Here is a 57,671-nt window from a genome sequence, read left to right as displayed (position 1 = left end):
CAGCAGCGAGAGGCAAACATAAAAATGCCCACATCATGTTGGGGCCTTGATAGATATTTCGACTAGTATGCCCAAGTGAAACGCGAGAAATCATTGATAAACATAATGATGCGATGCCGCCAATAGCAAATAAATGCAATAAGGTACGATAGGCATATTCGTTATCAATGTTGATTGCCATTAATAACAATGTGATTGGCAACGATAGATACGAAATATGCAATGACCACAGCATCGGCTCTTTTAGGGTTTTATGTGCTTGCCAACGAGCAAAACGGACTAAATGCAATATGCCTGCTACTGCTAAAAGTGCTTGTTCAACTCCTTTTGGAAACCAGTGACTTATTGCTTGAATAAACAGTAAACCCATCGCTAATAATAATGCATTTTCTAACACATTAATGGGATCAGGCTTGGGTTGTTGAATTTTCATTGCGGTAAAAAATGGGATCACTCGACCGCCAACAATGGTAATAACCATGGCTAGCCACCAAATCATTCCTTGCCATAATTGGGTTGATAATGAAAAGTTACGTTCGGACAAGGCGTAATAACTGGCTAAATTAACCAACAATGCGACCACCAGCATGATAGGAAAACCTATATTGCGCCATTGTTTAACCGGATAAATACAACGCCACAATGCTAACGCACTTAACCCTAAAAATAAGCTGTCAAATATTGCAGGTAGTATCAAAGGGATGTTCATTGGTAATAGCAACATTAAGCGGGCAATGAGCCAACAACCAAAGGTGACCATTAACGCGCGTCCCGTAATGGTGGGTTGATTGGTCCACGCTTGTACTGCTGTGAGTAAAAAACCGCACACAATAGCCATAGCGAAACCAAATAACATTTCGTGAGGATGCCACCATAGCGGCACAACATTGGCCCAAAATTCGCTGTTAAATAAGCTATATTGCGGAGTAAACCAGCCCATTAACCACAACGGAATGTATAACGCTGCGACACTCGCCCCACCCAAAAAAAACGGTCTAAAACCCAAACGCCATATTGCAGGAGTTTTATCAATTTCAGCAGGATCATCAATATTCAGCATAAGCAGTGCACTCACTTAGTGGATTAACATCAACAAGATTTAAACATGTATAATATATAAATCTTTAATATAGCCATTCTATGCTGTTAATTGATGTGCTTCAATCAATACTCATCAATCCACTAGCCAGCCAAGCTCATAGTGTGATCTAACGCAAAAAAAGCCGCTATTATCATAAGAGATAATAGCGGCTTAATTGTGTTGTTGCTGATTTCTCTAATTAAGATCGACTCAGTGGCCTGAGTTCAGGATAACAAACGGCTCTCAAACAGCCTTTTGTCTTGCTAACTGCATTGAATGTTAATCGAAACAATTAACCACGCTTTAATGCACTTAGTACCTCTATCGCCCGCAGGCGTGCCATCTTGTGTTCGACAATAGGTTGTGGGTATCGGTCATCCTGGCGTTGTGCAAATAAGTCATTAACATTGATGGTTTTGGGTTGATGAATATCGGCCAAAGACCATGCTGATAACTCAGGAACATACCGCTTTATGAAACTTGCATCTGGATCAAACTTACTGCTTTGGGTCATTGGATTAAACACGCGGAAATAAGGTTGCGCATCGCAGCCTGTTCCGGCTGACCATTGCCAACCACCATTATTGGCGGCTAAGTCACCATCAATTAGTTTTTGCCTAAAATATCGCTCGCCCCAACGCCAATCAACCAATAGGTGTTTAGTTAAAAAGCTGGCTACCACCATGCGTAATCGATTGTGCATCCAACCGGTTTGATTTAATTGGCGCATAGCAGCATCAATAATTGGATAGCCTGTTTGGCCATCACACCAGGCGGTAAACTCAGCAAGATTATTGCGCCACACAATGCCGTCGCCTAACTCATTAAAGTTATGGTTCATGGATAAGCGTGGAAACGCCACCAATAAATGGCGATAAAACTCACGCCAAATTAATTCATTTAACCACGTTTTTGCGGGGCAAGTGTCATCGACTAAAGCTTGAGGATAACGCGCTAATATGGCTGCGACACATTGACGGGAACTAATGACCCCAATAGCTAAAAATGGCGATAACCGACTGGTTCCTTCAAGGGCAGGAAAATCCCTTTCGGCTTGATAATCTTCAACTTGGTTAGCCAGAAATTGATCGAGTATTCGCTTTGCAGCCCCTTCTCCAGCAGACCATTGCTCACTAGATATTTTATCGCAGTTAAATACGATTTCGCTAGGGGCTGGAAGTACAGCAGCGATTGGCGCTGGCACCGCGACGGGAACTATCGCGCGCTGGCCAGCAATACTTTTCCACTTTTTAGCAAAAGGGCTGAATACCTTGTACATATCACCAGCCAAGTTTTTCACTTGCCCAGCTGCTAATACGCAATCTTGGTCGATTAACGTTAGGGGTACACCGCTATCAATTAATGCGCGGTCTCGACGACGTTCATTTATTTCAGGCTCATTGGCAGCATACACAGCGGCAATATCATGCTGTGCGATATAAGCGGCTAACAGGGTTTGTACTTCATCAAAGTCTTGTGCGTGCAACACATCTAGATGAATACCTAACACCGCCAATGCCTGCGCTAACAAATTGACATGTCGCTGGATAAAATCAATTTGTATCGGTGCAACATCATGCTGCGCCCATTGTGCTGGCGTGACAAAATACACAGCTCTAACATGACCATGATTATTGCTAGCAAACTCACACGCCGCCACTAAAGCCGGATTATCTGCCACCCGTAAATCTTGCCTAAACCACATAAAACTATTCATAGAAGTCATTCACAATCGACCTAATAAGCATAACGAAGCTTAAGCGCTTCTGGATGTGGATTTAAATACACTTGTTCTTGAATGTACGGGGTATGAAACTCACGTACATAATGGTTAATCAAGGTAATTGGTACCAGCAAAGGCAATAACCCTTGGCGATATTTTAAAATTGACTCACTCAACTCTTCTTTCTGTTCAGCAGTCAATTGCTTCTTAAAATAGCCTTGAATATGCTGCAAAGTACTGGTGTGATTTTTACGGGTGGCAATAATTTTAAGTGCCGTCATAAAGCCTTCAAAATATTGTTGCGCAGTTTGCTCAACATCTTGAATATCAGCCAATATAGGGCCTAAATCGCGATACCACTGCGGGCTGTGGGCCATTAATAGATACTTATAACGCGAATGGAACTGCATTAGCTTATGTTTAGTGAGACCCGATTGAGTCATTTGCTTCCAATCGTTATAAGCAAATACACGGGTAAAAAAGTTTTCTCTTAATGGCAAGTCATGTAAACGGCCTTCTTCTTCTACAGGCAGAAGTGGGTAGCGCTCCATTAATTTCTTTGCAAAAACACCTACGCCAGTTTTGCTACCATTATTGGTACCAATTTTGTACTCGGTGACTCTTTCCATGCCACAGGTTGGTGATTTAGCACATAAAATATAACCGCCAAGGTAATCAAGTTCTTCCACTTTGGCTTGAGAATACTCATTAAGCTTGTCTGTCACATCGAGCGTTCCATCAGCACTGCGAATATGCACTACATCGCCATCCCGTATTTGACGAATACTTTTACGTGGTGTGCCCATGCCGATCGCCATTTCAGGGCAAACAGTGGTGTATTCAAAAAATGGTTCTATTTCTTGTCTACAGTAATAAGAGTTTTTGTGTCCGCCATCAAAGCGAACTTGGTTACCCAACAAGCAACTGCTGATCCCAATTTGGATTTTTTCTGGCACAAATGTATCGATATTTGGCATATTATGCACTCCTGTGGCAACCGTAATATTCCCAAAGTGGGATAAAAAAGGTGTCATGCTAACAACGCATGCGATTAATTAAATATACGAGTAAAACACTCATTAAGTTCATTATTTATAGAGGTATTTATCACTTTTGCAAAATGAGTCTTCATATTAGCCAAATAACGCACACAAAAAAGCAGAACCTAAGTTCTGCTTTATCATTTAGCTTCAACTCAACCTTCAGTCAATTTGCCCAGATTAAGCTTAAACAGGATTAACTATTCGCTTTATTTCCGACGCGTTCTAATCCCCACACCAAACCAATTCCCACCAGCAGACATACTATGGCAATGATCATTTGTGACGACTCACCAGTGATTTGTTCAAACTGAAACGGAGATAAATTTTGCTCAACCAAAGGCACTAATTCACCCTTAGAATTCTCGCGCCAACTGATAACTTGTTTCCAAGGCCAAATTTTACCTAGCGTACCGAGCATCAATCCCGTTAAAAATAATAACGTCATATCATGAAATTTACGTAACAAAGCCGATAACACATGACTAAAACTTAACAATCCGACTACTGCACCAATCGCAAAACAGGCTAAATAAACAATATCAAAGCCTTTAGCTGCCGCTAATACCGCAGGGTACATCCCTAAAAGCAGTAAAATGAAGCTACCTGAAATACCGGGTAATATCATGGCGCAAATAGCAATAGCACCACAAAAGAAGAAGTTAAGATAACTCACCTGCATTTCGATAGGATGTAACACTGTAATGGCCCACGCAAAGGCGACACCAACAATAAACATGGCAATCCGAATTGCATTGAATTTGTTCACTTGCTTAAGCATATGAACCACGGAAAATAAAATTAATCCAAAAAAGAACGACCACACAGGAATGGGATGCGTCACCAATAGCCAAGAAATCAATTTAGCTAAGGTAAAAATACTGGTGAGGATCCCACCAAACACGCACACGAGAAAAGGACCATTAATGTGTAAAAAGGCGGCTTTAATGCCTTTTTGCTTGATAATACCCACTAACGACCAGTTAATTTTGCGAATGCCATCCAATAACGGATCTAAAATACCGGTAATAAACGCAATAGTGCCACCCGACACTCCCGGCACAACATCTGCTGCGCCCATGGCCATACCTTTGAAATAATTCAATAACAGTGAGTCAGTTTTCAAAATTCATCCTTAATGTGTCTAATCACGTAAATTATACCTGTGCCCTTTGCAATGAGCGATGGAAAATATTCAACGGGGCTTTTCCGCAGGTTACAACAATGTTAATCTCGTCCGACCAGATAATAATTAGAGTTCATTTATGACCCCAACTAAACCCAATAAAGTCATGTCGCTGTATAAGAAAGTCACTGCTTATCCATTTGGGAAACAGATTTTCTCTAAAATGGTGTCTCGAATGGCGCCCTATTTTGGCACAGTACACCCTTACATAAGTGATTTACGCGTTAACCGCTGCGAATGTTTAATCAAAAAGCGCAAGAAAGTCCAAAATCATATTGGAACCGTGCATGTGATTGCTATTTGTAATGGCCTGGAAATGGCCATGGGCACGATGGCAGAAGCATCAATCCCGGCTCATTTACGCTGGATCCCTAAAGGCATGAGCGTTGATTACACAGCAAAAGCTGGCAGCGACATTTTATGTGTGGCAGAGGTAAAACCAGAACAATGGCAAGTGGGTGATATGTTAGTCGACGTAAAAGCCTATGACACTAACGGTGTTGTGGTGGTCCAAGGGCATATTAAGCTATGGATTTCAGAGAAACCTCAAAAATAACCAGGTAAATTAATCACCTTTATTCACTTTGCTAGGGAAGCATAATGTTAAAAAATGGTCTGGCGCAAGCTAACACAAATCATCTCGGTAAAATCATTCCAGTCGCAGTTTTACTGCTAATGATGATCAGTTTATATGGTAGCTGGTATACCATTGATCAGGGCGAACGTGGGGTATTGCTGCGTAACGGTAAAATTATTGATACTGCAGAACCCGGTCTTGGATTTAAAATTCCACTAATGGATACCGTAGTTAAAATATCAACCCAAACTCACACCGCAAACTACCAAGGTTTACAGGCGTATAGCCGCGATCAACAACCTGCAACATTACGCGCATCAGTCACATTTAGCATACCGCCAGATCGTGTTGAAGAAGTGTATGCTAATTTCAAAAGTATCGACTTAATGGTGTCGCGCTTACTCGACCGCCAAGTACCTACGCAGATTGAGAATATTTTTGGTAAGTATACGGCTATTTCAGCCGTTCAAGAGCGTATCAAGTTTGGTATTGATGTGACTGACGCCATTACTAAATCGATTAAAGGCCCGGTGACCATTAATTCGGTACAGATTGAAAATATCGACTTTAGCAACGCATACGAGAAATCAGTAGAAGACCGAATGCGTGCAGAAGTAGAAGTACAGACACAATTACAGAATCTTGAAAAAGAGCGTGTTAGTGCCCAAATTGCCGTGACTCAAGCACAAGCTGAAGCAGACTCACAATTGGCCCGAGCAATTGCCGAAGCTGAAAGTATCCGTATTAAAGGTAACGCAGAAGCATCAGCCATTAAAATTCGTGCTGAAGCACTAGCGCAAAATCAAAATTTAGTTGAATTAACTAAAGCGGAACGTTGGGATGGGCGCTTACCAACAACTATGCTACCTACTGGTACTATCCCGTTCCTTGAAGTACAAACAACCAAATAAGCCTGCAAACTTACTTCACAAAATACTTAACAAACCAAGCGTGCGGCATTACGCTGATCGCTTGGTTTTTTTTATAATCGTTCCCCCCTTCCCTAAACGCATTATCTAGTTGCATTACCGTATTTGGCTGGTAATCTCTAACAGCGCCTCCTTAATGAATAAAGAGGGTTTATAAACAGCTAAAAGTAAAAGGAATTAAGCGATTAACACTGCAACGAACATGGATGAGCATAATGCTCCAATCAAACAAGCACGTTTGGCTAATCTTGACGCTATCAGAGGGCTTGGCGTATTAGGTATTTTCTTCCTTAATATCTATTTTATGGGCAATAGTTTTTTCGGTTACGCTCCTCATGAGGTTCAACCCACCAGCGACATTATCCTACTCATTTTTAGCAATTTCTTCTTAGAAGGTCGTTTCTTTAGTCTATTTGCGATGATTTTTGGGGTGGGAATGTTAATCCAATACCAACGCCAGCAAATGGGAATGGACACTGCCACCACTAGCCAGCTAAATAAACGCATAAAATGCCGTCTGTATTGGTTAATTGCCTTTGGCGTAATGCACGCTGTTTTCATATTTCCTGGCGATATATTATTGTCTTATGGTGTCAGCGGATTATTGGCCTTTCGCTACATTAACCTCAGTGCTGATGAGTTAATCCGTAAAGCTAAATGGTTTATCTTTTTATCATTTATACCCATAGCACTTATTTCGCTCATGCCTGACGATCAAGTTTATTCACGAGATTCAGCATTTTTCATCGAGCAACTTGCAGCTTGGACAGGTAGCTACCAACAACAACTGACCCTGCACCTAACCATGTTTGCATACATGCTAGCGGTTATTCCATTAACGTTAATGTGGTATATCACCGGCCTAATGCTTTTAGGGATGGCGTTATATAAACGCAATATCTTTGTTGATGGATTGGATAATAAAACCCTGTGGCAATGTGTATTTTGGGCCATCACATTAGCATCATTAGATTCAATTTTAAGTCTAAGCGGCAATCAGATGTTGGAGTCGATGTCAGATCTTTTATTGTGGTTCAGCGCTATTGCGATGGCTTTGATTTACATCCACATTATCGTCAAATTTTGCCAAAATACGCCACATAGACTGAAACGACTGCAAAACGTCGGGCGGATGGCATTTAGTTTGTACATTCTCCAGTCAATAGTCGGTATTTTACTGTTACGTTATATCGCACCAGACTGGCTGTATTCACTAGACAGGGTAGGTTACGTCTCAATTGCGATTATCTACAGTGTATTTCAACTGTTGTTAGCAGATGTCTATTTACGCAAATTCAACCAAGGCCCATTAGAAAAGCTTTGGCGTGTGTTAGTCTCCCGCACAAGCTAGTGAAACATATACACTTAAAAGAAGAATCTATGCAACTACCATTGTGTGCAATGCTGATTGATCTCATCAGTATGACGAAATCAATATGATAAAATTAATCTCACAGAGCAGGCACTAAAATGAATAAGTTTGCTTGGTTAATGTTGCTGCTCATTGGCGCTATTTTTGCCACTATTCAGCCTTGGTTAGCTGGGGTATATGGCCTAATTAATCTGGTCACTTTTAGTTTATATTATCGTGATAAATCTGCCGCTAAACAGGGGCAATGGCGCATCAAAGAAAGCACCTTACAGTTTTTTTCTTTAATTGGCGGCTGGCCAGCAGCGCTACTCGGTCAGTATCACTTACGTCATAAAACCCAAAAATCGTCTTTTAAACGGATATTGTGGTGTTGCATCGTACTCAACTCAGTTGGAGTCAGCTTATTGTGTTATCAGCAGTGGCATCCGTTTTTCGATGCATACCGTTAAGCTGTTGGTTCAATTATCGCTTCAATCGTGTTGATGAGTATTAGCCCAGCAATTTTTACGCTAAACTAGTTGCACTATATACCCAACAATTCGAGATCAATTATGCGTATGATTTTGGCCGTACTGGTCATTGCGGGCGTTATTTTTTATTTTTTCACTCAATCTAACAATTCTAAAGCCGCCAAAGAAAACATTGAGAAAGGTAAGATTTTTTTAGCTGAAAATGCCAAACGCGAAGGCGTCAGCCAAACCTTGTCTGGCTTACAATATGAAGTGCTCGTTAAAAGCGATAATACTGAACACCCTAGCGCAAAAAGCAAAGTTACCGTGCATTATCACGGCACACTCATTGACGGTAGCGTATTCGACAGCTCTGTTGATCGCGGCGAAACAATCAGCTTTGGCTTAAACCAAGTAATAGCCGGTTGGACCGAAGGTGTACAACTCATGAGTATTGGCGACAAATTCCGTTTTTATATTCCAAGCCAATTGGCTTACGGCAATCGTTCAACCGGTAAAATTGCCGGCGGCTCAGTACTGATTTTTGATGTTGAGTTATTTGAAATTAACTAATTGTCTGTTCCGTAGATGAAAGCCTCCTTCGAGAGGCTTTTGCATTTTCTGAGTTACTAAGTACTTTATTAATTTTAAACTGTTGTTGACAGTTCTAGCCTACAGGTTAAACATAACAACAATAACCCGATATTTTTCAACTATCGCCCAGTAAAGGATTACACATTGGCTATCCCTAGAGTCTTTATCAGTTCCACTTGTTACGACTTAAAACATATCAGAGAAAACCTGAAATACTTTGTTAAAACCATAGGTTACGAGCCAGTACTTTCTGACGATGGTGATGTTTACTACGGTGTAGATACACATACACATGACGCTTGCCTGAGTGAGGTTGCTACTTGCCAATTGTTCATCTTGATCATTGGCGGGCGATACGGTGGTGAACATAAAGACAAAGAAGGGTCTATTACTAATAATGAGTATCGAGAAGCTGTCAAAAATAAGATTCCTATTTTTGCGTTAGTTGAGAATGCAGTTTATTCAGACCATCATACTTATCTTTCCAACAAGAAAAGCAATCCTGAATTTTACGAAAAAATCGCATACACAAGTATCGACAACATTAAGATTTTTGGCTTCATCGATGAAGTAAGACAAAGTGGCATTAACAATTCGTTAGTATCATTTAATAACTTTGCAGATATGGAAAGCTATCTAAAGAAGCAATGGGCAGGAATGATGTATGACTTGCTAGCAGAAAGAAAAAGATCTGATGACTCGCGAATCACAAATAGACTAATTGATGACTTAAAGATAGCGACTGAAAAATCAGCTGAATTAATAAAAGTATTGCTTAGAACTACAGATGCTGAACATGCTGAAGAAAAAATTAGTGAAATTGATTTGAAGGCTGAAGCTAAAACCTTCCAAGAATTTATAGAAGGTATTTTTGAAATAGATTACCTGTCTCCACACACTATTGAAACTTACCCTAATGTAAACGATTACAAAAATTGGTATGACTTTTTAGTTGCTACTGGTGATTTTAAAATAACAAAAAAGATCTATAAAGATAAAGAAAATCAATACTTGATGAATTCAACGGGTATGATTGCAGAGCATTTACCTCTTAATGCTAATGACTCCGCCCTTTATAATGCTATTCAATCTTCGTTTGAAGCATTAAAAAAGCTTGATAATAAGATACAAAATGAAATTATACAAAATATGGTATGTCCTTTTTAATCAGATGGATATCATAAGTTAAAATTAAAAACTTTAATTTTAGTTTTTATCATCACGGCACACTCATTGACGGTTGCGTCTGTTGATCGCGGCGAAACAATCAGCTTTGGCTTAAATCAAGTAATAGCCGGTTGGACCGAAGGTGTACAACTCATGAATATTGGCGATAAATTCCGTTTTTATATTCCAAGCCAATTGGCTTACGGCAATCGCTCAACAGGTAAAATTGAAGGTGGCTCAGTACTGATTTTTGATGTTGAGTTATTTGAAATTAACTAAAAATTAAATAATAGATGACATAGTTTTCACACTAAGAACTACACCAAAAATCCAAAGCCTCCATAGCGGAGGCTTTTTGCTATTGCTTGACTCATACCACTTAGCTAATTTTTCTTAATCCTCCAGTTCCCCGAAAACAACTTAATAAAAACTCATAAATCTGCAGCTTCAAGGATTCTCCGTCCGAAGTGTCCGAAATAGCGTGATAAAAATGCCGTAGTGACATCATGGCCTTTATAACACATCCATGTGTTTCAAGGCATGTAGACTCCTGTCTTGCAGATATGACACAGACTCAGGGGTACATGGTCGTTCAGTGACATCCATGTCATCACGACATTCGTCAGTCCATTCACATCAGATGTACCATCTGAGCCGTTAGGCGATTTTTGTTATGCTATGAGGATCAACACTTTGTCGGAGCTGCTGGGGTGATCCAAGAGGGGAAAGCAGTGTTTCCCTTCTTGGTCGGGTGTGGGCGAAGCGCCACGACGTTAAGCTGACTATATTTGTCAGTGATAATTAAAAAAATATCATGCTAGATAAAACGGGTCATCAATCGACTTCGCTGGCGCTGTAAACCATTTAGGCCCTTGCGCTGTCATGTAAAAATGGTCTTCATGACGGATCCCAAATTCCCCAGGTACACATAACATTGGCTCGTTGCTAAAACACATGCCCACTGCCAGTGGCGTAACATCATTACGCACCAAATATGGCCATTCATGAATATCTAAACCGATACCATGACCAGTACGATGAGGTAAACCTGGCACGTTATAGTCTGGGCCAAAGCCTGCGGCTTCTAACACGACACGAGCAGCTGCATCGACGTCACCACACAGGGTTCCTAAGGTAGCAGCATCAAACGCAGCAATTTGTGCATCTTGCTCAAGTTGCCATAATTGACGCTGACGAGCATTAGGCTCACCAAATACATAAGTACGTGTAATATCAGAGTTATACCCTTGTAACTGGCAACCGGTGTCAATTAATACCGTGTCATTTTTCTCAAGCGCTTTAGGTGATTTAACTCCATGCGGATACGCTGTATCTTCACCAAATAGCACGATGCAAAAGTACGAACCTTTGGCCGCGCCCACGGCATAGTGAGCTTGGTTAATAAAGTCTTCCACTTCCGTAGTGGTGATGCCCTCACGTAAGATACTGGCGGTGGCTTTATGCACTTCAAGTGTCATGTCTTTAGCGCGTTGCATTAAGGCAATTTCGGCAACCGACTTAATCATCCGACATCCTGCCGTTACTGTTGTCGCACTTACAAATCGATGCTGAGGAGCTGCTTGGGCAATGCCATCGCTAATAAAAAAGGCGGTTGACTCATCAATACCGATTTTTGCTTGGCTCAAGCCGATGTTATCCAGCACATCGGCAAATAATTGATATGGGCTTTCATCTTCATGCCACGTATTTACTTGACCTTTAATGGTCATATAACCCTGTAACGTGTCGAGCTCAAATGCAGGTGCAATATACTGAACCTCACCCACAGCGGGGATAATAGCACCCACCATACGCTCGCTAGAAAACCAACGAGTACCCGTAAAATAGTACAAATTAGTACCAGCATTCACATAGATTGCTTCTAAACCATGTTGCGCCATCAATCGTTGTGCATGTTGAATTCGTTGATTAAATTCATCATCACTTATCGCAGCTACACCGTGAGTCATATTAGTGAGTGTGGCTAATGCTTGTTGCGGGCTAACGCCGCCGACACCGATTGTCATAGGTTTTCCTTTGGTTATTTTTATTGTTATTTATCTAGAGTCTGTGGAAATCAAATCGTCTTACCTTGTTTAAATATACAAGGTAATCAATACAGACAAGGATACCGCCTGTATCGCTTTGTTACCATTGTATACAATATAAGTTTACAATTTTAAACTGCTTGCTCCACATTATGTCAGCGACTTCACTTGCCAGTTTGCCGTCACGCTTGCGATAATCGCAGTTCATTCTACAGAGCTGAGTTCATCAGTCGCCTCCAACGGAGAAACCATGTTCAATATTATTGCTACGCGTCTTAACGCCATTCGCCAACAGCTTGAAGTAAACCAAATAGATGCATTCATCATTCCTCGCGCTGACGAATATTTAGGTGAGTATGTCCCTGCTCGTAATGAGCGTTTACATTGGGCCACTGGCTTTACGGGGTCTGCTGGCATGGCAATCGTGTTAAAAGACCGCGCAGCAATATTTACCGACGGCCGTTACACAGTGCAAGTACGCCAACAAGTAGACGGTAACTTATTTGAATATTTAAGCCTGTATGACGACCCGCAAATTGACTGGTTAATCGATACATTACCTGCAGGCTCCAGCGTCGGCATCGACAGTCGCTTACATACTCTTGCTTGGTATCAACAAACTAAAGCGCAATTTGATAAAGCCCAAATCAATTTAGTTGAAGTTGATAACAACCCGATTGATGTAAGTTGGTTAGACCGCCCAGCACCGTCAGCATCCACCATGACTTTATTTAGCCACCAAGGTGCAGGACGTAATAGCGTCGAGAAACGTCAACAAATTGGTCAGCTGGTTAACAAGCAAGGCGCCGATGTTGCCCTTATTGCCGCATTAGATTCATGTTGTTGGTTACTGAATATCCGTGGTAATGACGTTCCGCGCTTCCCCGTCATACTTGGCTGCGGATTATTATCGACCAATGGCGATATGACCTTTTTTACCGATTTAACTAAAGTGCCGCAAAATATTGAACAGCATGTAGGTGCTGGCGTGAGCTTTAAAGATGAAGCAGAACTGGCAACCGTATTAGCGCAAATGAATGGGGTTAAGCTATTGGCCGATCCACATTCTGCCAACGCCTATTCGCAATTACTGGCACAAAAAGGCGGTGCTAAACTGATTGTTGGCTCTGACCCGGTTGCATTACCTAAAGCACAAAAAAATAACGCCGAATTAGCTGGTATGCGAGCGTGTCATATTCGTGATGGCGCTGCCGTTAGCCGTTTTTTAGCCTGGTTAGACAGCCAAATTGAACAAAACATTATGCACGATGAAGCACAACTGGCTGACAAATTAGAAAGCTTTAGATTACAAGACCCGCTGTATCGCGAGCCAAGCTTTGACACTATTTCAGCCACCGGCGCCAATGCTGCCATGTGCCATTACAACCACAATAATGGCACCCCAAGCACCATGACCATGGACAGCATTTACTTAGTCGATTCTGGCGCCCAATACCTAGACGGCACCACCGACGTCACCCGCACCATCGCCATTGGCAAAGTGACCGATGAACAGAAGAAAATGGTCACCCTGGTATTAAAAGGCCACATAGCCCTTGATACAGCCCGCTTCCCTAAAGGCACCTCTGGTGTGCAACTCGATGCATTTGCTCGTCAGTATTTATGGCAGCATGGTTTTGATTATGACCACGGAACGGGCCATGGTGTCGGTCACTTTCTAAGTGTTCACGAAGGCCCGCAGCGCATTGGTAAAAACGTCAATGGCGTGGCATTACTACCAGGAATGGTATTGTCGAATGAGCCTGGTTATTACCGCGCCGATGGTTTTGGTATTCGCATCGAAAACCTAGTCACTGTGCAACATTGCCAAGCATTGGCAGGTGCAGAGCGTGAAATGTATGAGTTTGATGTATTAACCCATATTCCAATGGATGCACGCTTAATCGATAAGTCATTGTTAACTGATTTTGAAGTGAACTGGTTTAATCAATATCAGCAAAAAGTTCGTCAAACCTTAGCGCCATTAATGCAAGGTGACGAGTTAGCATGGCTCAATAAAGTGACTGTCGCGATTTAAGCGCCATCCAATTCAGCATAACGCGTTAGCATTAAATATAGGGCTTTGGACCAATAACACGTCCAAAGCCCTTTTTGTTAAAGCACCATCAAGTGCAAACTAAGTCACCCAAAACGCTAGGGCACTATCTCCGCGGCAATACTTTTCCTCGTCATAACAAACATACTTATTGCCAGATTTGCGATGAATTGAGCATTCGAAAATGTCCTCTACCGAGCTTACTCATAACATTTCACTGCTACTTCACCAATACGACTTCGCCACTGACTCCCCCGCAATAACAGCTTAGAATGACCAAAGTAGATCTTGAACTAGCGCCAGTTAATCGACCTACTCACAGCAAACACAATTATCCTTAAACAATGGTATTAAATTGCTATACCAAGGGCGGTAATCCGTTATAAGTGTTGAATACTCAAAGGCAGTGATTACAACAGCGAGTAACTTTTATGGTGAGATATACGAGCAATCTGTTTTTGGGGTGCATTTTTTACTCATATAGCAAAAAATGTTGGCCGCTTCCTATTTCCCCATTGTTGATTGTTGTAAACTCCGCGCCGACAAAGGCTGTGTTGGTAAGAGTAAATTTTACCAGACATGTGTATAACAAATTTGTTTATCACAATATTCGCAGGTCACTAACGCTATATGCGCCAAGTGGATCTCTCACCCAAGTATTTCTCGTTTGGGGCTCTACCTGCCATAGCCGTGTCGCCAATGAATGACCATTGGTTAACTCATCATTTAAGAGATCAAAAGGTATCATCACTATGAAGTCTGAACAGACTCTCTCTAACACTGCTGTTTCTGATTCATTTTTGGATCGCTATTTCAATATTTCTGCCCGAGGAAGTACCTTAAAACGTGAAGTCATTGCTGGCTTAACAACGTTTTTGGCTATGGTTTATTCGGTAATTGTAGTGCCAAACATGTTGGGCACTGCTGGGTTTGACCCTGCGGCAGTGTTTATCGCTACCTGCTTAATTGCCGCATTTGGTTCGTTGCTCATGGGGCTATGGGCTAATTTGCCAATGGCCATTGGTTGTGCAATTTCACTCACCGCATTTACTGCATTTAGTATGGTGCTAGGCCAGGGAATATCGATTCCTGTCACCCTTGGCGCTATTTTCCTAATGGGTATCGTGTTTACACTTGTGAGTGTCACTGGCATTCGTCAATGGGTACTCACTAACCTGCCAACCGGTATTGCTCACGGTACGGGTATTGGTATTGGTTTGTTTTTACTCCTTATTGCAACCAATAGCGTAAAATTGATTGTATCTAACGATGCCGGTTTACCTGTGAAGCTTGGTGATATTAATAGCTTACCGGTTATCGCTACAATTGTTGGTCTTGCTATGACGATTGGGCTTGAACGCCGAGGCATGCCTGGTGGCATATTGCTGGTCATCGTCGGGTTATCAATTTTTGGGTTAATATTTGATCCTAGCGTGACATATCAAGGCTTATTTGCTTTGCCTGACTTGATGTCTGAAACATCGCTAATTGGTCAGCTCGATATTATGGGCGCACTGAACCCAGTGGTACTGCCTATTGTGTTGGCATTAGTGATGACCGCTATCTTCGATGCAACTGGCACAATTAGAGCGGTTGCAGGGCAAGCGGAACTTCTCGATGATAAAGACAATATTGTTGGCGGTGGCAAGGCACTGACATCCGATTCTGTCAGCAGTATTTTTGCAGGCGTGGTCGGCGGCGCACCAGCAGCGGTGTATATTGAATCCGCAGCAGGCACCGCTGCAGGTGGCAAAACCGGCCTGACCGCGACCATCGTTGGCTTGTTATTTTTGATGATGATGTTTTTAGCACCGTTAAGCTTTTTAGTGCCTGCTTATGCGACTGCTCCAGCGCTGATGTATGTTGGTTTACTGATGCTAAGCAATGTCACCAAGCTTGATTTTGACGATAAAGTGGATGCAATGGCAGGCCTAACCTGCGCGGTATTTATTATTTTAAGCTGTAATATCGTTACTGGGATTATGCTTGGGTTTGTTACCTTGGTGATTGGCCGCATGTGCAGTGGCGAGTGGCGTAAACTACGACTTGGGGTTATGTTAATTACCCTCGGCTTAGTCGCCTTTTACATGGGTGGTTGGGCAATTTAACACCATTGTTGAGCGAATATTAAGGCCAGCCATCGAGGCTGGCCTTTTTGTTGTCGACGGAAATATTGGCAACGACAATGCGATAATCTCCCGCCCCAATATCTGAAAGATGGCAATCAAAGTCACAACAGCCGACATCGCTAACTTGTCGATTATTCAGTAAATCATTTCAACCTCATTACTAACCACCAGCAGTGCCGTTATTACTCATTTCTTAGACAAGGTTAAGCCGAGGTTGAACCGCTCTATTACTCTGAATTGATCTGCGTCAACGCAAAGCACGCCAAAAGGTTTTTAATAAAGTAATGAGCTAAATATTTGCAAGCATTTTGTTAGGATTGATTACTCAGTTTTACGTTGGATATGTGTTTGGTTGAGCTAATGCGTTGGTCTATTCTAGGCTTTTCGACACCTTTAAAAATAGTGTCCGTATTTGATTTTTACTGATACTGGTCATCGCCAATCACATGGTAAAACAGCTCCGCTAGTACTATAACTAATAGACCAATAACACTCGAATAGAACAAGTCATTGGCTTGCTGTCATAAATAGAGACTGACACTTAATCAAAGTCTAGCGATGCTGACAAATCTGTAAGTCTTCTATTATTTACCTCTATGCACTTCAATCTGGTTATCGGAGATAATCGAAAGAATATGATGGATAGAAAAAATGCCTCACCCAATTCAGGTACAGTTATAGCGATACGCGGTAGTGTCGTCGATATTCTGTTTGCTGAGCAACTCCCTCCTATTCGCTCCTTATTAACTACTGGGCACCAGCAGCAAATTTTAATCGAAGTTTTTTCGCAACTAGATGAACATCGAGTGCGCTGCATCGCGCTGACACCAACACAAGGGCTAGCAAGAGGCATGTTGGTAGAAGACAGCGGCGGCCCCTTATTGGCACCTGTTGGTAAAACCATTCTATCGCGCATGTTTGATGTTTTTGGTAACGCCATTGATCGTAAGGCCCCCCCAATAGGTACTCAATGGCGTTCAGTTCATAACGAACCGCCGGCCATCGCTCAACTGGCGACTAAATCCCAAGTATTCGAAACCGGAATCAAAGTGATCGATGTGTTAATGCCGCTTGAGCGTGGCGGCAAAGCGGGGTTATTTGGTGGTGCTGGTGTAGGTAAAACGGTATTACTGACAGAAATGATCCACAACATGGTCGGCCAACATGCTGGTGTGAGTATTTTTTGCGGTATTGGTGAGCGTTGTCGTGAAGGCGAAGAACTCTACCGTGAGATGAAAACCGCAGGCGTGTTGGATAACATGGTAATGGTGTTCGGTCAGATGAATGAACCACCTGGAGCACGCTTTCGTGTAGGCCATGCCGCATTAACCATGGCCGAATATTTTCGCGACGATGAACATCGCGATGTACTGTTACTGATTGATAATATTTTCCGTTTTATTCAGGCGGGTATGGAAGTGTCCGGCTTAATGGGACAAATGCCAGCCCGTTTAGGATATCAACCAACCTTGGGCACCGAGTTGTCGCAACTCGAAGACCGTATCGCCAATACTGACAGCGGCGCGATTACATCCATTCAAGCGGTATATGTACCAGCAGATGATTTTACCGATCCCGCTGCGGTACATACCTTTTCGCATCTCTCGGCATCAATTGTACTATCGCGAAAACGGGCCAGTGAAGGCCTTTATCCAGCCATTGATCCGCTGCTATCTAATTCAAAAATGGCCACACCGAGCATTATCGGTCGAAGGCACTATGACTTGGCGCAGAAAATACGCAGCACACTGGCACAATACGCAGAACTTAAAGACATTATCGCCATGTTAGGCATGGAACAATTATCGCCAGCGGATCATAAGATTGTGGCGCGCGCTCGTCGTCTCGAACGCTTTTTTACCCAGCCTTTTTTTACTACCGAACAGTTCACCAGTATGCCCGGAAAGCTGGTGAGTCTTAATGATGCTCTGGATGGATGCGAACGAATTTTACACGATGAATTTAAAGACTATCCAGAGAGTGCCCTATATATGATTGGTTCAATTGATGAAGCTGTTAGCAAGTATCGCCCTAAGCTCGACAGAGTAAACAGTCAGTAGTCGTGGACAAGTAAACAGACAAACAAGGACCGGAATATGCAGTCTGCACACATGAACCTTAAAATTTTGCTGCCTTATAAGGTTTTTGCTGAGCAGAAAAATGTGGTGCGCATTGTCGCGGTTACGCATCAAGGTTCGTTTGGCATCTTGCCACATCGGCTTGACTGCGTGGCGTCACTGACAGCTGGGTTATTGGTGTTTGAGTACGATGGTGCTGATGAAGTGTACGTTGCTATTGATGAAGGTGTACTGGTTAAAACGGGCTTTGATGTACTGATTTCGGTGCGTAATGCCATAGGCGGTTTGGCGTTGAGCGAATTACATCAAGCCGTTGAGCAAGAATTTATGCACTTAGATGAACAAGAACAGCAATTGCGTTCGGTACTGATCAAGATGGAAAGTAATTTCATGCGACGCCTGACTGAGTTCCATCATGACAGAGTTTAGGGCCTATCGTTCTATCAAGATGAATGTTGCCTGAAGGGTTCGGCTTAACGCTTTAGTGTTTTTAAAAGCTGAATGGTTGTTGTTGAGTGTTGGCTATTGGCTTGAATGACAAGACGCCACACAGAGTTAGTGTCGCAATGTTATCTGAAGAGTTAGACCTTAGGACACATATTAAATATGGAAAACAACAGGCTCTCACTATGAATCATAAACCAGAGGAAAACATCACTCCGGAAAAGTCACATTCCGAACCGCCAAAGCCTGAAAAAGATAAGTCCAACAACGACAAGTTTAGCCAGCAAGTTGAAGACATGGCGACACGAAAACTGAAGGCGCAGCGACATATCAATAAAACCGTCTGGACCGGTTTTGGGATGATGGGGCTTATTGGTTGGTCGGTGGTAATCCCAACGGTGCTTGGTGCAGTACTCGGAATGTGGCTGGATAAACACTATCCTGGCGAACATTCCAGAACCTTAATGTTATTGATTATTGGGTTATGCCTGGGTTGTTTTAATGCTTGGCATTGGGTTGATAAAGAAGATAAGGAAATTCACCGAGGTGATGAACTCGATTGATTTTTTAGGCCACTTATTTGATGCAACTTATTGACGCAACTTATTTGATACAAAATTAGTTGGTAGCAAATGACTCAATAGAAAAGTACTTGATGGAAAAGTCATTATGGAAAACGTATTGGTAGACAACATATTTGTAGAGCTCACATTGGCATTACTGGCAGGTGCATTGCTAGGGGTCTTTTTTTTCGCCGGACTTTGGTGGACGGTTCGCCAGCTAAAATCGACTCAACATGTTGCGTTGTTATTTATCGCCAGTCTGTTATTTCGCTCCGCCATTGTGATCGCTGGCTTCTATTTTATCGCTGGCGACAATGGATACCATTTATTAGCCGGATTACTCGGATTTATGTTAGTGCGCCTCATGGCAACGCGATACACCCTGCAGGTAGAGCAGGCTCAACCGTTGAGAAAAACACTTATAGTCGATAAACAAGAAGACCGTTTATGAACCTTAGCCCCGACCAAATTATTTTCTGGCAAATGAGCTTTGTAAAGCTCAACGCAGCCATTGTATTTACTTGGATAGTAATGATGTTATTGGTGATTGGCTCAATCCTGATTACCAGAAAGTTATCCAAGGATATGCAGCGTTCTCGCTGGCAAAATTTGCTGGAAGTGGTGGTCATTACCATTAGCAAACAGATTGAAGAGGTTGGTCTGAGTAATCCTCATAAATATCTTGGATTTCTCGGTTCGTTATTTTTGTTTATCGCCACCTCAGCTATCTGTACGGTGATCCCCGGCTTCGAACCGCCTACGGGTTCACTTTCCAGTACCGTAGCGCTGGCGCTATGTGTATTTGTAGCAGTACCTATGTTTGGTATAGAGAAGCAAGGCTTGCGCGGCTACCTCGCCTCCTACACAAAGCCTACTGTCATTATGTTGCCATTTAACCTTATCAGTGAGGTGTCGCGTACGCTGGCCTTAGCGGTGCGACTGTTTGGCAACATGATGAGTGGAGTGATGATCCTCGGTATTCTGTTGAGTATTACTCCCTTTTTGTTTCCTATTGTCATGACTCTGCTCGGTTTACTCACTGGCATGGTACAGGCCTACATCTTTTTTATTTTAGCAACCGTGTACATCGCTGCGGCGACTCGCATTCAACAACCGGAGCGCGAACTTGCGCAAGATGGCTCGGCCTCCACCGAGAAACAAGATACAAAAACGGGCTCTCAACAATGAACCAACACCTTGAATTGATTTAGGAGTGATTATGGACAGCATAACAATTATAGCAATGGTATCGATTATCACCGCAGGGTTTACCATCACCATCGGTGTTATTGGACCTTCACTCGGTGAAGGAAAGGCGGTAGCGACGGCTCTATCCTCTTTGGCCCAGCAGCCAGATGCATCAGCCACCATTACCCGCACACTGTTTGTTGGTTTGGCGATGATAGAATCAACCGCGATCTATTGTTTTGTGGTAACGATGATACTGCTATTTGCTAACCCTTTTTGGAATTACGTGATCGACCAAGCTGCGGGTATATAGGCTATGTTAATCGATTGGTTTACCGTATTTGCGCAAGTGATAAATTTTTTGGTACTCGTGTGGCTACTGAAGCGGTTTTTATATCGGCCCATTCTTGATTCCATCGATGCCCGTGAAAAACGAATTGCCGCAGAAATAGCAGACACTAAGGCTAAAAGAATTGAAGCAGAGCTTCAACGAGAAGAGTTTCAACAAAAAAATGCCGATTTTGAGCAACAAAAAACCACTCGTATAAATAAGCTAAAAGATGAAACAGAAGCCGAACGTGTTCGTTTATTTGAAGCTGTAAGACTGGAGTCACAAGACCTACGAAAAAAATTACAATTAGCGCTTAAAAACGAGCAACTCAATTTGCAAGTGGCAATCAGCCAACGCGCACGGGAAGAAATATTCTCGATAGCCCGTAAGGTACTTGGCGATCTTGCTGGAACCTCTCTAGAAGCAGCCATGACAGATATTTTCATTCACCGTTTGAATACCTTAAACGATGAGGAAATAGCCTCGCTACAATCAGCAATATCTCCAGCAATTAATGCCGCTGCACAACCTATTTTAATTCGAACCGCCTTTGCACTTCCAACACCGCAGTGCTCACTTATTGAAGCGGCTATTAAAAAAATATTGAGTCACGACATACCAATCCAATTTTCAATAGAGCCCGATGTCATCAGTGGAATTGAACTCAGTATCAAAGGGCAAAAAATCTCATGGAGTATTAACGAATACCTCAGTTCATTAGCAAAACGGGTTGACGAGTTACTGCAATCCCCTATGAATATTGAACAAGCTAACGATACTCACTCAACAACAAAGACAGACAGTCATGAAGCTAGCGCCTGATTTACTGCAAGCAACCTTTGAGCAGACATTTTCGATTCTGCAGCAAGCGCGACGGTCTTTTTCGCCACAACTGCAACCACGAGAAATAGGCACCATTACCAGTATTGCTACTGGCATAGCAAAAGTGTCAGGTTTACCTGGGGTCGGTTTTGAAGAAATACTGAAATTCCCCAGTGATATTTTTGGCATTGCCTTTAATGTTGATGAAGATGAAATAGGCGCGGTACTGCTTGGGGATTACTGGCATTTGCAGGCAGGTGATGAAGTCGAACGCTGTGGGCATCTAGTTGATGTGCCAGTGGGAGAAGGCCTGCTCGGCCGTATTATCAATCCTATCGGTGAGCCCTTAGATGGCAAAGGCAGACTGATTGCCAGTGCACGCTTACCCATTGAGCGTCCCTCTCCTGCAATTATGAATCGAGCACCTGTTAGTGTGCCTTTGCAAACCGGCATTAAAGTTATCGATGCGCTTATTCCTGTTGGCCTTGGGCAACGTGAATTAATCCTCGGTGATAGGCAAACGGGTAAAACCGCCATTGCCGTTGATACCATACTTAATCAGCGTGACAAAAATGTACTCTGCGTATATTGCGCGATTGGTCAGCGCGCCTCAGGTGTGGCAAAAGTGATTGCGACACTGCATGAACAAGGCGCCTTAGAATATACCGTTGTGGTGGTTACCGAAGGCAATGATCCTCCAGGCCTTGCTTATATTGCCCCTTATGCAGCGACCAGTATTGCAGAATACTTTATGCAGCAAGGCCGCAATGTATTAATTGTGTATGACGACCTGACCCACCATGCCAGAGCCTATCGAGAGTTATCTCTGCTGTTACGTCGGCCGCCCGGTCGTGAAGCTTTTCCCGGCGATATCTTTTACATCCATTCGCGATTGCTAGAGCGGGCAACTCACTTGAGCCCAAATTTAGGCGGAGGATCATTAACCGCGCTACCCATTATTGAAACCGAAGCGCAGGATATTTCCGCCTATATTCCGACAAATCTTATTTCAATTACCGATGGGCAAATATACCTTTCACCCTCGTTATTTGAATTGGGCGTACTGCCCGCTATCGACGTCGGGAAATCGGTTTCTCGTGTCGGTGGCAAAGCTCAACGAGCCGCTTACCGAGCAGTCGCATCAAACCTAAAACTGGCTTACGGTCAGTTTGAAGAACTGGAAACATTTGCTAGCTTTGGCGCACGATTGGATGACAGCACACTAAAAATTATCGACCATGGTCGACGCATTCGCGCTTGCCTGAAACAAGCAGAGTCCACGCCCATCTCGATGATTGAACAAATTGCTGTATTACTGGCATTAACCGCTAATCTATTTGATGAAGTCCCTTTAGATGCAATGAGCCAAGCCGAGCTTGCTGTACGCGCGGCCACTGCCGATATCCCTGTTGAAATTACCGCAAGATTAGCAAGCACCGAAAAATTAACAGATGAAGATCGCGACGCGATTTTGCAACCGGTCCGAGATGCACTTGCAGCATTTATGCACAGTCAAAAGCGAAAGGAAATCACATGAGTGAAGGCGTTACCAGTCTACGTCACCAAATCACCAATGCGGAAGAACTTGACTCTGTAGTGCGCAGTATGAAAGCTATGGCGTCGTCTAATATCAGTCAATATGAAAACGCAGTTCGCTCGTTGGATGATTATTATCGTACCGTGCAACTTGGATTAACAGCCTGTTTTCAGCAACATAAATCCACCCGCTCCATCGCTAAAAAAGCACAACCAGATAAAGCATCCATTGGTGTAATCGTATTTGGTTCCGACCAAGGCCTTGTCGGGCAATTCAATGAAGTCATGGTGGAGTTTGTCAGCGATTCATTAATGAAATTGCCAGGCAATAAAACCCTATGGGCTGTGGGCGAACGTCTTCAGTCGCGGCTAGCAGACACCAAGCTCACACTGGAGCGAGGTTTTATGCTACCAAATTCCATCAATACTGTTTCGACACTGGTCGGTAACATTTTGATAGAAATGGAAACGCAGCGAGAACAAGGAACAATCGATAAAGTATATCTTTTTCATCATCGTCCCCATTCTGGTTCAATATACACCCCAGTAAGCCAACAACTTTTACCGCTGGATCACCATTGGCAACATAACCTTGCTAGTATTCATTGGCCGACCAATAACTTACCCGAGGTCATGCCTGAGCGGGAGCAAACGTTACGCGCTATGGTGCGCGAATATCTTTTTGTCAGTCTGTTCAGAGCTTGCGCAGAATCACTTGCCAGTGAAAATGCCAGTCGCTTGTCTGCAATGCAGCGGGCAGAAAAAAACATCGACGAACTGCATGCAAGCCTTAAGCAAAAATTTCATAGCCTACGTCAAAGTGGTATCGATGCGGAATTGTTTGATGTCATCTGTGGATTTGGAACAATGGAATAAAAATAGGTTGAATATCAAGGAGCCGAATACTGCTTTGTTTTATTTCAGCTCTACGACTGTAATAATTTGAAGTGCTGCAACCCCCAACCCATACTGAAATGACTAACTAACCTGAACTAGGGATAACTAACTGAGAAAGCCAACCGGACTAAGGAAAGCATAAAATCATGGTGTTAACCAATCCAACGACTTTGTAGATTACTGGGTAACTAGAACGCCTTAGCTGATGGCAAGTTACAATTGGATACAGTGTCCTGATTACAACTGCAATATAGTGACCCCACTAACATTAAACAGACGTAATAAGGATCCAAAAATGAAAAAAATCTGCTTCGCGATTTCAGCAATCGTAATGTCAAGCCATGTCATGGCACAGGACAACACTTACATTCGCAACGGTAATATATACAGTAATCAGGGCCAGTATTTTGTTGGCGCAGGCGTGGCCACTGGCAGCAAGTTTTTTAAAGGGCAAGACGACCAAACAGGGGTGTATTTTAACGGTGGTTACCACGGTGAAGACTTTAACGCCGATTTAAGCGGTATCAATTATCGTTTTTTAGGTGACAATGACAGCGCAATAAATTTCAGTGTTTTTATTGTTGCCAACCCAGGCTTTGATGCAGACAGCGCCGATGTGCTAAAAGGCATGAAAGATCGTGATTTCAGTGGTGATTTAGGCTTAAATGCCGATTTCCATGTAGGCGAAGGCACGCTTTCGGCTAAATTTCAGCACGATGTCACCAGTGTTTACAATGGCTATCAGGCTGATATTACCTATTACCATCCAATGGATTTAGGTTTTGCCAGCTTAGTACCTTATGCCGGCGCCCAATACTTCAGTAAAGAGTTCGTCAATTACTACACTGGCGTATCATCTTTGGAAGCAACCTCAGCACGTCCAGCTTATCAAAGCAACGGTGCACTGGCCCTCAAGGTCGGTTATGCCTTGGTTATTCCTATCACGGAAAACCTAGATCTTACACAAAGTACAGCTTACACCCACCTAGGGGCTAACATGGCTGATTCACCTATCGTAGCCTCTGATAATCAATGGTTAACAACCTTTGGTGTGAGCTATAGCTTTTAATCAATAGCGAGATAACAGGATGAAATCAATAATTAATTTATGCTTATGCGCAGGCATAGCATTAGTGCTGACGGCATGTGCTACCCCCTATGATACCCAAAAGCATTTCTGGTCGTTTGGTGAAGGATTTGAAACCGTGCAAATTGCCCCTAATAGCTGGCAAATCAGCTTTGTGGGCAATACCAATACCGACAGAGGTTTGGCACGAAAATACGTAATGCGAAAATCAGCCGAGCTTAGCCAACAGGCGGGGTTTGCCTACTTTGCTTTTACTAATGAACATTTGGATCGCGACTCAGTAGGTCAATTTGGTGTCGGCTTTGAAGGTGGTCATGACACCTTATGGGGAAGCTCAAGCACAACTCAAGAAACCTCAGTTCTGGTGGAAGTAACAGGCCTTCATGTCAAAGAAGAACACCAAGGATCTCGAGTGTATGACGTCAACTTCATTTTAAGCAATGTGGATGTAGAAGGTTAACCTCTAACAGTATCCGACTTACGTTCGCGCCGTACTAGTACGAATGCACTGGCTAGGCGCGAACCCGCTTTACACAATCAAATTCAGATAATAACTTAGCTAATAGTTCATCTTATGGACCAAATACCTTCAAGAGTGAGCATTAGCTTCACGTCAATATTCTGGTGTATTAATGTATAAGGTTTTTATGAACAAAATTGTCATCTTATTACTGACAACTCTGCTTGTATTACAAGCTTGTGGCTGTTCAGATAATAAAAAGGTCGTTGTTAACCAAAAGGTCAATGACGTTCATATCATTCAACCTGATAACGTCGCCGAATATATTGAGACGTTTAAGTTGCAATATGAACAGCTGGATCTTCAAATTGATGGCGTAAAATACAAGATTTTATTTGTTGATAGGGATGAAACTGACAAGGTCATCATAGCTAAATATGATAAAGGGCTGATTTATCTTGGTTTTGATTTTGAAAAAGAACAGCCCATCAACAGCATCACGCTACTAGAGGGCGACACCAGTAATCTTGAACACTTCAGCCCTACTGCTATATTAAAAGGCATTAATATTGGGCTCAGTGAGCAAGAAGACTATATGGTTTACCAAGGTTCAATTGAAGAAGTTAATACCAAACATCTTCATTCAATTAGTGTTGTCATCAATGAATCGCTACTAGGGGCTGGAGATTCAACATTAACTCTTAATGGTAACGTGGCGACGTTAAATGGCACATTAGGCACATCTACCTATATTCAAATGGATGAGTTAATAAAAACAAAATCCTTCGATACGCTTAAGTTTGGCAAAGTGAACGGCTCAATAAATGATGATATTAATATGCATACAGGCCGCCTTATTCGCGCAGCTAATTTAACAACATTGATGCCAAAAGGCAGCTTCGCTTATTCTGGTGGTGTTGATCTATTTGCCGCTGGTAGTCAGAGGATTTACCAAGATGGTGGTGAATTAGGGGTTCATTCTTGGTGCTGTATTGCCGGAAAAGATGCAGGTCAATTAAGTAAAGCAGACCCTGCCCATGGGGCACAATTAACGTACTTTAGAGAAATGCTTGGCGCAGAAAAAGGCCCCGAATTTTATTTCTTTACCATTAACGCAGCCCCAGCCGCTACTGTTTATAAGATGCAAAGAGCCGATATGATAAAATATAATCTAGTCACTGAGTAGCCACCTAAAACTCAGTTACACTAGCTCAGTAATAACTAGCACTTCCCCTTATAATACCGTGAGCTTGTTGTTTGTTTCAGATAACAAGCTCTCGTTCTGTCTTTATTTACTGACTCACAGTGCTTTAACATTATACAGTCAGACTGCACTGTCTGAAATCGAGCACGATTCAAAAGCCAGTGATAGCCTAGCTCCGCCTAATTCTGGCGCTCGGCTAATGTGAAGCTTTGATCCCATCCATAAACCAATACGATCCACAATTGCTAACCCCATGCCATGGCCCATATTGCCGCGGCTGTGTTTACCCCGCACGAAAGGCTTGATCACTTGCATCGCTTCTAGCTCGTCTATACCTTGACCATCATCATCTACGTGGATCCACAGCACTTGATGCTCAACAACTAGACTTACACGAATATGTGAACAGCTAAAACGCTGGGCGTTGCTGAGTAGATTATTCATCTGCATAGATAAGTATTTAGGATCGACATTAACTGTGACTGCTTGAGGTATAGACAACAATTCAATCTGATGTTCACCATCATCATGATCTAATACTTTATTCTGTAACCAAGCATTTAACTCTATGGTCTGCCTATTTAACGGAATGTCACCTTGGCCTAATCGAGCATAGCTTAGCAAAGTCATCACTAAGTCTTCCATGGTGTCTAAGTCGCGATTTATGCGTTGGAAATACTTAATTTTTAGCTGTGGATTTTGCGTTTCTTCCAATGCTTCAATGCCAAATCTTAACCTTGCTATGGGGGTTTTTAAATCATGCGACACAGCGCGGCTCAGCAATTTATTGTCATCGAGTAGCTGCTGAATGCGGTCAGCCATGCGGTTGAACTCTGCTTCAATAGTGCCGATATAGGAGGTCTTACTCACTGTAATCCGTTGTTGTAATTCCCCCATACCAAATGCTTGAGTGGCTTGACTTAAATTGATCAGACGGCGAATCAACGGTGACACCCACAACAGTAAAATCAGCACCACACCAAGGTAAAACAACATGGTATACAGCCTATTAAGGTTCAAACCACTATCGTTTTCTATTATCAACGGAGTAGTGATATTGAGCACTTGGCCAGTACTGGATAATAAATAGTGCAACGATATGCCTTCATCGGATTCCAACATCAGAAACTTATCGGTATCGAACTGGGCTTTTAGCGTCGGCGGTAATATAAATTCAACGCTGCCCATTAAAGCCAGCTGCTCAATATTATGTTGATTCCAACTCGTCAGAAAAGCTTGGCTTTGAAGCTGATGATTATCTAATGTTTTGGCTAACCCCGCCCCCATTAAGGTTAGCGCGGCAAGCTGATTGGCCGGATTAGGTTGATCATCTTCTTGATGATAAAAACTGGCAAACTCACTAATAGACCAGCCTAGACTGGCAATGGTCACTAGCACCACCAACACCAAAGAAATGATAAGTTTTTTCATGATGTAGGCGCTGCATCATCGCGGCAAAACAAATAGCCTTTGCCACGAATGGTTTTGACTTTATAGGGCTGGTCTTGAGCTTCTTGAAGCTTTTTGCGTAAGCGAGATACGCGGATATCCACGGAGCGATCTAGGCCATCATATTCTATGCCCCTAAGCTGAGACACTAGGTCAATACGGCTCACCACTTTGCCCGCCTGCAATGCCAGCAGCCATAAGACATCGAATTCATTGTCATTAAGTCCCAATGCTTGCTGATGAACCGTGACCGTTTTAGCGGTAGCATTAAGCACTAGGGCACCAAATACCAGCTGTTGTTTAGGCTCTTCATCATTGGCGCGGCGCAGTAACGCTTTAATCCGTGCCAGCAAGACTTGCGGCCGAATAGGTTTGGTGAGGTAATCATCGGCGCCCATTTCCAACCCCTGAATTTCATCCCCATCTTCAACACAGGCGGTCATAAATAAAATAGGCCCTGAATAAAAGCCCCTCGCCTCTTTGCAAACATCGAAACCGTTTTTCACTGGGATCATTACATCCAGTAAGACCAGATCCGGCAGTTCTTCAGCGATCATGTCTAAGGCATAATCACCTTGACTGGCAACAGTTACCTCATAGTCATGATCCAGTAAATAATCACTGATCCACTCAGCCAAAGAAGTGTCGTCTTCTACCACTAATATGTGCTTTTTCACTGCCATAACTAGAATAACCTCCAACCTGATTGGCTCTGTTTGGGAGCCTTATAAACCCAAGTCACTACCACTTTAACTCTAGCCAAGGGATCAGCTTTATCATCGGTGATTAAACTGAAAGAGGTTGTCTTATCACCTTCAAAACTATAGTGATATTCTTGCAAGCTTGCCCCATTCCAACACGTTAGCTGACGCCCACTTTTACTCATCACTAGGCAATAGTCGCCTTTACTTGGCGTTTGCCAGCGAAACAATACATCTTGATAGCAAATTTGCCCTTTATGCAAGGCAACGCAACGCTCGGGAGTTGCAGTGAAGGCGATGGTATTGTCCTGACTAAAAGCAGAGATAGGTGTAAGAATAGCGACGCAGATAACTGAGTGGAACAGTGCCGAGAAAAATGCAAAAGAGACATTAAATTTCTTCATAATGCCCCCTAAAACACATAGCTAATAGAGGCGTTAAAAAACGACCCATAATCAGCTTGATTAAAAGGACTATTCGTTATTTCCTTGGAAAGCACATTGAGGCGATACATGGCGCGAAATACCAGTTTCTCACTCAGCGGATAAGCTACACCGAGTTCTATACCGTATGTTACAGCGCTACCTGGGCGATACTCAGGAAATAGCTCAGTCGCTTCTGAGCTCTCAACGCCAAAAAGGCGCCGACTGAGCTTCGATGATGCGTATTCAATACTGGCTAATGCATGAAAATTCCAATTACGAACCTGCCAAGATTTCCCCAACCGAGCAGAGCTAGCAATGCCTTGAGCATCAAAATAATCACTTACTATTCGATACTGAAAAATATAGTCATCATCCCAATAGCGTGTAGCCCTGAAACCAGCACCAATAAAGAGTGAATCCATCGACATTAGGTATTCATTACGAACAGCTTCATCCAAAGTATTAGGGGCATCATCTGGATTACGGCTAGTGGAACTTTGCAAGTTGGCGGCAAGAAAATCTAGAGACCAATTAGGTGAACTCCACAGATTTATACCCAAATTAATCCCATCTTGAGATTCATGTATCATCTCTATAAATAGACCTTTGTATTGATACATGCCGCTGATGAGTAAAGAAGGCTGCACAGACTCATGTTCAGTTTGGCGAATATCTAACTGATTGGTACCGTAAACACTGGCTCCAAGCTCAAAGTAACCGCCATCAGCAAGGCGTGATTCTCCGCCGCGGCTCACACTAGTCGCTATGTCTGAAGCCACCACTAAGTTAGGCGTTAACAGCAGTCCCAATAACAAACTTCTAAGTAAAATTACATTCATTTTATTCATATTTTTTATCGTGATGTTAGTTTCATAGAGCAAAGAGTTGGTGGCATTTCAGCTCGGCATAAAAAAGTTATATGCATGTCCACAAGGGTATTTATTTCCCACAGTTCTATTGGCCCGCTTTTTAAATACTGCGATTAACACTATAGGATTAAAAGTTTAAGATTAACAAAGTATTGCCGCCGCTAGTTTACCCTATTACTCTCTAAGGCTAAATCCGCTACTTAGCATATTATCTCTTACAGCTATCTTTTCAGATTCTGAGCCATTTCTAATGCTATAGAATTAAATTGATCAACTTGTCTCTCCGTTATTGAATCCAGCATGACTTTCATGATGTTATTTTCAATATGCAATAATTGCTTCAAAATTTCTTGTCCAAATTCAGATAATTCGATCAAATGGCTTCTGCTATCCAATGGATTAAGCACTTTATAAATTAAATTCTTTTTAAGCATATCTCTAACTAGTCTAGCTACTTGCCCTTTATCCCTATCTAGTTGTTCGGAGATATAAGCCGCCGTACAGTTACCAATGCGATTAATACAATGAAGCGACTGAATTTCCATTGGAGCAATATCAATACCTGCTTCACGTATTTCTTTGTTTACACATGATTTAAAGGTATGAGTAAGCGATAAAAAAGAATCTGGGATTTGTATAGTCAAAATTGACACCTCTTAATAAGTTGACACTATCAACTATAGCAGCTAAAATTCGACCTGTACATTGTTGACAGTATCAACCATTTTTAAAAGGTGATGAATATGAAGAAAATAGCAAAGAAAATCCTAGTTACGGTGTCTTTAATTTTGACGCTAATCGGCAGCCTTACTTTTGTGATGACTTATCAAAATATCGGCTTTGGCGAAAAGTTTTTTTATCAATGGATAGTGTCGACATTATTAGCAGCCACTACTATGGCTCCAATAGGATTCATGATGATTACAGTCATCAGTAAAATTGCTCTTCTTATTTTCCCCAATGTCTCAGAAGCAAAGCGTAACGTTGCTATTGGTGTCGCAATGGCATTGGTAATGGAAGGTATTATGGCATTAGTAACAACCCTTAATAACATTGGATTTACGGCATTATCAGAACTCATTACAGCTTGGTGGAGCGCGCTAATTATTGCTCTACCACTAGGACTACTAATCTCTTTAATGATGACAACATTAGTTAAACCTAAGCTTGAACGGTACCTAGCTAGATAGATAGATAGAATATTTACATAGAATAATACGGAATTGAGTGTGATTATGATGAGATACAAACATGTAAAAGCTGGCGATGCCGAAAGATACAATCTTAACCAAGGTGAAATAACTTCAATTCTTGCCTCTGGTGTTGACACAGATTATCGAGTTTCCATCTTTGATAGCATGCTTCCTAAAGGCAATGAAGCTCCTTGGCATTACCATGAAATTGATGATGAAATATTTTATCTGATTTCAGGAGAAATTGAGTTTGGCGTAGAGAATGAGGAGTTTGTTGCACGTGCTGGCGATCTTGTTATTGCAGGGCCTAATGTAAAAAGGCGTTTTAAGGCTATCATTGATAGCCATTTACTCGTCATCAATGCACCATCTGGCCCATCGGAGTGTTTTATTAGAGATATTTCAAAATTCAACCAGGATAATTTACCAACTGATTCAGACAAGCAGATGTTTATAGATAAATACAAAATTTACATACTCTAACAATATAATATTACTAGGTTTAACAAAATTTTCTGATGGGTTTTTCGTTGCACTTAAAATCAGTCGCAAATGCGGATATTTTCGCATATTCGATAGCCATCTATTTTATCATCGAAATCCTATTAACTAAAACCACTTTTCTAACTCACTTCAGTCCAAATGTGAGTTATCTGACCCACACTCAAGGTGCTGCAAATAACATTGCTATAACGCCATATCACCTAAACAATTCTCGACTAAAAAATCTTATCGTTAGGCACAGATAAAGTTCAGGATTTAAACAAAAGTTTGTTATACTCCGCGGCCGCTTATCGATGGCGCTCAATTGGGTGTATCATTCAAGCTTAACGTTTTTCAACTATCCTAAGACGTTAATCAACCCAGTTAAGCATAAGTTCAGCCATTTAATAATGGCTATCGGCCCAAATATTCTAGATTGACCTTGTGCAGCTAACTTAGCTTGCTACAACTTAATCGCTTTGTTTTGATGTACATACAGGAACCGCACCATGAAATTCGAATCTTTTAGCTTCGCCCCAGAAATATTACGCGCGATCGCTGAGTGCGGTTATCAATCTATGACGCCAATTCAACAACAAGCGATTCCGGCAATCCGTCGTGGTGAAGATGTCCTAGCAAGCGCTCAAACAGGCACGGGTAAAACAGCAGCATTTGCACTGCCTATATTACAAAGAATGTGTGATAACCCAAAAGAGACGATGCCGTCTAACACTCGTACCTTAATTCTGACTCCAACTCGTGAGCTTGCCGCACAGGTTGCAGACAACATTAGCGCTTACAGTAAGCATCTTAATTTAACGGTATTAACCATTTATGGTGGCGTTAAAATAGAGACCCAATCACAAAAACTTAAACGCGGTGCCGACGTTATTGTTGCTACACCAGGTCGTTTACTTGAACACATTGTGGCGTGTAACTTAAGTTTGTCGAATGTTGAGTTTTTAGTACTCGATGAAGCCGACCGTATGCTTGATATGGGCTTTAGTGCTGACATTAAAAAGATTCTCCAAGCCGTAAACAAAAAACGTCAAAACATGTTGTTTTCTGCGACCTTCTCTTCTGAGGTTAAAAAGCTAGCGAATGACATGCTTGAAAAGCCTAAAGTGATTACTGTTGATAAACAAAACACTACTGCCGACACCGTTAGCCAGGTGGTATATCCAGTAGAGCAGCGCCGTAAGCGTGAATTAATATCTGAACTTATTGGTACCAAAAACTGGCAACAGGTGTTGGTGTTTACCGCGACTCGTGACGCTGCAGACAAATTGGTCAAAGAGCTTAACTTAGATGGTATTCCATCGGGTGTGGTTCATGGCGAGAAAGCACAAGGCAGCCGTCGTCGTGCGTTACGTGAATTTGTTGAAGGTAAAATTCGTGTATTAGTGGCCACCGAAGTAGCAGCCCGTGGTCTTGATATTAAAAATCTTGAATACGTTGTTAACTACGATTTACCATTTTTAGCCGAAGATTACGTCCACCGTATTGGCCGTACTGGTCGTGCAGGTAAAACTGGTGTGGCAATTTCGTTTGTGAGCCGCGAAGAAGAGCGCACCCTAGCTGATATTGAAAAGCTAATCGGTCAACCAATTCGTCGAGTGACTGTACCGGGTTATGAAGTCGGTAGCCGTGAAGTACTGCTTAAGCAAATTGAAAAGCGTCGTAGTTTTGCTAAAAAACAACAACGTGGTGATAACGCTGGCGCTCAGATGATTGCTGAGAAAAACATGGATGGACGTCGTGTTAAAGTGGGTAAAGTTAGCAGCACGGTTAAATACAAAAAGATTAAATAACTCAGCAAGAAAGAGCTAATGGTAATCGAAAAAAGCGCTTAGGCGCTTTTTTTGTGTTTGAATGAAATGAACTGTGTGATTATAAGGTCTACTCTAGTCGGGACATTACTCTATAAGGACTTATCATGTTAAAAACCCTGCTTATTGCCACAGCACTTATGTTAACCAGTTTAGCCAGTGTGGCTAAGCCCATTGCCAGTGACGAGAACAATGTTATGCCACTGCTCAATGGTCACCAAATACCTGCAGTAACCCTGCTAGATGTAGATGGTAAAGCGGTTGAACTCAGTAAGCTTGTGGCCCAAAAGCCGACTATATTCTTCTTTTACCGTGGCGGTTGGTGTCCATTTTGTAATTCGCAAATGGGTCAGTTAAAAGCAATTGAACCGAAACTGCTTGAGATGGGTTTTCAATTAGTGGGAATATCACCTGATACCCCAGAAAAAATGCGTGCGTCGATGAATAAACAAGAACTCGATTATTTGTTGTTGTCAGATACGTCAATGGCGGCATCGCGAGCATTTGGTTTAGCCTATTACACCAGTGCAGATATCACTAAAAAATATACCGCCAGTTTAGCGGTAACCAATGAACTGTTTACTACCCCAGCGGGTGACAAACGCTTAGTGTTACCCGTGCCAGCAGTCTATGTGGCAGATAAAAGTGGTTTGATTCATTTTCAATATGTGAACCCAAACTACAAGGTTCGCCCTGCGCCAGAGCTAATTTTAACCGCTGCTGAGTTACTCGTTAAACCTTAGTTAACGCCAAATTCAAATAGAATCTAGCCAACATTAATCCAATAATGTTGGCTTTTTTTATCTTATCCCCTCCCCTGAATTCTACGCTGTAGTGTTATGACTATTACCCACTCACACTTGGCATTTTCGACCACCACACTTCTACCCCCCTACAAATCTAGACTTATCGTAATAAAATACAATCTTTCATCACAAAAAAACCCGAAATACATGCGCTTCTAGCCAATGATTGATTTTTATATTGGATTTTTAACACCTCATCTCGTTACACTGTTCTGTATATAAGAATATCCCTACACAGAGGCTGTAAATTACCATGTCTATTACTACTACATTTGGCACAGCAAATACTTCTGGCACGATTAAGGCGATGCTATTAGGTTGCGGAGAGCTCGGCAAAGAAGTTGCCATTGAGCTACAACGTTACGGAATTGAAGTTATCGGAGTTGATCGCTATCCCAATGCCCCAGCAATGCAAATTGCCCATCGTTTTCATGTGATTAACATGCTGGATGCAAAAGCATTAAAAGATGTTATCGAGCTTGAACAGCCAGATTTAGTGATTCCAGAAATTGAAGCCATTGCCACCCAAACGTTAGTGGAACTAGAGCAGCAAGGTTTGCATGTAGTACCAACCGCTAACGCAGCTAAACTCACCATGGATCGTGAAGGTATACGCCGACTTGCGGCAGAAACGTTATCAATACCAACATCAAAGTACTTTTTCTGTGACACTCTAGCTGAATTTGAACAGGCCGTTACCGACATTGGCATTCCATGCGTGGTTAAGCCAGTAATGAGTTCGTCTGGTAAAGGCCAGAGTGTGATTAAGTCAGCACAAACCATTCAGCAAGCATGGGCTTACGCCCAAGAAGGTGGTCGAGCAGGTAAAGGACGAGTGATTGTTGAAGCTTTTATTCCATTTGATTACGAAATTACCTTACTGACGATTAGCGCCGTAAATGGTATCCACTTTTGCGACCCAATTGGCCATAGACAAGAAGATGGCGATTATCGTGAATCGTGGCAACCCCAATCGATGTCGGCTAAGGTATTACACAAGGCACAAGCCATGAGCCAACGAGTTGTTGAGGCATTAGGTGGATATGGACTCTTTGGTGTTGAGCTATTTATTCGTGGTGATGAAGTGTATTTTTCTGAAGTGTCGCCAAGGCCACATGATACAGGTTTAGTGACCTTAATCAGCCAGGATTTATCTGAGTTTGCCTTGCATGTACGTGCGATTTTAGGATTACCAATAAGCAATATTGTGCAGCATGGTCCTAGTGCTTCTGCGGTTATTCTTGCCGAAGGCACATCCACCAATATCCGTTACCAGGGTATGGCTGCCGCCTTAGCGCCAGCCGATACTCAATTACGCTTGTTTGGTAAGCCAGACATTGATGGCCGCCGCCGCTTAGGTGTAGCGCTAGCCCGCGATAACTCGGTAGAACAAGCGGTCGAAAAAGCGAAAACCGTTGCCAGTCATATCAAGGTACTATTTTAACGTCATTGAATATTGTTTTAACGTCACTGGATATTATTTTAACGTCTAACTTAATGATGAACTAAGCCGTGGAATATCTGCGGCTTAGTTTTTTGCTTTAGGCATTGGTTTAGGTAGAGGTTTATCCGCTAAATGAAAGTGCACTAACATCAATAATCGAAACAGCGCCTTAAGCTTACGATCTTACTCAAGCTTGCCCGCGTTAATCAATTTGCGCAGCACAGCTATTTTCATGTATAGATTTTTAACTAACACATCGCTTTGATACTCTAAGTATTTATCAAACTCTTTATAACCGTCAATGGTTTGCGGAGCCAACTTAGCCTGACGAATATGTAATCCCGACAGCATCGCTTTATCAAACGCTTGAGTTTCTAGCCCCTTGATAATGTCGGCAGCACTGAATTTTGCACCAAGCCATCCACAATAAAATGAATATTCGATTCAATTTCAAATTGCAGTGCATGAGTGTCATGAAGCACGTTATCAAATCTTGTACGTTCTTTATCGACAAAATCAAACAAGATTTTCAGAGTGACATGTGCAGATCCCGTTCAGGGCTCAATGCTGAACACTAAAGTTTTACACTCAACACATTCAAAGTGAGTGATGAGTGCTCGTGTTTAGTCGTTAATTCGATTCAACACTTTACCTTGTTGAAAATGTCGTACATTTTCAACCGCAATGTTGAGTAGATTTTGTCTAGCTTGTAATGTCGCCCATGCAATATGCGGCGTGATAGTAATGTTGGCTGCACTAAGTAGTGGGTTATTGCTACTGGGTGGCTCTGTCGATAACACGTCAACTGCCGCAAAGCCGTTACCATTATTTAACCACTGGGCTAAATCGGTTTCATTAATCAAGTCGCCGCGAGCGGTATTCACTAATAAACAGCCCGGTTTAAGTAAGCGTAAACTGTCGCTATTGATCATGTATTTGGTTACGGCACTCAGCGGACAATGCAGCGAAATAATATCGGCTTGTTGCAGCAAGTTGTCACGTTCACACCATTGAATAGCATCAGGTAAATTGGTTTTAGGTTTAGCACTGGTAATCAACACTTTCATACCAAACGCAGCACCTAAATGAGCAACCTGTTGGCCAATATCACCATAACCTACAACACCCAGCGTGAGGCCTTTTAATGAAGTTAATGGGGATAAGGTAAAACAAAAATCTCGTTGCGTTACCCATTGTCCTTGTTTTACGGCTTGATCATGTAAAGCAACTTGTTGCTTATGATGTAAAATATGGGCAAACACCATTTGTGCTACGGCATCGGGGCCATAAGCAGGAATGTTAGTGACAACAATCCCCTGCGCTTTTGCTGCATCAACATCGACCACATTGGTTCCAGTGGCTAGAACACCGATATAGGTTAATGCGGGCAGTTGCTTTAAGGTCGCGTCACTCAATAGGGTTTTATTGGTCAGTACGATTTGAGCGCCTTGGCAACGACTCACGATTTGGTCGAGTGTTGTATGGTCGTAAATATCGCATTCGCCTAATGCTTCAAGCGCTTGCCAACTCAAATCACCCGGATTAAGTGTATAACCATCTAATACTACTATTTTCATTTACTGCCCCATTCCATTGCTTACAAAAATACGTTATTAGATTGCGCTAACGCATTCCTCTAGAGGTTTTAATGCGCTCGTAAGCGGCTTGAATATCTTGTGCTTTGGTGTTGGCTAATTCCATCATCTCTTCAGGTAAGCCTTTAGCCACAAGTTTGTCTGGATGATGTTCATTCATCAACTTGCGGTAAGTTCGTTTTACGTCTTGATCGCTAGCAGATTCTTGCACGCCTAGCAGCACATAGGCATCAGTAAGCGGCATTTTATTACCTTGTGGCGACTGATGATGACTAAACTCAGCTTGCCAACGTGCCAGTAAAGCATCCAGTTGTGCAGCAAGGCCAAGCTTAGTGGCAATAACAGACAATATTTGCTTTTCATTGGCGTGTAATTCACCATCGGCCAAGGCAGTTTGAATTTGGATTTCCAAGAACATTTGCGCTAGCTCAACCCGCCCTTGAGTGGCTTGTCGAAACAGTTCTAGCTGCTTTAGCAAATCAAAATCTGCTTGGCGACCTTGACGAAAAGCCGTTTGCGCATCGATACGTGACTGACCAGACAACTTCATTTGATCCATTAACATGGTAGCAATACGAATATCAGTTTCAGTCACTCGCCCTGACGCTTTAGCAACATGGCCCATTACGGCAAATGTAGAATTAAAAAACATCGCCTGACGTTCACTGCCTTTGCGCATTATCGAGGTTAGTCCTTGGCGCCTGTCAAAAGCATGGCCTAACCATAATCCTAAAATCGCACCAAAAAACCGCCCGAACATATACCCAATGATAAACCCAAAAACTTTACCCCAAATTCGCATGTTGTTTTCCACTACGGTTAATAATTAATACATAACTAGCCATCATCAGATGGCGTAGCTTAAAGCGGTAACAGAGTCTCTATATCGACCAAGCGACGCTGTAATTTATCCAATCGCTCAAGTGTGCCGACATCGCACCAATAAGCATCAAAATGCTCACCTTGTATTTGTTGCTGGCCAATGGATTGTTTAAGCAAAGGACCCAAAGCCTGTTTACCTTCAGGCAACTGACTAAATAATTGAGGATGATAAATCCCCAGTCCAGCAAACGTTAACCTTTGTTCATCGCTCAAGGTTAATTTACCTTGGGCATCAATAGCAAAATCACCCTGTGGATGATGTTCTGGATTATCCACTAACCACAAATAAGCTTGTGCTTCACCTTGGTAAATGCGTTGATAAGCCAAGGTGACGTTAGGCAAGTGATCGATAAAAATATCACCATTGATAACCAGAAAAGGTTCGTCCCCCAACCAAGGTAATGCTTGCTTGATACCCCCAGCAGTTTCTAACGCTGTGGTTTCTTCGCTATAGCTAATCTGCAAACCCCATCGACTACCATCACCTAGCATTTCAGGTAACTTATGCCCTAACCAAGCTTGATTAATCACGACCTCAGTCACACCAATTAACGCGAGTTTTTCTAAGTGATATTCAATTAAAGGTTTACCTGCAACACTCACTAATGGTTTAGGTAAGGAGTCTGTTAACGGGCGCAAACGCTCCCCACGACCTGCAGCCAGAATCATCGCTTTCATGCTTCGCTTACCGCCTCATGAGTATTTTTGTGGTTTACTAACGGTAAAATCACCTTGTGGATCCACAGACTAAAATCGGCAATTTGTGGGTATTTAATCCCAATATCTGCGACATATTGCAAGGTTAATGGAATATCAGCCAGATAACCGCGCTTACCGTCACGATGATATAACCGCGCGAAAATCCCCGCGGCTTTGATATGGCGTTGTAACCCCATTAAATCAAACCACTTTGTATAGGTAGCAAAATCAACATTTTCATCAATCAATTGATGAGCTATAGCAAGCTGATAATGATATCGCATCAAGTGATTAACGATATCGTCCGGCCAACGCACGTAACAATCGCGCAGCAATGATACCGCATCATAAGTCACCGGCCCATGCACAGCATCTTGAAAATCTATCACTGCTAGCGCTTGATCATTTATCAGTAAATTACGGCTATGGTAGTCACGATGCATACCCACTTTCGGTTGTGCGAGTACATTATCTGTTAAGGCGGAAAACGTGGCCGTAATCATTTGCTGCTCATTGTCCGTTAATGCGTAATCTAAATGCTCTTTTAGTAACCAATCGACAAAAATAGCTAATTCTCTTGCCACAAAAGTATCATCGTAATCTGCTAACGGTCCATTGTCGGTTTCCGTTACCGTAGCAATAATCGGTAATAAGTTTAATGCCTGCTTATAGTAGTCGGTTACATTGCCTTTATTCAGCACCGACAAAAGCTGTAATTCGCCCACATCAGTTTGTAAAACAAAACCATAGTCATTGCAGGTTGCAAGCACTTCGGGTACCAGTAATCCTGCATGTTGATAAGCTTTAGCCATTGCCAAGAATGGTGCTATGGGTACTAAGTCGATAGGTGAATCTGAAACGATATAATCAATGCCTTGATGACGAAGACGAAAATAACGTCGAAAACTGGCATCGCCGCAGATCAAGTTAATGGCAACTTTATCGCCGAAATATTGGTATAACCAGTTACTTAACGCGACAAATCTTGGGTCAGATAAAATCATCTCAATGGCTCTTAACGAAAAATTGCTTTATTATAGCCAGCATAACATTTGGAAACAGCTAAAGAATGGAATGTTTCATCTAGCTGAGTATCTTTTTCTCTCCAAAACTTTCCGGAATCAGAATTCATAAATTATTGACAACAATGCAGATCCGTTATTTTCTGGCACTAAGCCTACTCCCAAATATCGTGTTGGCTGATGAGCCAACAACGACCGAAGCGCCTTCATTGCAATGCGTTGTTGCTCCGCCTGTTTCTCGTTCATTTGAGGACCGTGCAGCATTAACCGGCATATCAGACGATCAAATTGTTATCATTAGTGATCACTCCAGCGTTGCTTACAATAATCAAGCTGAGTTTTCGGGTGATGTCAGTTTCAGCCAAGGACTTCGTCATATTGCGGCTGATAACGCTGTATTAGATCAAAAAGAACAACGCTTAAATGCAGACGGTAACCTTATCTTTAAAGATGAGTTATTTACCGTTACGGCAGATACCTTAGAAGCCCAAATGAGCACAAATAACGCCACCCTAAAAGGCGCTCAATATTGGCTACATGGGCAACAAGTGCATGGCGATGCTGAAAAACTACAGATCACTTCAGACAATAATCTATTGCTAACAAAAACCAACTTCACTACCTGTCCGCCTGGTGACGAATCATGGTTACTCGAAGCTGACATGATCAAAATTGACAGCAAAGAAGAATGGGGTGAAATTTGGAATGCCAAGCTGCGTATTGCCAATATTCCAGTGTTATATATTCCGTATATGACTGTACCTGTATCGGACAAGCGTAAAACCGGTTTCTTATTTCCAAGTTTTAGTACCAGCACCACTAACGGTGTAGAAGTTAGTACTCCCTATTATTGGAATATCGCGCCAGAGTTTGACTTAACTTTCACACCAGACTTTATGTCTTCGCGTGGGCTATATACCAAAACAGAGTTTCGCTATCTTGCTGGAGAACAGCAAAATGGTCAGTTCAATGTAGAATATTTAGGCAGCGATAGTAAGCTAACGTCTAATGCTGACCGTTATTTGTATCACTGGAGCCATCAAGGCGCAGTTAACAAAAACTGGCGAGTGAGATCAGACTATACCGATGTGTCCGATAACAATTATTTCAACGATTTAAATTCTGACGTTAATCAATCAACCGATAACCAGTTATCACGGATCGGTGAAGCCAGTTATTTTGAACGCGACTGGGACTTCAACATGCGCGTGCAAGATATTAAAGTGCTTGGCGAAGATGAAAAACCATATCAAGTAATGCCACAGTTAAACTTTAATTATCGTTCTGCAGACATTTTTAACACTATCGATTTTAAATTTAATTCAGAACTGACCAATTTCCGCCATCAAGATAACGAATATAATACCGCAACCCGCTTACATTTAGTGCCAAGCTTAATTTGGCCGATACAAGGGCCTGCAGGTTCATTTACCAGTGAAGTTAAATTACTGCAAACTCAGTATTGGCAGCAAAATATAGACGAAGACTCAACATTAAACGACAGTATAAGCCGTACAATCCCGCAAGCGCGTTTACATGGCCAGGTGAATTTTGAGCGAGCAACCCAATTGTTTGATGAACAATACCGTCAAACCCTGGAACCTCAAATTCAATATCTTTATGTCGGCTATGAAGACCAATCCAATATTGGTATTTATGACACTGCACAGTTACAAGAAGACTATTATGGTTTGTTCCGCGATCGCCAATACTCAGGCTTAGACCGTGTTGCAGATGCCAACCAATTTACCTTAGGTTTTACCACTCGTTTATTTGATCAAACTAACCGTGAAAAACTCAAGTTTAGCGTAGGTCAAATCATGTATTTAGAAGACTCTAAAGTCAGTATTGACGATACTTACAAAGAAACTACCCAGTCAACATCGGTATTAGCGGCTGAATTAGATGCCCAGTTATACAACGATTGGTTTGTGAGTGGTTCAGTGCAACACGACACAGAAACGGGTGAAAACAAAAAGAATGAAGTCACTTTAGATTATCGTCCAAGTAGCGACCGATTATTGCAGTTAAGCTACCGATATGTACCCGACTTATTAAATACTAACACCAATGACCAAGTTGATATTTCCCAAGCTGGCGTACGTACCTCGTGGCCTATTAGTGATAACTTATACTTTGTCGGCAACTACTATTACGACCTCAATGAATCTCGTAATATTGAAACTTACACAGGCGTACAATATGAGTCATGTTGCTGGGCATTGCGCTTAAGTTATCATTATCGTATCAAAACCAACTATGACGATGATTTATCAGAAAGCATTGATGGACGCGAAGAGTTTGAAAGCGGTGTTTACCTAAACTTTGTCATTAAAGGTTTAGGTGGTTCAGGTCCGTTAGGGGTAGACGACATGTTAAATGAAGGCTTATTTAACTACCGTAAACCACTTTACTTGAGGAATTAGCATTCTTTTGTGATAGATTGCTGAACCTAGCGACAAACTCATAGTCCAATAACAACAAACATGCTGTTGAGTATGAAGTAGTAACCTTATTTTGGCGATGTATTGCCAGTTTTATTGAATCGAATGTGCCAAGGATTTTGTGGATGAAACACAGTAAAAAAATAATTTTTGCATTACTAGCGTTAGCTATGAGTAACACCAGCATGGCTGCGCCAATGCCATTAGATCGCGTATCAGTACAAATTAATGATGGCATTATTCTTGAGAGTGAAATCACCAACATGGTTTCAACTGTTAAAGCCAATGCTAAAGCAGCGAATCAAACATTACCATCTGATGATGCCTTGCGCACTCAGGTAATCGAACGTCTCATTTTAACTCATTTGCAAATGCAAATGGCTGAACGTATCGGCCTGCAGATTGGTGATTTACAATTAGACCAAACGATTGAAAATATTGCTAAAGAACAAAAAGTAACCGTTGCGCAAATGCAGCAGACTATTGAAAGCGAAGGTACGAGCTTCAGCCAATATCGCGAACAGTTACGTCAAGAAGTCACCCTAGGTGAAATTCAGCGCATTCAAGTGCAACGCCGTATTCAGGTTTCACCACAAGAAATTAGTGGTTTAGTGAAATTGATTCAAGAACAAGGCTTAAAAGATGTTGAGTTTCAAATTGGTCACATTCTAATTGAAGTACCAAGCAACCCAACGAGCGAACAACTTGAAGGTGCTAGCCGCCGTGCAGAAATCGTGCTTAAACGTTTAAACAATGGCGATGACTTCCGTAGCACCGCTATTGCGTCTTCATCAGGTCCTAAAGCGCTAGAAGGCGGGATCTGGGACTTTATGAACATTAACGAAATGCCAACCTTGTTTGCTGAAGTTATCAGTAACGCCAAAAAAGGTGACATAATCGGTCCGATTAAATCGGGTTCAGGCTTCCATATTATTAAAGTAGTCGACACTCGTGGTTTACAAACCCAAGAAGTTGAAGAAGTAAAATCGCGCCATATCCTGTTAAAGCCATCTCCGATATTATCGGAAGATCGTGCTAAAGCGATGTTGGCTAACTTTTTAGCTCAAGTTCGTGCAGGTGATGCTGATTTTGCTAAATTAGCCACTCAGTACTCTGAGGATCCTGGTTCTGCAGCTAAAGGTGGTGAGTTAGATTGGGCAGACCCAAGCATGTATGTGCCAGAATTTACTCAAACACTAGCCAGTCTTCAGGAAGGCCAATACAGTGAGCCTTTCCGAACTACTCATGGCTGGCATGTTGTCCAACTTGAATCGCGTCGCAAAACAGATGCAACTGAACAATTTAACAGTAACCGTGCTCATCAATTAATCTTCCGTCGTAAGTTTAATGAAGAGTTACAAAACTGGTTAGACGAAATGCGCTCTGAAGCGTATATCGAAATCGTTGAGCCAGAAAGCAAACGAGGCTAAGCAAAATTAATGACTAAACGTATTGCCATCACTCCCGGCGAACCAGCTAGTATTGGTCCCGACTTAGTCATCAAACTCGCTCAACAGGCATGGCCTGTTGAGTTAGTTGTTTGTGCCGACCCCAATTTACTCATGACACGAGCAAAAATGCTTGGACTGCCTTTACAACTCAGGCCGTATCAACCATCGCAACCACCGAAGCCGCAAACAGCAGGCACATTAACCATTGCTCCTTTTGCATTAGCAGAAGAAGTTGAGTGTGGCGTACTGAATGAAGCTAACAGCGCTTATGTAGTAGAAACTTTGCGTTACGCTGGTGAAAAAAATATGTCGAATGAATTCGACGCGGTTGTTACCGGTCCTGTGCATAAAGGCATTATTAACCAAGCAGGTATTCCGTTTAGCGGTCATACCGAATTTTTTGCACTACAAGCCAATTGTGCAGATGTCGTCATGATGCTTGCAGCCCCAGGGTTACAAGTGGCGCTAATGACCACACATATACCATTAGCTTACGTTGCAAAAGCCATTACCCGCGACAGACTGCATCACATTATTACCATTTTGCATCGGGAATTGGTCAGTAAATTTGGTTTAGGTTCACCCAAAATTTATGTGTGTGGACTCAATCCACATGCAGGAGAAGACGGCCATTTAGGCCGTGAAGAAATTGATACCATCATACCTGCGCTCAACGAGTTACGAGAACAAGGCATGGATATTGTTGGCCCGTTGCCAGCCGATACCTTATTCCAACCTAAGTATCTTGAACAAGCTGACGTAGTATTAGCGATGTATCATGACCAAGGATTACCTGTGCTTAAATCATTAGGTTTTGGCAAGTCGGTCAATATCACCTTAGGTTTACCTTATATTCGCACCTCAGTCGATCACGGCACCGCGCTAGAATTGGCCGGCAGTGGTAAAGCGGATTGCGGCAGTTTTACCTGTGCATTAAACAAAGCCATCGAATTGGCCTCAAAAAGTAAGTAACCCATTTTAATGAGTAATAAAGTACATTTAGGCCACACGGCCAGAAAGCGTTTTGGACAAAACTTCTTAACTGATCAAGGCGTGATTAGCAGCATAGTAGGCGCTATTGCACCTGATAATGATCATGTAATGGTTGAGATTGGGCCTGGTTTAGGAGCATTAACTGAACCTGTTGCAGATATGATTGATAACCTAACCGTTGTTGAATTGGATCGTGACTTGGTGAAACGCTTGCAATATCACCCAGTACTTAAAGACAAACTGACCATTCACCAAGGTGATGCATTACAGTTTGATTTTGGTCAGTTGCAACAGCCAGGCAAGAAAATGAAAGTGTTTGGTAACCTTCCTTACAATATTTCAACGCCACTGATGTTCCATTTGTTTGAGTTTGCAGAACAAATAGAAACAATGCATTTTATGTTGCAAAAAGAAGTGGTTTTGCGCTTATCAGCAAGCCCTGGTACTAAAGCTTATGGCCGTTTAACGGTGATGGCACAATATTATTGCCAAGTAGTACCAGTATTAGAAGTGCCACCAACAAGCTTTACCCCTGCCCCAAAAGTTGATTCTGCAGTGATAAGATTATTGCCTTTTGAAGTCAAACCTTGGCCGTGTAAAAATGTCGATGTATTAAGACACCTAGTCACGACAGCATTTAATATGCGCCGTAAGACTTTGCGTAATAATTTAAAAACCTTACTGTCAGATGAAGACTTTGCAGCATTGCAAATTGATGCGAGCCTGCGGCCAGAACAAATTAGTGTCCCACAATATGTGGCAATGGCTAATATGCTGTGTGACAAAAAAGATTAATTATAAGGGCATGCATATTGAGCATGCCCTTTTGCTTTAGGACATAATATGAGCCAAGTTGAATCGCCTATTAAAATTAAAGTCGACACCCAATACTTAGAACAACAATCAGATGTCGCCGATAATAAATACCTATTTAGCTATACCATTACCATCATCAACCTGGGTGATAATAAGGTGACTCTTAAAGACCGTCATTGGATTATCACTGACGCTGACGGCGAACAGAATGAAGTAAAAGGCCCCGGTGTTGTAGGGGAAACCCCCACAATTGCACCTAATACGGCTTACCAATATACCAGTGGCACTGTGATGGCAACGCCAGTGGGCTTTATGCAAGGATCATATGGTATGGAAAATCATAAAGGCGAGCGATTTTTAGCAACCATTCCGCCTTTTCGTCTTGCTGTACCAGGGATATTTCAATAACTCATGGCACACTATTTTGTCGGCGATGTTCAAGGATGTTATTCCGAGTTACAACTATTACTACAAAAAGTGGCTTTTAACCCCTCCAAAGATCAACTTTGGGCGGTGGGCGATCTTGTGGCCAGAGGTACTGAATCGTTAGCAACCCTTCGTTTCTTCCAATCATTACAAGATTCAGCCAAAGTGGTACTGGGTAATCATGATTTACATCTTTTGGCCCTGCACGGAAAACTCAAACGAGCCAATCCACAAGATCATCTTGATGAATTACTCAACGCTCCTGATATTGATAATTTAGTCAATTGGCTCCGCCAACAACCCTTAGTCAGAACGTTACCGGAACACAATATCATCATGACCCATGCTGGTGTGCCTCCACAATGGGATAAAGTCACTCTTGAACATGAAGCAGCGCAAGTCAGCGTTGCATTACAGCAAGATGATTATCTAAGCGCATTAATTGCCAAAATGTACACAGAAGATGCTGAGCATTGGTCTCCATCTTTGCACGGTATCGACAGACTACGTTATTGTATCAATGCATTAACACGTATGCGTTTTTTACACCTTGATGGCCGTCTTGATTTTAAATGTAAATTACCGCCCAGCGAACAGCATTCTACCGAGTTACGCCCATGGTTTGAATTTGCATCAAAAACAGTGCCGCAAAACACTCTCATATTCGGTCATTGGGCGGCGTTAATGGGCAAAACAGATAATCTGCACGTTGTCGCATTAGATACAGGCTGCTGCTGGGGAGAGCATTTAACATTATGGCATCTTGAAAAGAATGAAATAATTACCCAAAAAAAGGTTAATTTAACGTTAAACTAAAGTACCATTTAGCCGATAGTTAAATGTAGAATTTATTACACTTGCCTGAGAAACAACCACCCTTTAATAAATTCAATATCATAATATGCGATAACACATAAAAATAAGAAATCAGGATCAAATAATAATAATAGCCGGAGTACTGTATGAAAATTAATGTAGCGACCAGAGTCATTGGTGGTTTTACCGTTGTGACACTGTTATTGATGGTCCTCGGTGGTGTGACTATGCTGAGTAACAACAGTATTAAAGACGGGACGACTATTCTTAAGACAATCAGCCTACCTGCACTTGAATCAACGAGTATCTTAAGTGAGAATTTAAGCACTCAGCAAATTGAAGCGTTACTCGCTTATTACAGTACTCATTCATCAAAAATTCCAACGATAGAAAAGAGACTCACAGACTTAGATAACGCATTTGAAAAAGACCTAGCTCGCTTAAATAACTTAGTAAGCAAACAGAATCAACTTACTGCGCCGTTGGCAGCGTTAACTAAAAGCTACGCAGTATATCAAGCGAGTGCTACAAAAATGCTCGTAGAGCGTGAAAGCGCCCTAAACTTACAAGAAAAATTACTCAAAATGCGCAGTAACCTTGAAAATGCTGCAGACGACTCATCATCTATTTTATTAGACATCATCGACCTAGAAACCAGTGAAGATCAAAATGAACGCAGTTTGGCCGCAACAGCCAGCCTCGTTGATGGTACATTTATCAATATCATTACCACGATTTATGATTTAGTCGCCTCAACCGAACAAAGCAAGTATGACCTAATCAACAAAGAACTCGATTACATGGTCAGTGAAGCTTCATCCAAATTGGATCACATTGGCCGTCAAGGCAGTGGTATAGTCAGCAGTTCAATTTTAGAAGATTTAAGCATTGAAAGTGCAAAAGTCTTTAAGTTACTAAAAGGCAGCGACTCACTTTTAGCCCTAAAACAACAACAATTAAATCATGAATTTGCTGCAGCTAAACAGTTAGCTGATACGCAAAGCTCAGCCAAAGACGTCAACAAGAAAATGACCGTGTTAGCAAAATCAATCGACACGTTCGCGGGTGATATCAGCACCACAGCACTAGAAATTATTGATTCGGCAGCTATTAAAACGCTACTGGTGGTATTAACTGCCATTATCGTCGCCATTATTGTTAGTATTGCTGTTGTTAAACCACTGACCCGCTCGTTAGAGAAAGTCAATAAAGCCTTAAATGTTCTGGCATCGGGTGATTTAACCCATAAATTAGATGACACAGGCCATGATGAATTCGCAGAGTTAGCCAAAAACTGCAACCGATTAGTCGACAGTCTACGGAGCCTTATTGTTGGCATCGTTGATCGTTCAAATCAGTTAGCTGCTGCGGCAGAAGAAACCTCTGCGATTACCTCGCAAACCACTATTGGTATTCAAGAACAAAAGAGTCAAGTGGACCAAGTTGCTACGGCAACCACGGAGCTGAGTTCAAGTGCACAACAGGTATCAATGAGCGCCGATCAAGCACTGAATGAGATTAAACAAGCTGACCAAGAAACACAGCATATGCGTACCCTTGCAGAAGAAAGCAAAAATACCATTCTTGCTCTTGCTGAAGAAGTTGCTAAAGCTGGTATTGTTATTAATAAAGTCCATTCCGACAGTGCGTCAATCGGCTCTATTTTAGATGTGATCCGTGGGATTGCAGATCAAACTAACTTACTTGCGCTAAACGCTGCCATTGAAGCCGCTAGAGCGGGTGAACAAGGGCGAGGCTTTGCAGTAGTAGCTGATGAAGTACGTAATTTAGCATCACGCACTCAACACTCAACCAGTGAAATTCAGCAGATGATTGAAGTATTGCAACTTGGCACCCAGGAAGCCGTTGCGGTTATGGAATTAGGTCGTACTCAAGCACAGAGCTGTGTTGAAAAGAACGAACAATCAAATCTAGCCTTAGAGACTATTAGTAAGTCAGTTCACCGAGCCTTTGATTCTGGTAATCATATAGCTCAAGCTGCCCAAGAGCAAAATATCGTTAGCCAGCAAGTTTCAGAAAAACTCGAACATATTGCCTCTATTTCAGAGGAAACCTCAATAGGTGCAGATCAAACCGCACAATCAAGTCAGCAAGTCGCTATGCTTGCAGAAGAACTACAAGCCTCGGTACGCGAGTTCAAGGTTTAATCTATACAATATAGTTAGTTTTCACAAAAGGCCCTTAGTGGGCCTTTTTTATTGTCTGCAATATTTGATTACGAGTCACTTACACTCAGATGGTAAATCAAATAGTCGATTTATACAGAGCAGAATATGATGCCTGAAGCAGTAGCATAGCAGCCAACTGAGTGTGCTTTTAACTTCTGTTCGAAACGCGTATGTAAACCTTTACTGCAATAGATAGCTCAACCCAAAATGAAAAGTTTACTTCTAGATCAATAGAAAATGAATTTTAGACCGAAATAGATAAGCAGATTACAGATTACGAGTAAGCAAACTAAAAATTGAAACAAAAGAATAAATAGACATGTATAGGACTGATATTATAGTCATTGCTAATCAACATAATGAGTGAATTAGCGACATAAAAAATGCCGATAATTACTTATCGGCATTTTTAATTTATATTGACTGACTCATCCGATTATATCTCACCAGAATTAGCCACCAACGCGCTCTTTAATCGCGTCAGTAATCGGGCTACCATCATGACCATTAGCAAGAGCCCAGTCTAAAATGGTTTTGCCATCAGCCTCAGGAATAGCTAAATCAGTTGAAGGTAGACGCTTTGCGATAAATTCACCGACATCATTGGCATTTGAATTGTAGGCAGTACGCAATAAACTGCTGCCATCACAAGAAATACCTGAATAAACATTACGTAATTTAACACGACTTTCTTTCATCTTTTTACGTAAACGGCTTTTGTCGTCTGATTTTACATAATCACAAATATTTGCAACCAATTGATCTGTATCGGCAATAGCAGGGGCTGACACAAAAGATGCTGCAATCAGAGCTGCAATAGCTACAGGCAATAGACGCATCTGACACTCCTTTATATTTTTATAGTTATATAGCTATGTATAGAGATCATGCTTTAGATCACATCTACATATTAATTTCAGGGTTAAACCCGACTAATTTAACATTTTTTAACGAAAGTGTTAAAGCTATATTGCAATCCTTTGTCGTTTGTTGCAGTTACTGAATTCTGTAAATCCCAAGAACCATCATCCCAAGCAGGGAATACTGTGTCACCATCAACATCGACATCAATTAACGTTAGATATAATACGTCAGCTTGAGGCAAGAGTTGTCGGTAAAGTTGACCGCCACCAATCACCACTATTTCTTCACAATCACCCGCAGCGGTAATAGCTTCATCAAAGCTTTTTACGCAGGTAACACCTTCAATACTCAACTGACTATTACGACTAATCACTATATTGTGGCGCCCCGGTAATGGTCGACCAATGGACTCATAGGTTTTACGCCCCATAACAACAGGTTTAGACAAGGTCATAGCTTTAAAATGGCGTAAATCCTCAGGTAAATGCCAAGGCATTTTATTGTCTTTACCTATAACTCTATTGTTGGCCATTGCGGCAATCATTGCGATACGCATTGAAGCTAAATCCTTATGGTTAAATAATCGGTCTGGTTCGGTAGTACAGCAAACTTGGTAACGCTAATCCTACGGCCAGCGCACCTAGGATAAATACTGTTTTTAAACCGTTGACGATGACCTGAGCTGTTAGTTCGGGACTAACCTGACTTTGTGCCGTGAGTTGAATTAATGCTATGACAGTATTGAATGCATACGTTCCTGGCACCATGGGAATAATGGCAGCAACAGCGTACATTAATGGTGGGGCAAGGTGACGTTTAGCAAACTGAATAGTAATCAAGCCAACAATAGCAGCGGCGATAAATGTCGCCCATTCAATTGGCATTGAAAAATGTAATAAAAAAGTTCTTGAACTGTGGCCGATAGCACCTGCAATGGCACAATAAATTAAATAGCGTTTAGGGACATTAAACACCATTGCAAAACCAACCGCAGGTATCGCCGAAAAAAAAGCATCATGCAGCAACAAACTTAGAAAGGATAACATTAAAAAATCCCTCCCATTTGCATCGCGATCGTAATGCCAATAACCGATGCTAAGGTTAATAAGGTTGCATGACCCCAACGGGAAATACCCACATTCATGTGGCCCTTAACCATATCAGAAATGGCATTAATTAGCGGAAATCCTGGTACTAGCATCAACACACTTGCCGCCATTGCGGCTTGAGGCGTTTCGGAAATAGACCCAAGGTAGCCGATTTGTGCAATAGCCGCGATCACAAATGCAGTCAGTGAGAAGTTAACCAATAAATTGAAATGTCTGGATGCCAGAAAAAGACGTACGATCATTCCAACCGATGAGGCAAAAAATGTGATTAAGCATGCCATCATGTCGCCATCAAATAAATGACAGAAACTTGCGCATGACAAACCTATCATAGGAACTACAGCAATTGCGGGATATGTTTTAGGAGAAATATGAGCGAGACGTCTACGAACTTCATTGGCACCATAAATGCCCTTTTCGGCTAGTATACAGATTCGCTGAAGCTCACAAATCACCATCATATTAATGCCATGAGCACGAATACGACGGGTTGTGGTAATGCATCGACCGTGTACCAAGCTAGTTAATACTAATGCATTGGATGATATTGATAATTCAATGCTAGCAATACCGAGTGCTTTACCAAGGCGCTGACTAATCTCTTCAACGAGATCAGACTCAGCACCATATGCCAGTAATAGCTGTGCACAGCGCACTACAAGGCGGGTAATTTCATTTTGGCTATCTTCGTACACGATGTCCTCAAATGAGTTCTTTAACGCTGATATATAACTTCTACATCATAGTCATCATCATCAAAATCTTCGTCAAAGTCATCATCATAATTTTCATTAGCGTTTTCATCTTCAGCGCTATGATAATTATCCCATTTGAATTCAACATCAGCATCTGCGGTAATTTCTTCCACAATAGCTGGTAAACTTCTAATGTAGTCAAGCATCTTGATACTTAACTCTTCAGTACCCGTTCGATTGTAAGCTGACATAGTATAAACATCACCTTGCCAATCTAACTCTTTGACAATACGATCAATTTTAGCTTGTATCTCTTCATCTAGCAGTAAATCGGTTTTATTAAATACTAACCAACGCGGTTTTGCTGCTAGCTTTGGAGAGTATTTCTCAAGTTCACCGACAATTGCACGAGCAGAATAAACGGGGTCTACGCCATCAATAGGTTCGATATCGATAATGTGTAACAACATACGGCAGCGTTCAAGATGCTTTAAGAAACGAATACCTAAGCCAGCACCTTCAGCAGCACCTTCAATTAGACCTGGAATATCGGCAATAACAAAGCTTTGGCCTGGACGCGGATTAACCACACCAAGGTTTGGCACCAAAGTCGTAAACGGATAATCAGCAACTTTAGGCGTAGCACGTGATACTGAACGGATAAAGGTTGATTTACCTGCGTTTGGCATCCCTAATAAACCCACATCAGCAAGTAACAATAACTCAAGTTTAATTGAGCGTACTTCACCTGGGGTACCTAATGTTTTTTGGCGCGGAGCACGGTTAGTACTACTTTTAAAACGGGTGTTACCTAAACCGTGGAAACCACCTTTAGCAACAAGAAGCTTTTGTCCATTTACAGTAAGATCGCCAAGTGACTCTTCTGTTTCTTGATCGATAGCACGAGTACCTACTGGTACTTGCAGAACCAAATCACTGCCGCCATGCCCGGTACAATCACGACCACGGCCATTGGTGCCACGTTCAGCCATATGAAAACGAGTAAAACGATAATCAATCAGCGTGTTCAAGTTTTCGTTAGCTTGCAGGTATACACTGCCGCCATCTCCGCCATCACCACCGTCTGGACCACCATCTGGTACATATTTTTCGCGTCTAAAACTCACGCAACCGCTTCCGCCGTCACCTGCTTCTACGCGAATATTCGCTTCATCAACAAACTTCATACTGACTCCTGACGCCACTTAATCTGTAATTATAATCCCAAATCACTGGAATTTGCAGGAAAGCGCTGAAGATAGCATTCATCACGATATCGCCTACTGCATATAAACAAAATCATCAAACTATCAACAACAGTTTAATGATATAAAAAACACAAAAGCCCCACCATAGGCAGGGCTTTCGAGATCTAGCTTAGAAAGAATTAAGCTTCGATGCTAATAAACTTACGGTTATTAGGACCTTTAACTTGAAACTTTACTTTACCGTCTGTTAATGCAAACAAAGTATGGTCACGACCAATACCTACGTTTACACCAGCGTGGAACTTAGTACCACGTTGACGAACGATAATGTTACCAGCTAGAACTGATTCACCACCAAAACGCTTAACACCAAGACGTTTACTTTCCGAATCGCGGCCGTTACGAGTACTACCGCCAGCTTTTTTATGTGCCATGAGTTAGACTCCTAAATTATGCGCTAATCGCAGTGATTTTAACTTCGGTGAACCACTGACGGTGGCCCATCTTCTTATCGTGATGCTTACGACGACGGAACTTGATAATAGTTACCTTTTCGCCGCGACCGTGGCCAACTACTTCAGCTACGACTTTACCGCCAGCAACTAAAGGAGCTCCAACGTGTACTGTTTCACCATCAGCGATCAATAAAACTTGATCGAATTCTACGGTTTCACCAGTAGCAACTTCTAATTTTTCTAAACGAACTGTATGACCTTCAGCAACACGGTGTTGCTTTCCGCCACTTTGAAAAACAGCATACATGGCTATTTTACTCCAAATGACTAACACACTAACTCATATTATTGACGAGACTAGGTGCTAAAAAACTTTTAATGACAATGGGCGCGGATTCTACGCGAAGAATTATCATCAGGCAAGTCTTAATTCACTATCAAATAAAAAAGACCTTATTACCGCACACTATTCATTAATAGCTAATGTGCCTTCTTCAAAATTTAGTTAACATGACCATGTTCATTTATACCTAATTTTTATAATTAAATTGGTCGGAATCCTACTAACTATCGTAAAATCAGGATTCTGTATGTTCAATTGTGGAAATACATACTTTGAAAAATAGCACTGATATCCTGTAAGATATGCGCTCTAATTCGATATGACTAATTAAGGGTGCAAGCCTGTCGCCCAACAACCAGAGACTATTATGGATTTAAACGCCATTCGTCAACTGGCTGACACTGATATGCAAGCAGTCAATCAGCTGATATACAAACAACTTGAATCTGATGTAGCCCTAATTAATCAATTAGGCTTTTACATTATCAATGGCGGTGGTAAGCGTTTACGTCCGTTATTGTCAGTATTAGCCGCACGAACCGTTGACTACCAAGGCGAGCATCACCTTAAACTCGCGGCGATCATCGAGTTTATCCATACTGCGTCTTTGTTACATGATGATGTTGTTGATGAATCGACATTGCGTCGCGGCCGCGAAACCGCCAATGCCTTATTTGGTAACAGTGCTAGCGTGCTCGTAGGTGACTTTTTATATACTCGTTCATTTCAAATGATGACCGAGCTCGAAAACATGAAAGTGCTGCAAGTCCTTGCTCATACCACTAACGTACTTGCAGAAGGTGAAGTGTTACAGTTAATGAACTGTAATGACCCAGATACCACCGAAGCTAACTACATGCGGGTTATCTACTGTAAAACTGCAAAATTGTTTGAAGCGGCAACTCAGTTAGCCGGCGTATTAGCCAATGTGAGCCCAGAGCAAGAACAAGCATTAGCTGATTACGGTAAATATCTCGGCACAGCTTTTCAATTAACTGATGATTTACTGGATTACACAGCTAACGCTGACGAACTAGGCAAAAACATTGGTGATGACCTTGCTGAAGGCAAGCCAACATTACCGCTAATTTATGCTATGGAAAATGGTTCTGATACGGCTAAAAAACTGATCCGTGATGCAATTGAGCAAAGTGATGGCACCAAAGCGATTGATGAAATTCTAGTAGCGTTAGAGGAGTCTGGTGCATTAGTTTATACCCAGGAAAAAGCTCAAGCAGAAGCACAGAAGGCCATCGATGCACTCAGTGTTTTCCCTGACAGCGACTACAAGCAAGCACTCATTTCGTTAGCTCATCTGTCGGTTAATCGCAGCAGTTAATAGTAATTAACAGTAATGAGTAACAATCAGTTATTAACAATCAGTTATTAACTGCATAATCCATCATGAATTCATTTTTTGATGTTGATGCGTAAAAAGGTGTGAATACTAAATTCACACCTTTTTTTATGATCAAACTTGCCAATTTATGGCTAGGTTGCCTTGTTCAATTAATAATTGATTAATACTTGAAAAGTGACCGCAACCAAAAAAACCTCGGTAAGCAGATAATGGCGATGGATGCGGGCCGTTAAATACATGATGATGCGATGCAGTAATCAAACGACCTTTCTTGATAGCATGATTTCCCCAACACACAAATATAATCGGCGAAGGTTGTTGGTCTAATCGCAGCAATACATTATCAGTGAATGTCTCCCAGCCAGATTTAGCATGTGAATGAGCTAACCCCTGCTCTACCGTCAGTACCGTATTTAATAGTAAAACACCTTGCTCAGCCCAAGAGCTTAAATTGCCATGTTCGGGAGTCACAAAGCCTTCAATATCATTCGTTAATTCTTTATAGATATTCGCTAATGATGGAGGCGGTTTAATACCTTTTTTAACCGAAAAAGAAAGCCCATGAGCTTGATTGGGCCCATGGTAAGGGTCTTGCCCCAGTATCACGACTTTAACCTCTGAAAGCGGCGTTAAATCAAAAGCAGTAAATACTTCATCATCAGGCGGATAAACGGTTTTATTATCGTCCCTTTGAGAAGCTATAAAGTGTTGCAAATGTTGATAATATTCCTGAGATTGTTGTTGCTCAAACAACTCTTGCCAATGGGAGGTCATTCAATGAATTCCTTAAAAGTAAGCGATAAATTAGTGAACGGCTCAGTCTTTAGTTACTATTAACAGATTAATCACCATTACAAATAATATGATGCCATTACGTAATAATAAAAGCACCGCTAAAAGTGGTTTTACCCTTATTGAACTCGTCGTTGTTATTATCATACTTGGTATCATCGCTGTTATCGCTTTGCCAAAGTTCATCGATTTAGGCCAAGACGCTAAAATCGACTATGTAAAAGCAACTGGCGGAGCATTTTCTTCAGCAATAACCTTGGCTCATTTGAAGTGGGCCACGATGGGGTATTCAGGCCCAGCAGATAATTTAGCAATTTTCAGTTAAGCCGGAACCGATGGCGAACTGGATATGAACCAATGGGGCTATCCTGCACAGAATTATCCACCTTACGAAGCCTCTCCAAGACTGAATAATGTTAATGACTGCCTTTCCGTCTGGCCTACTCTATTGCAGGATGGTCCAAGCGTTTCGAGTAGTGCAGATAAAGATTCATCTGATTACCAAGCGGAATATATCAATTCAGATCAATGCCGATATAACTACAACTTGCTATCACTTATGTCGATATATTATGACTCACGTAACGGCCAGGTCTTGGTAGATTCAGATCCCAATAGCTAATTTTTTACCTGATATTTTCCAATAAAAACGTTACACTCAATGGAAAATTAACTCACAAAAAGTGGATCTGATGTCTGAAGCCAAACCAGAATTAACAATGTATCAAATAGCTGACCAATTTATTGCCCTAGCCAATCAACTAAGCCAACAAGAAAATGATATTGGTAAAGTGGGAACAGCAATGAGATTTGCTTCAGCACGCTTTAATGCGTTCGAAGCCTCAATTAAATCAGCTGATCTTGCTGCTGAAAAAGATCATGCATTAGCTTGGTTCTCTGATGAATTTAAAGCCATGCTAAAAGAAAACTTAGAAGATCATATTGCTAACCCTCCTGTAGCGGCACCGCAACAAGAGCAAAAAAGCGATGATAGCGTGCAAATGTTTAAAGGTGCCTAGCATTCGCTAACAACGTCACTGATAATTAGCCGTTAATCAATAATCCCTACCAGAGATCTGGTGGGGATTACTTTTTTTAAAATCAGGCACATTTAACACTCCCCATCACTACTTACTATTTTCTCTGTTCGCTTTAACAACTAAACCTATGCATAACCAGCATAATTAATCACAGTAACCCGATTAGACATCGGTGTTATAACAGCGTGTAAATAACCCTAATAGAAAGTAAAATCAATACAATACCTGAGAGTCTATCAATCAACTTTGCCTTTTCACGTAACTTAGGTAGTACAGCAGAATGTGATAACACAAATGCGATAACGGTATACC

At 41.9% G+C, this 57,671-nt stretch carries 59 protein-coding genes and 1 pseudogene (2 of these 60 cut by a window edge); 36 read left to right on the top strand and 24 right to left on the bottom strand.

The features are described from left to right. From H5181_RS11930 to H5181_RS11915, 4 genes are all read right to left on the bottom strand, one after another. Window positions 1-1,060, bottom strand: partial view of an NnrS family protein gene (locus H5181_RS11930; RefSeq protein WP_182751117.1) — the 5' portion only. It extends 152 nt beyond the left edge of the window; the window shows 1,060 of its 1,212 coding nt (coding positions 1-1,060); it begins with the start codon at window positions 1,058-1,060; its stop codon lies off the left edge, out of view. A gap of 313 nt (window positions 1,061-1,373) precedes the next feature. Beyond that, window positions 1,374-2,807, bottom strand: coding sequence for a deoxyribodipyrimidine photo-lyase (gene phrB, locus H5181_RS11925; RefSeq protein ID WP_182751116.1), 1,434 nt, complete (start codon window positions 2,805-2,807; stop codon window positions 1,374-1,376). Between the two features lie 11 nt (window positions 2,808-2,818). Beyond that, window positions 2,819-3,781, bottom strand: a complete 963-nt coding sequence (locus H5181_RS11920; protein ID WP_220491706.1) for a DUF523 and DUF1722 domain-containing protein — start codon at window positions 3,779-3,781, stop codon at window positions 2,819-2,821. Window positions 3,782-4,040: 259 nt separating this feature from the next. Further along, on the bottom strand, window positions 4,041-4,931 hold the full coding sequence (locus H5181_RS11915; RefSeq protein ID WP_041413678.1) for a DUF368 domain-containing protein: 891 nt from the start codon (window positions 4,929-4,931) through the stop codon (window positions 4,041-4,043). A 178-nt stretch (window positions 4,932-5,109) separates the two neighbouring features. On the opposite strand from H5181_RS11915, the gene H5181_RS11910 reads away from it, so the two are divergent. From H5181_RS11910 to H5181_RS11880, 7 genes and pseudogenes are all read left to right on the top strand, one after another. Next, window positions 5,110-5,586, top strand: a complete 477-nt coding sequence (locus H5181_RS11910; protein ID WP_011638485.1) for a hotdog fold domain-containing protein — start codon at window positions 5,110-5,112, stop codon at window positions 5,584-5,586. A 44-nt stretch (window positions 5,587-5,630) separates the two neighbouring features. After that, complete coding sequence (locus tag H5181_RS11905) at window positions 5,631-6,518, top strand: prohibitin family protein (RefSeq protein ID WP_123881998.1); 888 nt, start codon at window positions 5,631-5,633, stop codon at window positions 6,516-6,518. A 220-nt stretch (window positions 6,519-6,738) separates the two neighbouring features. After that, window positions 6,739-7,887, top strand: coding sequence for a DUF418 domain-containing protein (locus H5181_RS11900; protein ID WP_182751115.1), 1,149 nt, complete (start codon window positions 6,739-6,741; stop codon window positions 7,885-7,887). Window positions 7,888-8,006: 119 nt separating this feature from the next. Continuing rightward, complete coding sequence (locus H5181_RS11895; RefSeq protein WP_182751114.1) at window positions 8,007-8,357, top strand: DUF1294 domain-containing protein; 351 nt, start codon at window positions 8,007-8,009, stop codon at window positions 8,355-8,357. Between the two features lie 102 nt (window positions 8,358-8,459). Next, entirely contained in the window at window positions 8,460-8,930 is a 471-nt protein-coding gene (locus H5181_RS11890) for an FKBP-type peptidyl-prolyl cis-trans isomerase (RefSeq protein WP_182751113.1), read from the top strand. 165 nt (window positions 8,931-9,095) lie between these two features. Further along, entirely contained in the window at window positions 9,096-10,118 is a 1,023-nt protein-coding gene (locus tag H5181_RS11885; protein ID WP_182751112.1) for a DUF4062 domain-containing protein, read from the top strand. A 47-nt stretch (window positions 10,119-10,165) separates the two neighbouring features. Further along, window positions 10,166-10,397: pseudogene (locus H5181_RS11880) on the top strand (FKBP-type peptidyl-prolyl cis-trans isomerase); the annotation flags it as partial. A 533-nt stretch (window positions 10,398-10,930) separates the two neighbouring features. On the opposite strand, the gene H5181_RS11875 reads toward H5181_RS11880, so the two are convergent. Then, entirely contained in the window at window positions 10,931-12,145 is a 1,215-nt protein-coding gene (locus tag H5181_RS11875) for a Xaa-Pro peptidase family protein (RefSeq protein WP_059747969.1), read from the bottom strand. 271 nt (window positions 12,146-12,416) lie between these two features. Between H5181_RS11875 and H5181_RS11870 the strand changes: the two genes are divergently transcribed. The 14 genes from H5181_RS11870 to H5181_RS11805 all read left to right on the top strand — a co-directional run bounded on the left by H5181_RS11870 (window position 12,417) and on the right by H5181_RS11805 (window position 26,943). Beyond that, window positions 12,417-14,204: an aminopeptidase P family protein gene (locus H5181_RS11870; RefSeq protein ID WP_182751111.1), complete on the top strand. Its 1,788-nt coding sequence runs from the start codon at window positions 12,417-12,419 to the stop codon at window positions 14,202-14,204. 770 nt (window positions 14,205-14,974) lie between these two features. Then, on the top strand, window positions 14,975-16,330 hold the full coding sequence (locus H5181_RS11865; protein WP_182751110.1) for an NCS2 family permease: 1,356 nt from the start codon (window positions 14,975-14,977) through the stop codon (window positions 16,328-16,330). Window positions 16,331-16,986: 656 nt separating this feature from the next. Continuing rightward, window positions 16,987-18,411, top strand: a complete 1,425-nt coding sequence (gene atpD, locus H5181_RS11860; protein ID WP_182751109.1) for a F0F1 ATP synthase subunit beta — start codon at window positions 16,987-16,989, stop codon at window positions 18,409-18,411. Between the two features lie 36 nt (window positions 18,412-18,447). Next, window positions 18,448-18,858 carry a F0F1 ATP synthase subunit epsilon gene (locus tag H5181_RS11855; RefSeq protein WP_011638494.1) on the top strand — a complete coding sequence of 137 codons (411 nt, stop codon included), beginning with the start codon at window positions 18,448-18,450 and terminating at the stop codon, window positions 18,856-18,858. 200 nt (window positions 18,859-19,058) lie between these two features. Beyond that, window positions 19,059-19,436, top strand: coding sequence for an AtpZ/AtpI family protein (locus tag H5181_RS11850; protein ID WP_011638495.1), 378 nt, complete (start codon window positions 19,059-19,061; stop codon window positions 19,434-19,436). A gap of 106 nt (window positions 19,437-19,542) precedes the next feature. Next, entirely contained in the window at window positions 19,543-19,887 is a 345-nt protein-coding gene (locus H5181_RS11845; RefSeq protein WP_011638496.1) for an ATP synthase subunit I, read from the top strand. Beyond that, window positions 19,884-20,624, top strand: coding sequence for a F0F1 ATP synthase subunit A (locus tag H5181_RS11840; protein ID WP_182751108.1), 741 nt, complete (start codon window positions 19,884-19,886; stop codon window positions 20,622-20,624). The genes H5181_RS11845 and H5181_RS11840 overlap by 4 nt, the downstream gene beginning before the upstream one ends. Window positions 20,625-20,655: 31 nt before the next feature. Further along, window positions 20,656-20,937: a F0F1 ATP synthase subunit C gene (locus H5181_RS11835; protein ID WP_011638498.1), complete on the top strand. Its 282-nt coding sequence runs from the start codon at window positions 20,656-20,658 to the stop codon at window positions 20,935-20,937. 3 nt (window positions 20,938-20,940) lie between these two features. Then, window positions 20,941-21,777 carry a F0F1 ATP synthase subunit delta gene (locus H5181_RS11830; protein WP_011638499.1) on the top strand — a complete coding sequence of 279 codons (837 nt, stop codon included), beginning with the start codon at window positions 20,941-20,943 and terminating at the stop codon, window positions 21,775-21,777. Continuing rightward, entirely contained in the window at window positions 21,761-23,314 is a 1,554-nt protein-coding gene (locus tag H5181_RS11825; protein WP_182751107.1) for an alternate F1F0 ATPase, F1 subunit alpha, read from the top strand. Before H5181_RS11830 ends, H5181_RS11825 begins: the two co-directional genes overlap by 17 nt. Next, window positions 23,311-24,189, top strand: a complete 879-nt coding sequence (locus H5181_RS11820; protein WP_182751106.1) for a F0F1 ATP synthase subunit gamma — start codon at window positions 23,311-23,313, stop codon at window positions 24,187-24,189. Before H5181_RS11825 ends, H5181_RS11820 begins: the two co-directional genes overlap by 4 nt. Window positions 24,190-24,505: 316 nt before the next feature. Continuing rightward, complete coding sequence (ompV, locus tag H5181_RS11815; RefSeq protein ID WP_182751105.1) at window positions 24,506-25,279, top strand: outer membrane protein OmpV; 774 nt, start codon at window positions 24,506-24,508, stop codon at window positions 25,277-25,279. A 19-nt stretch (window positions 25,280-25,298) separates the two neighbouring features. Further along, on the top strand, window positions 25,299-25,757 hold the full coding sequence (locus H5181_RS11810; RefSeq protein ID WP_011638503.1) for a CC0125/CC1285 family lipoprotein: 459 nt from the start codon (window positions 25,299-25,301) through the stop codon (window positions 25,755-25,757). Between the two features lie 187 nt (window positions 25,758-25,944). Then, complete coding sequence (locus tag H5181_RS11805; protein WP_182751125.1) at window positions 25,945-26,943, top strand: hypothetical protein; 999 nt, start codon at window positions 25,945-25,947, stop codon at window positions 26,941-26,943. A gap of 138 nt (window positions 26,944-27,081) precedes the next feature. On the opposite strand, the gene H5181_RS11800 is transcribed toward H5181_RS11805, so the two are convergent. From H5181_RS11800 to H5181_RS11780, 5 genes are all read right to left on the bottom strand, one after another. Continuing rightward, entirely contained in the window at window positions 27,082-28,392 is a 1,311-nt protein-coding gene (locus H5181_RS11800; RefSeq protein WP_182751104.1) for an ATP-binding protein, read from the bottom strand. After that, window positions 28,389-29,093 carry a response regulator gene (locus H5181_RS11795; RefSeq protein WP_182751103.1) on the bottom strand — a complete coding sequence of 235 codons (705 nt, stop codon included), beginning with the start codon at window positions 29,091-29,093 and terminating at the stop codon, window positions 28,389-28,391. The genes H5181_RS11800 and H5181_RS11795 overlap by 4 nt, the downstream gene beginning before the upstream one ends. A 2-nt stretch (window positions 29,094-29,095) precedes the next feature. Next, entirely contained in the window at window positions 29,096-29,515 is a 420-nt protein-coding gene (locus H5181_RS11790) for a DUF3019 domain-containing protein (protein WP_257984967.1), read from the bottom strand. An 8-nt stretch (window positions 29,516-29,523) separates the two neighbouring features. Continuing rightward, complete coding sequence (locus H5181_RS11785; protein ID WP_182751124.1) at window positions 29,524-30,375, bottom strand: MipA/OmpV family protein; 852 nt, start codon at window positions 30,373-30,375, stop codon at window positions 29,524-29,526. Window positions 30,376-30,626: 251 nt separating this feature from the next. Continuing rightward, window positions 30,627-31,058, bottom strand: a complete 432-nt coding sequence (locus H5181_RS11780) for a MarR family transcriptional regulator (RefSeq protein ID WP_310734282.1) — start codon at window positions 31,056-31,058, stop codon at window positions 30,627-30,629. 90 nt (window positions 31,059-31,148) lie between these two features. On the opposite strand from H5181_RS11780, the gene H5181_RS11775 reads away from it, so the two are divergent. The 5 genes from H5181_RS11775 to purT all read left to right on the top strand — a co-directional run bounded on the left by H5181_RS11775 (window position 31,149) and on the right by purT (window position 36,160). After that, window positions 31,149-31,595 carry a DUF2798 domain-containing protein gene (locus H5181_RS11775; RefSeq protein ID WP_011638510.1) on the top strand — a complete coding sequence of 149 codons (447 nt, stop codon included), beginning with the start codon at window positions 31,149-31,151 and terminating at the stop codon, window positions 31,593-31,595. A 45-nt stretch (window positions 31,596-31,640) separates the two neighbouring features. Next, on the top strand, window positions 31,641-32,081 hold the full coding sequence (locus tag H5181_RS11770; protein WP_257984926.1) for a cupin domain-containing protein: 441 nt from the start codon (window positions 31,641-31,643) through the stop codon (window positions 32,079-32,081). Between the two features lie 509 nt (window positions 32,082-32,590). Next, window positions 32,591-33,892 carry a DEAD/DEAH box helicase gene (locus H5181_RS11765; protein WP_059744719.1) on the top strand — a complete coding sequence of 434 codons (1,302 nt, stop codon included), beginning with the start codon at window positions 32,591-32,593 and terminating at the stop codon, window positions 33,890-33,892. Between the two features lie 125 nt (window positions 33,893-34,017). Beyond that, entirely contained in the window at window positions 34,018-34,653 is a 636-nt protein-coding gene (locus tag H5181_RS11760) for a peroxiredoxin-like family protein (RefSeq protein WP_182751101.1), read from the top strand. Window positions 34,654-34,969: 316 nt separating this feature from the next. Beyond that, on the top strand, window positions 34,970-36,160 hold the full coding sequence (gene purT / locus H5181_RS11755) for a formate-dependent phosphoribosylglycinamide formyltransferase (RefSeq protein WP_182751100.1): 1,191 nt from the start codon (window positions 34,970-34,972) through the stop codon (window positions 36,158-36,160). A gap of 183 nt (window positions 36,161-36,343) precedes the next feature. On the opposite strand, the gene H5181_RS11750 is transcribed toward purT, so the two are convergent. The 5 genes from H5181_RS11750 to H5181_RS11730 form a co-directional block, all read right to left on the bottom strand. Beyond that, the gene (locus tag H5181_RS11750) at window positions 36,344-36,511 is read right to left on the bottom strand and encodes a hypothetical protein (protein ID WP_182751099.1); all 168 of its coding nucleotides are present in this window, start codon (window positions 36,509-36,511) and stop codon (window positions 36,344-36,346) included. A gap of 272 nt (window positions 36,512-36,783) precedes the next feature. Beyond that, entirely contained in the window at window positions 36,784-37,737 is a 954-nt protein-coding gene (locus tag H5181_RS11745) for a D-2-hydroxyacid dehydrogenase (RefSeq protein WP_182751098.1), read from the bottom strand. Between the two features lie 46 nt (window positions 37,738-37,783). Beyond that, window positions 37,784-38,557, bottom strand: a complete 774-nt coding sequence (djlA, locus tag H5181_RS11740) for a co-chaperone DjlA (RefSeq protein ID WP_011638516.1) — start codon at window positions 38,555-38,557, stop codon at window positions 37,784-37,786. 59 nt (window positions 38,558-38,616) lie between these two features. Beyond that, on the bottom strand, window positions 38,617-39,315 hold the full coding sequence (murU, locus tag H5181_RS11735; RefSeq protein WP_182751097.1) for an N-acetylmuramate alpha-1-phosphate uridylyltransferase MurU: 699 nt from the start codon (window positions 39,313-39,315) through the stop codon (window positions 38,617-38,619). Further along, window positions 39,312-40,340 (bottom strand): aminoglycoside phosphotransferase family protein, encoded by a 1,029-nt coding sequence (locus H5181_RS11730; protein ID WP_182751096.1) that lies wholly within the window; start codon window positions 40,338-40,340, stop codon window positions 39,312-39,314. Before H5181_RS11730 ends, murU begins: the two co-directional genes overlap by 4 nt. A 143-nt stretch (window positions 40,341-40,483) precedes the next feature. Between H5181_RS11730 and lptD the strand changes: the two genes are divergently transcribed. From lptD to H5181_RS11695, 7 genes are all read left to right on the top strand, one after another. Continuing rightward, on the top strand, window positions 40,484-42,784 hold the full coding sequence (gene lptD, locus H5181_RS11725; protein ID WP_182751095.1) for an LPS assembly protein LptD: 2,301 nt from the start codon (window positions 40,484-40,486) through the stop codon (window positions 42,782-42,784). A 143-nt stretch (window positions 42,785-42,927) separates the two neighbouring features. Then, a complete protein-coding gene (gene surA / locus H5181_RS11720; protein WP_182751094.1) occupies window positions 42,928-44,232 on the top strand; it encodes a peptidylprolyl isomerase SurA in 1,305 nt (434 codons plus the stop codon). Between the two features lie 9 nt (window positions 44,233-44,241). Continuing rightward, window positions 44,242-45,225, top strand: coding sequence for a 4-hydroxythreonine-4-phosphate dehydrogenase PdxA (gene pdxA / locus H5181_RS11715; RefSeq protein ID WP_123776455.1), 984 nt, complete (start codon window positions 44,242-44,244; stop codon window positions 45,223-45,225). Between the two features lie 9 nt (window positions 45,226-45,234). After that, on the top strand, window positions 45,235-46,041 hold the full coding sequence (rsmA, locus tag H5181_RS11710; protein ID WP_102036414.1) for a 16S rRNA (adenine(1518)-N(6)/adenine(1519)-N(6))-dimethyltransferase RsmA: 807 nt from the start codon (window positions 45,235-45,237) through the stop codon (window positions 46,039-46,041). Between the two features lie 48 nt (window positions 46,042-46,089). Further along, window positions 46,090-46,470, top strand: a complete 381-nt coding sequence (apaG, locus tag H5181_RS11705) for a Co2+/Mg2+ efflux protein ApaG (RefSeq protein WP_182751093.1) — start codon at window positions 46,090-46,092, stop codon at window positions 46,468-46,470. A 3-nt stretch (window positions 46,471-46,473) separates the two neighbouring features. Further along, on the top strand, window positions 46,474-47,304 hold the full coding sequence (locus H5181_RS11700) for a symmetrical bis(5'-nucleosyl)-tetraphosphatase (RefSeq protein ID WP_182751092.1): 831 nt from the start codon (window positions 46,474-46,476) through the stop codon (window positions 47,302-47,304). A 146-nt stretch (window positions 47,305-47,450) separates the two neighbouring features. Further along, window positions 47,451-49,472, top strand: coding sequence for a methyl-accepting chemotaxis protein (locus H5181_RS11695; RefSeq protein ID WP_182751091.1), 2,022 nt, complete (start codon window positions 47,451-47,453; stop codon window positions 49,470-49,472). A gap of 473 nt (window positions 49,473-49,945) precedes the next feature. Here H5181_RS11695 and H5181_RS11690 read toward each other — a convergent pair whose 3' ends face one another. The 7 genes from H5181_RS11690 to rplU form a co-directional block, all read right to left on the bottom strand. Next, a complete protein-coding gene (locus H5181_RS11690) occupies window positions 49,946-50,332 on the bottom strand; it encodes a DUF3718 domain-containing protein (RefSeq protein WP_182751090.1) in 387 nt (128 codons plus the stop codon). A 98-nt stretch (window positions 50,333-50,430) separates the two neighbouring features. After that, window positions 50,431-50,913: a type 3 dihydrofolate reductase gene (gene folA, locus H5181_RS11685; RefSeq protein WP_182751089.1), complete on the bottom strand. Its 483-nt coding sequence runs from the start codon at window positions 50,911-50,913 to the stop codon at window positions 50,431-50,433. Window positions 50,914-50,932: 19 nt separating this feature from the next. Further along, window positions 50,933-51,403 (bottom strand): threonine/serine exporter family protein, encoded by a 471-nt coding sequence (locus H5181_RS11680; protein WP_011638528.1) that lies wholly within the window; start codon window positions 51,401-51,403, stop codon window positions 50,933-50,935. Then, window positions 51,403-52,161 carry a threonine/serine exporter family protein gene (locus tag H5181_RS11675; protein WP_182751088.1) on the bottom strand — a complete coding sequence of 253 codons (759 nt, stop codon included), beginning with the start codon at window positions 52,159-52,161 and terminating at the stop codon, window positions 51,403-51,405. Before H5181_RS11675 ends, H5181_RS11680 begins: the two co-directional genes overlap by 1 nt. A gap of 20 nt (window positions 52,162-52,181) precedes the next feature. Beyond that, window positions 52,182-53,348 (bottom strand): Obg family GTPase CgtA, encoded by a 1,167-nt coding sequence (gene cgtA / locus H5181_RS11670; protein WP_011638530.1) that lies wholly within the window; start codon window positions 53,346-53,348, stop codon window positions 52,182-52,184. 200 nt (window positions 53,349-53,548) lie between these two features. Continuing rightward, on the bottom strand, window positions 53,549-53,803 hold the full coding sequence (rpmA, locus tag H5181_RS11665; RefSeq protein WP_011638531.1) for a 50S ribosomal protein L27: 255 nt from the start codon (window positions 53,801-53,803) through the stop codon (window positions 53,549-53,551). A 16-nt stretch (window positions 53,804-53,819) separates the two neighbouring features. After that, complete coding sequence (rplU, locus tag H5181_RS11660) at window positions 53,820-54,131, bottom strand: 50S ribosomal protein L21 (RefSeq protein ID WP_011638532.1); 312 nt, start codon at window positions 54,129-54,131, stop codon at window positions 53,820-53,822. 403 nt (window positions 54,132-54,534) lie between these two features. Between rplU and ispB the strand changes: the two genes are divergently transcribed. Further along, window positions 54,535-55,506 (top strand): octaprenyl diphosphate synthase, encoded by a 972-nt coding sequence (gene ispB / locus H5181_RS11655; protein ID WP_123882062.1) that lies wholly within the window; start codon window positions 54,535-54,537, stop codon window positions 55,504-55,506. Between the two features lie 132 nt (window positions 55,507-55,638). Here the strand turns inward: ispB and ung are convergent, their stop codons facing one another. Further along, a complete protein-coding gene (gene ung / locus H5181_RS11650; RefSeq protein WP_182751087.1) occupies window positions 55,639-56,301 on the bottom strand; it encodes a uracil-DNA glycosylase in 663 nt (220 codons plus the stop codon). Between the two features lie 88 nt (window positions 56,302-56,389). On the opposite strand from ung, the gene H5181_RS20915 reads away from it, so the two are divergent. Both H5181_RS20915 and H5181_RS11640 read left to right on the top strand, forming a co-directional pair. Then, entirely contained in the window at window positions 56,390-56,644 is a 255-nt protein-coding gene (locus H5181_RS20915) for a prepilin-type N-terminal cleavage/methylation domain-containing protein (protein ID WP_310734281.1), read from the top strand. A 367-nt stretch (window positions 56,645-57,011) separates the two neighbouring features. Next, on the top strand, window positions 57,012-57,338 hold the full coding sequence (locus tag H5181_RS11640; RefSeq protein WP_011638536.1) for a DUF3144 domain-containing protein: 327 nt from the start codon (window positions 57,012-57,014) through the stop codon (window positions 57,336-57,338). 196 nt (window positions 57,339-57,534) lie between these two features. Here the strand turns inward: H5181_RS11640 and H5181_RS11635 are convergent, their stop codons facing one another. After that, on the bottom strand, window positions 57,535-57,671 hold the final stretch of the coding sequence (locus H5181_RS11635; protein WP_182751086.1) for a LysE family translocator. 481 nt of this gene lie beyond the right edge of the window; the window shows 137 of its 618 coding nt (coding positions 482-618); its start codon lies off the right edge, out of view; it ends in the stop codon at window positions 57,535-57,537.

The organism is Shewanella sp. SG44-2 (assembly GCF_014164215.1).
Lineage (GTDB): Bacteria > Pseudomonadota > Gammaproteobacteria > Enterobacterales > Shewanellaceae > Shewanella > Shewanella frigidimarina.
The sequence above is the reverse complement of the archived record's forward strand: the minus strand, read 5'-3'. Positions and strand labels throughout refer to the sequence as shown.

Bases quoted from the DNA above. Each gene is read 5' to 3' on its own strand.
- phrB (WP_182751116.1), bottom strand. From the start codon at position 2,807: ATGACTTCTATGAATAGTTTTATGTGGTTTAGGCAAGATTTACGGGTG.
- H5181_RS11920 (WP_220491706.1), bottom strand. From the start codon at position 3,781: ATGCCAAATATCGATACATTTGTGCCAGAAAAAATCCAAATTGGGATC.
- H5181_RS11915 (WP_041413678.1), bottom strand. From the start codon at position 4,931: ATGGCCATGGGCGCAGCAGATGTTGTGCCGGGAGTGTCGGGTGGCACT.
- H5181_RS11910 (WP_011638485.1), top strand. From the start codon at position 5,110: ATGACCCCAACTAAACCCAATAAAGTCATGTCGCTGTATAAGAAAGTC.
- H5181_RS11905 (WP_123881998.1), top strand. From the start codon at position 5,631: ATGTTAAAAAATGGTCTGGCGCAAGCTAACACAAATCATCTCGGTAAA.
- H5181_RS11900 (WP_182751115.1), top strand. From the start codon at position 6,739: ATGGATGAGCATAATGCTCCAATCAAACAAGCACGTTTGGCTAATCTT.
- H5181_RS11895 (WP_182751114.1), top strand. From the start codon at position 8,007: ATGAATAAGTTTGCTTGGTTAATGTTGCTGCTCATTGGCGCTATTTTT.
- H5181_RS11890 (WP_182751113.1), top strand. From the start codon at position 8,460: ATGCGTATGATTTTGGCCGTACTGGTCATTGCGGGCGTTATTTTTTAT.
- H5181_RS11875 (WP_059747969.1), bottom strand. From the start codon at position 12,145: ATGACAATCGGTGTCGGCGGCGTTAGCCCGCAACAAGCATTAGCCACA.
- H5181_RS11870 (WP_182751111.1), top strand. From the start codon at position 12,417: ATGTTCAATATTATTGCTACGCGTCTTAACGCCATTCGCCAACAGCTT.
- H5181_RS11865 (WP_182751110.1), top strand. From the start codon at position 14,975: ATGAAGTCTGAACAGACTCTCTCTAACACTGCTGTTTCTGATTCATTT.
- atpD (WP_182751109.1), top strand. From the start codon at position 16,987: ATGATGGATAGAAAAAATGCCTCACCCAATTCAGGTACAGTTATAGCG.
- H5181_RS11855 (WP_011638494.1), top strand. From the start codon at position 18,448: ATGCAGTCTGCACACATGAACCTTAAAATTTTGCTGCCTTATAAGGTT.
- H5181_RS11850 (WP_011638495.1), top strand. From the start codon at position 19,059: ATGAATCATAAACCAGAGGAAAACATCACTCCGGAAAAGTCACATTCC.
- H5181_RS11845 (WP_011638496.1), top strand. From the start codon at position 19,543: ATGGAAAACGTATTGGTAGACAACATATTTGTAGAGCTCACATTGGCA.
- H5181_RS11840 (WP_182751108.1), top strand. From the start codon at position 19,884: ATGAACCTTAGCCCCGACCAAATTATTTTCTGGCAAATGAGCTTTGTA.
- H5181_RS11835 (WP_011638498.1), top strand. From the start codon at position 20,656: ATGGACAGCATAACAATTATAGCAATGGTATCGATTATCACCGCAGGG.
- H5181_RS11830 (WP_011638499.1), top strand. From the start codon at position 20,941: ATGTTAATCGATTGGTTTACCGTATTTGCGCAAGTGATAAATTTTTTG.
- H5181_RS11825 (WP_182751107.1), top strand. From the start codon at position 21,761: ATGAAGCTAGCGCCTGATTTACTGCAAGCAACCTTTGAGCAGACATTT.
- H5181_RS11820 (WP_182751106.1), top strand. From the start codon at position 23,311: ATGAGTGAAGGCGTTACCAGTCTACGTCACCAAATCACCAATGCGGAA.
- ompV (WP_182751105.1), top strand. From the start codon at position 24,506: ATGAAAAAAATCTGCTTCGCGATTTCAGCAATCGTAATGTCAAGCCAT.
- H5181_RS11810 (WP_011638503.1), top strand. From the start codon at position 25,299: ATGAAATCAATAATTAATTTATGCTTATGCGCAGGCATAGCATTAGTG.
- H5181_RS11805 (WP_182751125.1), top strand. From the start codon at position 25,945: ATGAACAAAATTGTCATCTTATTACTGACAACTCTGCTTGTATTACAA.
- H5181_RS11800 (WP_182751104.1), bottom strand. From the start codon at position 28,392: ATGAAAAAACTTATCATTTCTTTGGTGTTGGTGGTGCTAGTGACCATT.
- H5181_RS11795 (WP_182751103.1), bottom strand. From the start codon at position 29,093: ATGGCAGTGAAAAAGCACATATTAGTGGTAGAAGACGACACTTCTTTG.
- H5181_RS11790 (WP_257984967.1), bottom strand. From the start codon at position 29,515: ATGAAGAAATTTAATGTCTCTTTTGCATTTTTCTCGGCACTGTTCCAC.
- H5181_RS11785 (WP_182751124.1), bottom strand. From the start codon at position 30,375: ATGAATGTAATTTTACTTAGAAGTTTGTTATTGGGACTGCTGTTAACG.
- H5181_RS11775 (WP_011638510.1), top strand. From the start codon at position 31,149: ATGAAGAAAATAGCAAAGAAAATCCTAGTTACGGTGTCTTTAATTTTG.
- H5181_RS11770 (WP_257984926.1), top strand. From the start codon at position 31,641: ATGATGAGATACAAACATGTAAAAGCTGGCGATGCCGAAAGATACAAT.
- H5181_RS11765 (WP_059744719.1), top strand. From the start codon at position 32,591: ATGAAATTCGAATCTTTTAGCTTCGCCCCAGAAATATTACGCGCGATC.
- H5181_RS11760 (WP_182751101.1), top strand. From the start codon at position 34,018: ATGTTAAAAACCCTGCTTATTGCCACAGCACTTATGTTAACCAGTTTA.
- purT (WP_182751100.1), top strand. From the start codon at position 34,970: ATGTCTATTACTACTACATTTGGCACAGCAAATACTTCTGGCACGATT.
- H5181_RS11750 (WP_182751099.1), bottom strand. From the start codon at position 36,511: ATGCTGTCGGGATTACATATTCGTCAGGCTAAGTTGGCTCCGCAAACC.
- H5181_RS11745 (WP_182751098.1), bottom strand. From the start codon at position 37,737: ATGAAAATAGTAGTATTAGATGGTTATACACTTAATCCGGGTGATTTG.
- djlA (WP_011638516.1), bottom strand. From the start codon at position 38,557: ATGCGAATTTGGGGTAAAGTTTTTGGGTTTATCATTGGGTATATGTTC.
- murU (WP_182751097.1), bottom strand. From the start codon at position 39,315: ATGAAAGCGATGATTCTGGCTGCAGGTCGTGGGGAGCGTTTGCGCCCG.
- H5181_RS11730 (WP_182751096.1), bottom strand. From the start codon at position 40,340: ATGATTTTATCTGACCCAAGATTTGTCGCGTTAAGTAACTGGTTATAC.
- lptD (WP_182751095.1), top strand. From the start codon at position 40,484: ATGCAGATCCGTTATTTTCTGGCACTAAGCCTACTCCCAAATATCGTG.
- surA (WP_182751094.1), top strand. From the start codon at position 42,928: ATGAAACACAGTAAAAAAATAATTTTTGCATTACTAGCGTTAGCTATG.
- pdxA (WP_123776455.1), top strand. From the start codon at position 44,242: ATGACTAAACGTATTGCCATCACTCCCGGCGAACCAGCTAGTATTGGT.
- rsmA (WP_102036414.1), top strand. From the start codon at position 45,235: ATGAGTAATAAAGTACATTTAGGCCACACGGCCAGAAAGCGTTTTGGA.
- apaG (WP_182751093.1), top strand. From the start codon at position 46,090: ATGAGCCAAGTTGAATCGCCTATTAAAATTAAAGTCGACACCCAATAC.
- H5181_RS11700 (WP_182751092.1), top strand. From the start codon at position 46,474: ATGGCACACTATTTTGTCGGCGATGTTCAAGGATGTTATTCCGAGTTA.
- H5181_RS11695 (WP_182751091.1), top strand. From the start codon at position 47,451: ATGAAAATTAATGTAGCGACCAGAGTCATTGGTGGTTTTACCGTTGTG.
- H5181_RS11690 (WP_182751090.1), bottom strand. From the start codon at position 50,332: ATGCGTCTATTGCCTGTAGCTATTGCAGCTCTGATTGCAGCATCTTTT.
- folA (WP_182751089.1), bottom strand. From the start codon at position 50,913: ATGCGTATCGCAATGATTGCCGCAATGGCCAACAATAGAGTTATAGGT.
- H5181_RS11680 (WP_011638528.1), bottom strand. From the start codon at position 51,403: ATGTTATCCTTTCTAAGTTTGTTGCTGCATGATGCTTTTTTTTCGGCG.
- cgtA (WP_011638530.1), bottom strand. From the start codon at position 53,348: ATGAAGTTTGTTGATGAAGCGAATATTCGCGTAGAAGCAGGTGACGGC.
- rpmA (WP_011638531.1), bottom strand. From the start codon at position 53,803: ATGGCACATAAAAAAGCTGGCGGTAGTACTCGTAACGGCCGCGATTCG.
- rplU (WP_011638532.1), bottom strand. From the start codon at position 54,131: ATGTATGCTGTTTTTCAAAGTGGCGGAAAGCAACACCGTGTTGCTGAA.
- ispB (WP_123882062.1), top strand. From the start codon at position 54,535: ATGGATTTAAACGCCATTCGTCAACTGGCTGACACTGATATGCAAGCA.
- ung (WP_182751087.1), bottom strand. From the start codon at position 56,301: ATGACCTCCCATTGGCAAGAGTTGTTTGAGCAACAACAATCTCAGGAA.
- H5181_RS20915 (WP_310734281.1), top strand. From the start codon at position 56,390: ATGATGCCATTACGTAATAATAAAAGCACCGCTAAAAGTGGTTTTACC.
- H5181_RS11640 (WP_011638536.1), top strand. From the start codon at position 57,012: ATGTCTGAAGCCAAACCAGAATTAACAATGTATCAAATAGCTGACCAA.